The organism is Methanoregula sp., from assembly GCF_028679125.1.
Taxonomy (GTDB): domain Archaea; phylum Halobacteriota; class Methanomicrobia; order Methanomicrobiales; family Methanospirillaceae; genus Methanoregula.
Genome location: NZ_JAJRCG010000008.1, coordinates 1 through 57,671, shown reverse-complemented (window position 1 = coordinate 57,671; position 57,671 = coordinate 1). Strand labels below are relative to the sequence as shown.

At 54.5% G+C, this 57,671-nt stretch carries 45 protein-coding genes, 2 tRNA genes and 2 pseudogenes (1 of these 49 running past the window's edge); 23 read left to right on the top strand and 26 right to left on the bottom strand.

The genetic code is table 11. The features are described 5' to 3' along the window. Positions 1-2,964, top strand: the 3' portion of a protein-coding gene (locus LUQ43_RS07315; protein WP_299965724.1) for a DNA-directed DNA polymerase II large subunit. It extends 954 nt beyond the left edge of the window; 2,964 of the gene's 3,918 nt are visible here — the last part of the coding sequence; its start codon lies off the left edge, out of view; the stop codon is at positions 2,962-2,964. 15 nt (positions 2,965-2,979) lie between these two features. Here LUQ43_RS07315 and LUQ43_RS07310 read toward each other — a convergent pair whose 3' ends face one another. Then, positions 2,980-4,143: a CPBP family intramembrane glutamic endopeptidase gene (locus LUQ43_RS07310; RefSeq protein WP_299965722.1), complete on the bottom strand. Its 1,164-nt coding sequence runs from the start codon at positions 4,141-4,143 to the stop codon at positions 2,980-2,982. A gap of 235 nt (positions 4,144-4,378) precedes the next feature. On the opposite strand from LUQ43_RS07310, the gene LUQ43_RS07305 reads away from it, so the two are divergent. Beyond that, a tRNA-Leu gene (locus LUQ43_RS07305) sits at positions 4,379-4,461 on the top strand. A gap of 559 nt (positions 4,462-5,020) precedes the next feature. On the opposite strand, the gene LUQ43_RS07300 is transcribed toward LUQ43_RS07305, so the two are convergent. After that, on the bottom strand, positions 5,021-6,535 hold the full coding sequence (locus LUQ43_RS07300) for a PAS domain S-box protein (RefSeq protein ID WP_363318504.1): 1,515 nt from the start codon (positions 6,533-6,535) through the stop codon (positions 5,021-5,023). Between the two features lie 312 nt (positions 6,536-6,847). Here LUQ43_RS07300 and LUQ43_RS07295 point away from each other — a divergent pair, with 312 nt between their 5' ends. From LUQ43_RS07295 to LUQ43_RS07280, 4 genes are all read left to right on the top strand, one after another. After that, positions 6,848-8,569, top strand: coding sequence for a methyl-accepting chemotaxis protein (locus LUQ43_RS07295; RefSeq protein WP_299965718.1), 1,722 nt, complete (start codon positions 6,848-6,850; stop codon positions 8,567-8,569). Between the two features lie 14 nt (positions 8,570-8,583). Continuing rightward, positions 8,584-9,132 carry a chemotaxis protein CheW gene (locus LUQ43_RS07290; protein WP_363318503.1) on the top strand — a complete coding sequence of 183 codons (549 nt, stop codon included), beginning with the start codon at positions 8,584-8,586 and terminating at the stop codon, positions 9,130-9,132. Positions 9,133-9,201: 69 nt separating this feature from the next. Continuing rightward, on the top strand, positions 9,202-11,094 hold the full coding sequence (locus tag LUQ43_RS07285) for a PAS domain S-box protein (RefSeq protein ID WP_299965715.1): 1,893 nt from the start codon (positions 9,202-9,204) through the stop codon (positions 11,092-11,094). Positions 11,095-12,094: 1,000 nt separating this feature from the next. After that, positions 12,095-13,432 (top strand): RNase J family beta-CASP ribonuclease, encoded by a 1,338-nt coding sequence (locus LUQ43_RS07280; protein WP_299965714.1) that lies wholly within the window; start codon positions 12,095-12,097, stop codon positions 13,430-13,432. Positions 13,433-13,518: 86 nt separating this feature from the next. Here the strand turns inward: LUQ43_RS07280 and LUQ43_RS07275 are convergent, their stop codons facing one another. The 5 genes from LUQ43_RS07275 to LUQ43_RS07255 all read right to left on the bottom strand — a co-directional run bounded on the left by LUQ43_RS07275 (position 13,519) and on the right by LUQ43_RS07255 (position 17,772). Continuing rightward, positions 13,519-14,487: an AEC family transporter gene (locus LUQ43_RS07275; protein WP_299965711.1), complete on the bottom strand. Its 969-nt coding sequence runs from the start codon at positions 14,485-14,487 to the stop codon at positions 13,519-13,521. Between the two features lie 112 nt (positions 14,488-14,599). After that, on the bottom strand, positions 14,600-15,553 hold the full coding sequence (locus LUQ43_RS07270) for an AEC family transporter (RefSeq protein ID WP_299965708.1): 954 nt from the start codon (positions 15,551-15,553) through the stop codon (positions 14,600-14,602). A gap of 125 nt (positions 15,554-15,678) precedes the next feature. After that, positions 15,679-16,011 carry a 4a-hydroxytetrahydrobiopterin dehydratase gene (locus LUQ43_RS07265; protein ID WP_299965705.1) on the bottom strand — a complete coding sequence of 111 codons (333 nt, stop codon included), beginning with the start codon at positions 16,009-16,011 and terminating at the stop codon, positions 15,679-15,681. Between the two features lie 83 nt (positions 16,012-16,094). Beyond that, complete coding sequence (locus LUQ43_RS07260) at positions 16,095-17,660, bottom strand: sodium:solute symporter family protein (protein ID WP_299965702.1); 1,566 nt, start codon at positions 17,658-17,660, stop codon at positions 16,095-16,097. Continuing rightward, positions 17,650-17,772, bottom strand: a complete 123-nt coding sequence (locus LUQ43_RS07255) for a symporter small accessory protein (protein ID WP_299965700.1) — start codon at positions 17,770-17,772, stop codon at positions 17,650-17,652. Before LUQ43_RS07255 ends, LUQ43_RS07260 begins: the two co-directional genes overlap by 11 nt. A gap of 275 nt (positions 17,773-18,047) precedes the next feature. On the opposite strand from LUQ43_RS07255, the gene LUQ43_RS07250 reads away from it, so the two are divergent. Together LUQ43_RS07250 and LUQ43_RS07245 are read left to right on the top strand one after the other, a co-directional pair. Continuing rightward, a complete protein-coding gene (locus LUQ43_RS07250) occupies positions 18,048-20,198 on the top strand; it encodes a DEAD/DEAH box helicase (protein ID WP_299965698.1) in 2,151 nt (716 codons plus the stop codon). A 63-nt stretch (positions 20,199-20,261) separates the two neighbouring features. After that, complete coding sequence (locus LUQ43_RS07245) at positions 20,262-20,702, top strand: cupredoxin domain-containing protein (RefSeq protein ID WP_299965696.1); 441 nt, start codon at positions 20,262-20,264, stop codon at positions 20,700-20,702. A 125-nt stretch (positions 20,703-20,827) separates the two neighbouring features. On the opposite strand, the gene LUQ43_RS07240 is transcribed toward LUQ43_RS07245, so the two are convergent. The 6 genes and pseudogenes from LUQ43_RS07240 to LUQ43_RS07215 all read right to left on the bottom strand — a co-directional run bounded on the left by LUQ43_RS07240 (position 20,828) and on the right by LUQ43_RS07215 (position 25,126). After that, positions 20,828-21,031, bottom strand: coding sequence for a hypothetical protein (locus LUQ43_RS07240; RefSeq protein ID WP_299965694.1), 204 nt, complete (start codon positions 21,029-21,031; stop codon positions 20,828-20,830). A gap of 247 nt (positions 21,032-21,278) precedes the next feature. Continuing rightward, positions 21,279-21,363, bottom strand: a tRNA-Ser gene (locus LUQ43_RS07235). 107 nt (positions 21,364-21,470) lie between these two features. Continuing rightward, positions 21,471-23,069 (bottom strand): annotated as a pseudogene (gene thsA, locus LUQ43_RS07230) (thermosome subunit alpha). Positions 23,070-23,150: 81 nt separating this feature from the next. Then, a complete protein-coding gene (locus LUQ43_RS07225; RefSeq protein WP_299965692.1) occupies positions 23,151-23,759 on the bottom strand; it encodes an orotate phosphoribosyltransferase-like protein in 609 nt (202 codons plus the stop codon). Positions 23,760-23,779: 20 nt separating this feature from the next. Next, positions 23,780-24,235: a nucleotide-binding protein gene (locus tag LUQ43_RS07220; protein WP_299965689.1), complete on the bottom strand. Its 456-nt coding sequence runs from the start codon at positions 24,233-24,235 to the stop codon at positions 23,780-23,782. A gap of 42 nt (positions 24,236-24,277) precedes the next feature. Then, positions 24,278-25,126: a ribose-phosphate diphosphokinase gene (locus tag LUQ43_RS07215; RefSeq protein WP_299965686.1), complete on the bottom strand. Its 849-nt coding sequence runs from the start codon at positions 25,124-25,126 to the stop codon at positions 24,278-24,280. Between the two features lie 207 nt (positions 25,127-25,333). On the opposite strand from LUQ43_RS07215, the gene lonB reads away from it, so the two are divergent. From lonB to LUQ43_RS07195, 4 genes are read left to right on the top strand one after another with little or no spacing between them, the layout of a single operon-like run. Then, positions 25,334-27,286, top strand: coding sequence for an ATP-dependent protease LonB (lonB, locus tag LUQ43_RS07210; protein ID WP_299965684.1), 1,953 nt, complete (start codon positions 25,334-25,336; stop codon positions 27,284-27,286). Between the two features lie 5 nt (positions 27,287-27,291). Next, the gene (locus LUQ43_RS07205) at positions 27,292-28,623 is read left to right on the top strand and encodes a TldD/PmbA family protein (protein WP_299965681.1); all 1,332 of its coding nucleotides are present in this window, start codon (positions 27,292-27,294) and stop codon (positions 28,621-28,623) included. Then, positions 28,610-29,896 (top strand): TldD/PmbA family protein, encoded by a 1,287-nt coding sequence (locus LUQ43_RS07200; protein ID WP_363318501.1) that lies wholly within the window; start codon positions 28,610-28,612, stop codon positions 29,894-29,896. Before LUQ43_RS07205 ends, LUQ43_RS07200 begins: the two co-directional genes overlap by 14 nt. A gap of 8 nt (positions 29,897-29,904) precedes the next feature. Then, positions 29,905-30,168, top strand: a complete 264-nt coding sequence (locus tag LUQ43_RS07195) for a pro-sigmaK processing inhibitor BofA family protein (protein ID WP_299965677.1) — start codon at positions 29,905-29,907, stop codon at positions 30,166-30,168. 354 nt (positions 30,169-30,522) lie between these two features. Here the strand turns inward: LUQ43_RS07195 and LUQ43_RS07190 are convergent, their stop codons facing one another. The 10 genes from LUQ43_RS07190 to LUQ43_RS07145 all read right to left on the bottom strand — a co-directional run bounded on the left by LUQ43_RS07190 (position 30,523) and on the right by LUQ43_RS07145 (position 42,439). Next, positions 30,523-30,915 carry a cupin domain-containing protein gene (locus tag LUQ43_RS07190; protein WP_299965675.1) on the bottom strand — a complete coding sequence of 131 codons (393 nt, stop codon included), beginning with the start codon at positions 30,913-30,915 and terminating at the stop codon, positions 30,523-30,525. 58 nt (positions 30,916-30,973) lie between these two features. Beyond that, entirely contained in the window at positions 30,974-31,963 is a 990-nt protein-coding gene (locus LUQ43_RS07185) for a TIGR03557 family F420-dependent LLM class oxidoreductase (protein ID WP_299965673.1), read from the bottom strand. Positions 31,964-32,406: 443 nt separating this feature from the next. After that, positions 32,407-34,563 (bottom strand): PAS domain S-box protein, encoded by a 2,157-nt coding sequence (locus LUQ43_RS07180; protein WP_299965668.1) that lies wholly within the window; start codon positions 34,561-34,563, stop codon positions 32,407-32,409. A 227-nt stretch (positions 34,564-34,790) separates the two neighbouring features. Next, a complete protein-coding gene (locus tag LUQ43_RS07175; protein ID WP_299965666.1) occupies positions 34,791-35,984 on the bottom strand; it encodes an ABC transporter permease in 1,194 nt (397 codons plus the stop codon). Next, on the bottom strand, positions 35,981-36,886 hold the full coding sequence (locus LUQ43_RS07170; RefSeq protein WP_299965664.1) for an ATP-binding cassette domain-containing protein: 906 nt from the start codon (positions 36,884-36,886) through the stop codon (positions 35,981-35,983). Before LUQ43_RS07170 ends, LUQ43_RS07175 begins: the two co-directional genes overlap by 4 nt. After that, positions 36,883-37,842, bottom strand: a complete 960-nt coding sequence (locus tag LUQ43_RS07165; protein WP_299965662.1) for a DUF6159 family protein — start codon at positions 37,840-37,842, stop codon at positions 36,883-36,885. The genes LUQ43_RS07170 and LUQ43_RS07165 overlap by 4 nt, the downstream gene beginning before the upstream one ends. 65 nt (positions 37,843-37,907) lie before the next feature. Beyond that, positions 37,908-38,354 carry a hypothetical protein gene (locus tag LUQ43_RS07160; protein WP_299965659.1) on the bottom strand — a complete coding sequence of 149 codons (447 nt, stop codon included), beginning with the start codon at positions 38,352-38,354 and terminating at the stop codon, positions 37,908-37,910. A 99-nt stretch (positions 38,355-38,453) separates the two neighbouring features. Further along, positions 38,454-40,292, bottom strand: a complete 1,839-nt coding sequence (locus LUQ43_RS07155; protein ID WP_299965657.1) for a PAS domain S-box protein — start codon at positions 40,290-40,292, stop codon at positions 38,454-38,456. A gap of 72 nt (positions 40,293-40,364) precedes the next feature. After that, a complete protein-coding gene (locus LUQ43_RS07150) occupies positions 40,365-40,907 on the bottom strand; it encodes a chemotaxis protein CheW (protein WP_299965654.1) in 543 nt (180 codons plus the stop codon). 14 nt (positions 40,908-40,921) lie between these two features. Beyond that, positions 40,922-42,439 (bottom strand): methyl-accepting chemotaxis protein, encoded by a 1,518-nt coding sequence (locus tag LUQ43_RS07145; RefSeq protein WP_299965652.1) that lies wholly within the window; start codon positions 42,437-42,439, stop codon positions 40,922-40,924. Positions 42,440-42,633: 194 nt separating this feature from the next. Here LUQ43_RS07145 and LUQ43_RS07140 point away from each other — a divergent pair, with 194 nt between their 5' ends. Both LUQ43_RS07140 and LUQ43_RS07135 read left to right on the top strand, forming a co-directional pair. After that, positions 42,634-45,168, top strand: coding sequence for a PAS domain S-box protein (locus LUQ43_RS07140; protein ID WP_299965649.1), 2,535 nt, complete (start codon positions 42,634-42,636; stop codon positions 45,166-45,168). Positions 45,169-46,278: 1,110 nt separating this feature from the next. Further along, positions 46,279-47,031, top strand: coding sequence for a response regulator (locus LUQ43_RS07135; protein ID WP_299965646.1), 753 nt, complete (start codon positions 46,279-46,281; stop codon positions 47,029-47,031). A 234-nt stretch (positions 47,032-47,265) separates the two neighbouring features. Here LUQ43_RS07135 and LUQ43_RS07130 read toward each other — a convergent pair whose 3' ends face one another. From LUQ43_RS07130 to LUQ43_RS07120, 3 genes are all read right to left on the bottom strand, one after another. Next, positions 47,266-47,964, bottom strand: a complete 699-nt coding sequence (locus LUQ43_RS07130) for a KaiC domain-containing protein (RefSeq protein WP_299965644.1) — start codon at positions 47,962-47,964, stop codon at positions 47,266-47,268. Then, complete coding sequence (locus LUQ43_RS07125; RefSeq protein WP_299965642.1) at positions 47,961-48,764, bottom strand: ATPase domain-containing protein; 804 nt, start codon at positions 48,762-48,764, stop codon at positions 47,961-47,963. Before LUQ43_RS07125 ends, LUQ43_RS07130 begins: the two co-directional genes overlap by 4 nt. A 520-nt stretch (positions 48,765-49,284) precedes the next feature. Next, entirely contained in the window at positions 49,285-49,500 is a 216-nt protein-coding gene (locus tag LUQ43_RS07120) for a hypothetical protein (protein ID WP_299965640.1), read from the bottom strand. A 445-nt stretch (positions 49,501-49,945) separates the two neighbouring features. Here LUQ43_RS07120 and LUQ43_RS07115 point away from each other — a divergent pair, with 445 nt between their 5' ends. The 9 genes and pseudogenes from LUQ43_RS07115 to LUQ43_RS07075 form a co-directional block, all read left to right on the top strand. Next, positions 49,946-51,502, top strand: coding sequence for a type II/IV secretion system ATPase subunit (locus tag LUQ43_RS07115; RefSeq protein ID WP_299965889.1), 1,557 nt, complete (start codon positions 49,946-49,948; stop codon positions 51,500-51,502). Continuing rightward, the gene (locus LUQ43_RS07110) at positions 51,502-53,439 is read left to right on the top strand and encodes a type II secretion system F family protein (RefSeq protein ID WP_299965638.1); all 1,938 of its coding nucleotides are present in this window, start codon (positions 51,502-51,504) and stop codon (positions 53,437-53,439) included. Before LUQ43_RS07115 ends, LUQ43_RS07110 begins: the two co-directional genes overlap by 1 nt. An 85-nt stretch (positions 53,440-53,524) precedes the next feature. Beyond that, positions 53,525-53,683, top strand: a complete 159-nt coding sequence (locus tag LUQ43_RS07105; protein WP_299965636.1) for a hypothetical protein — start codon at positions 53,525-53,527, stop codon at positions 53,681-53,683. Positions 53,684-53,687: 4 nt separating this feature from the next. Beyond that, entirely contained in the window at positions 53,688-54,161 is a 474-nt protein-coding gene (locus LUQ43_RS07100) for an alpha/beta hydrolase (RefSeq protein ID WP_299965634.1), read from the top strand. A gap of 178 nt (positions 54,162-54,339) precedes the next feature. Further along, the gene (locus tag LUQ43_RS07095) at positions 54,340-54,669 is read left to right on the top strand and encodes an ATPase (protein ID WP_299965632.1); all 330 of its coding nucleotides are present in this window, start codon (positions 54,340-54,342) and stop codon (positions 54,667-54,669) included. Next, complete coding sequence (locus LUQ43_RS07090) at positions 54,656-56,683, top strand: V-type ATP synthase subunit I (RefSeq protein ID WP_299965629.1); 2,028 nt, start codon at positions 54,656-54,658, stop codon at positions 56,681-56,683. The genes LUQ43_RS07095 and LUQ43_RS07090 overlap by 14 nt, the downstream gene beginning before the upstream one ends. A gap of 3 nt (positions 56,684-56,686) precedes the next feature. Next, positions 56,687-56,950 carry an ATPase gene (locus LUQ43_RS07085; RefSeq protein WP_299965626.1) on the top strand — a complete coding sequence of 88 codons (264 nt, stop codon included), beginning with the start codon at positions 56,687-56,689 and terminating at the stop codon, positions 56,948-56,950. A 10-nt stretch (positions 56,951-56,960) separates the two neighbouring features. Then, positions 56,961-57,539 carry a V-type ATP synthase subunit E family protein gene (locus LUQ43_RS07080; RefSeq protein WP_299965623.1) on the top strand — a complete coding sequence of 193 codons (579 nt, stop codon included), beginning with the start codon at positions 56,961-56,963 and terminating at the stop codon, positions 57,537-57,539. A 12-nt stretch (positions 57,540-57,551) separates the two neighbouring features. Beyond that, positions 57,552-57,671: pseudogene (locus LUQ43_RS07075) on the top strand (ATP synthase A1 subunit C); the annotation flags it as partial.

Genomic DNA, 57,671 nt, shown 5'->3' with positions numbered 1-57,671 from the left:
CGGCTCCGGTACGGGAGATCGCGGAATACGGGTTTTGCCGCTGCAGGGATGCATCCTGCAACGCTCTACATTCTCGGTGAGTTTCTCGCCACCGGCACCCAGATGAAGACCGAGCGGCCGGGCAAGGCCTGCGGGGTCGTGCCGGTCGATACCATCGAGGGCCCGACCGTCCGGTTGCGGGACGGTACCGTGCTCCGGATCGATGATGAGCCGACCGCACGGCGCCTCAACGCAGGGATCGAGCGGATCCTCGATGTCGGAGAGATACTCATATCCTACGGGGAGTTTCTGGAGAACAACCACCCGCTCGTGCCCGCCGGCTACTGCGCTGAGTGGTGGCAGCTCGACGTCGGTGATGGGATAAAGCCCCCCAGGAATGAAGCGGAAGCGCTGGAGTTTGCCCGGAACGGGGGATATCTCCACCCGGCATGGACCTGGTTCTGGGACGATATCTCCTCGGACCAGATCCGGGCGCTTGCCGATCATGTGGTAGCAACGGGAAGCGTGAAGGATGATATCCTGCATATCCCCAACGATCCGGCGATCAAGGAATCTCTTGAGATACTGCTCATCCCGCATGAAGTCCGCAACGATACCGTACAGCTCCGGACTTACCATGCGCTCCTTGCCGGGCTCGGGCTGGACGGGAACCTGAAAAAGCGGGATACATGGCAGACGGCCCCGGCCGATGCTGCCCCCCTCAATTTCGTGATGCACCTCTCCGGCCTGAAGATGCGGTCCCGGTCCGGGACGCGGATCGGCGGGCGCATGGGCCGGCCGGGCAAATCAAAGCCCCGAAAGATGAACCCGCCTCCCCATGTCCTCTTCCCGCTCGGCGACACCGGAGGGAGCCGGCGCTCGTTCCAGTCAGCCTCCGCCCACACCGAAGAAGTGGACGCAGAAAACACAGAGCTCGACTTCCAGCAGGAGGGAGGGATCATCGAGATCGAAGTGGGGCGCCGGCGGTGTTCGCAGTGCAACGCGATCACCTACCTCAACCAGTGCGATAAGTGCGGCGGGCATACCGTCGCCATCTTCACCTGTTCGAAGTGCGGCCATGAGATCCCGCAGGACCGGTGCCCGGACTGCGATGCTCCCGCCATGTGCAGCCAGCGGGTCAGCCTGAACGTGAAGGCAGAGTACGCAAAGGCCATGGAACGCATGGGGCTCAAAGCAGACAGCCTCGCGCTCGTCAAGGGGGTCAAAGGAATGATCTCGCGGGAGAAGTCCATGGAGGCAATGGAGAAGGGTATTCTGCGGGCACAGCAGAACATCTTCGTCTTCAAGGACGGCACGACCCGGTTCGACATGATCGACCTGCCCCTCACCCACATCCGCCCGGATGAGGTCCGGGTCTCCGTGGAAAAACTCCGCTCGCTTGGTTATACCAAAGACACGCATGGCTACGATCTCCAGAACGGGTCGCAGGTAGTGGAACTCCATGCCCAGGATATCCTAGTCTCCGACTCCTGTGCCGAATGGCTTGTCAGCGTGACAAAGTTCATGGACGAGCTGCTCGTCAAATGCTATGGCCTTGAACCGTTCTACAGGATCCAGAAACCCGCAGACCTCGTGGGACACCTTGTCATCGGTCTTGCACCGCACACGAGCGCCGGTGTCCTTGCCCGGATCATCGGGTTCACGCGGGCGAACGTGGGGTACGCCCACCCGTTCTTCCATGCCTCCAAGAGGAGGAACTGCTTCTACGGCGATACCGAGATCGAGGTGTATGACGGGAAGACCTGGGAAAAGACTCCTGTACGGAAGTTCGTGCTGGAGAACTTCGATCTCAGCCGGCCCGGCCTGGACCGGCTCGGTACGTACTACTCGGACCCGGTCCGGCCGTTCTTCACCCGTGCCGTTGACACGAACGGCCAGATCCATATCCGGAAGGTAACCTCGGTCTCCATCCACCGTTCACCGGTGTCACTGATCCGGTTCACCACTTCGCGGGGAAAGGAGCTCGTTGTAACTCCCGATCACGCGATGCTGGTCTGGGATACCGGGTATCTCCGCAAGATCAGGGCACTGGAGCTCAAACCCGGCGATTCTGTGCCGGTCTTCGAAGGCTCCTGTGTCATCTCCGACACCATAAAACTGGCCGAACCGGTTCCTGCTCCTGAAGACCGGGTCTACTGCCTGACGGTTGCTGATGACCACACGCTGGTCGCAAACGGCATCTTCACCGGCCAGTGCGATGGCGATGAGGACTGCATCATGCTCCTCCTCGACGGCCTGATCAACTTCTCGCGCTCGTTTCTGCCGCAGAACCGGGGCGGTTCGATGGATGCCCCGCTTGTCCTGACGAGCCGGATCGACCCGGCCGAGATCGACAAGGAGGCCCTCAACGTTGACGTCTGCGACCATTACCCGATCGAGGTCTATACCAGCGCCCTTGCATATGCCGAGCCAAAGACTATCGTCAAGCTCATCGACCGGGTGGAAAACCGGATCGGGACGCCGGCCCAGCTCGAAGGGTTCCAGTTCACCCACGACACCTCGGATATCTCGGCAGGCCCGCTTGAATCAATGTACACCCAGCTCAAGAGCATGACCGACAAACTTGAGGCGGAGCTGGTGCTTGCCGAGAAGATCCGGGCGGTCGATGCAGACGATGTGGCAGAACGGGTGCTCAATACCCACTTCATCCGCGACCTCATGGGCAACCTCTCGGCCTTCTCCAAGCAGAAGTTCCGGTGCACCAAGTGCAACACGAGTTACCGGCGGATGCCCCTTGCGGGCAAGTGTATGAAGTTCAAGGGCAAGGGAATCTGCAATGGCAACATCATCCCCACGGTCCACGAGGGTTCGGTGAAGAAGTACCTGGAGATGTCCCGCGAGATCTGCCGGAAGTACAAGGTCTCGGAATACACCAAGCAGCGGGTCGAGGTGATCGACCTTGCGATCGAGTCCACGTTCGGCGAGGAGAAGCAGCAGCAGCTCGGCCTTGCGGACTTTATGTAACTTTTTTTTGGTTTTTTAAAGGGTCGTGATTCCCGCCATGATGAGCGCAAACAGGGTCAGGTCGTACATTCCGTGCGAGATCGCGCTTGTCGACGTGTTGGTATATCTTCGCAGCACCCCGAAACAGAGGCCAACGAGAAGAACGCTCAGCAGCCCGTCCCACGCGTACTGGTAGGCATGCATTGAGGCAAAGACGAGTGCCGAAAGGAGGATGCCGAACCGTGGCTGGATAACCCCGCGGACCGCGAGTTCCTCGCCAATCCCGGCCGAGACCGATGCCATGATGGCCGCGAGCGGTGTGAACGAGGCCACAAAGAGGTTGTTCACGAGCGTATCATCGGTCGTGGGGATCCCGTACGCGGCAAAGAGGGCGGCTACGGCATCGTCGAAACACCAGAAAAACCCGACCAGCAGCACGCCGGTAGCGATCCCGATCAGGATCTGGCGGGCGGGCGGGCGGACGAGTCCAAGGCGTTCGAGGGTGGCAGGAACATCCCTGCGTACCCAGAGTCCGACTAAAAAGAACGATCCGATGACCGTCCAGACAAGCGTGAACGAGTCGAGTCTGAACGATGAACCCGGCTCCTCCGACCCGATCCCGAGCATCGCCTGCAGGTCTGCATTCAGGAACGGGGCATTGCCGGTCAGGATGAGCGGGATGAGGGGCATTACGATGAGGGCGAGGACACAGACGAGCCCGATCGTATGGGTGAAGGAGTCGGGATCGAAGGGCAGCACCCGGGCCAGGTGTCCCCGGAACCAGCGGGAGAACCCGATCAGGCTTGCGAGTCCTGCACCCAGGGAGAGGAGAAGCGTCCATCCGACGGTTGCGAGCGGCAGCGAGTCCAGGTCCGGAGCAATGGCATCCGGGTCCGGCGAGAATGCGGCAATCGGGGCAAGCGTGATCACCAGGGTGAGGGCAAAGAGTACGAAGAGCAGACAGAGGAGCCAGAGCGTTGCGACAAGGCGGACCCACGCGTGCTTCTCTCCCATGTGGGCGAGAAGGGCGAGGATCACGAACGGGGCAACCATGCCGCCGGCCAGCACAAACTCGCCCAGGTCCCCGGAAAGGTTGCCAGCCGAGAGGCACAGGAGGGCACTGAAGAACGCGATCAGCGGGAGGATGATGAAAAAATCCCGGTATTTACTCTCGTTCAGCCGCGAAAACATCCTGACCATATAGGACGACCGGGAATTAATGCCTTTTTTTACCCGGATGCGTGGGCGTAACGGGCGGGATCGCGGGCTCTCTGATCCGTGCCCTTATGTATTCCCTCGCCAACAGTACTGGCACCGGGGGGATGGCAGGTCCTGCCAATGGCGACAGGCCGGCGATCCGGTGTTCAGATCTGGCATCAGGGCATGTTTGTCAGAACTCAAAGCCTTTTACATTCCGGAACCAACATTATTCCAAGCGAGAATATCTAAGTGGCCAACAGAGGCGGACTCAAGATCCGTTCCCGCAGGGGTTCGCAGGTTCAACTCCTGCTTCTCGCATCCAATTCCCGAACCATCTGTTTTTTTAATTCTTGCAGGAACCGCACGAAATTCTTTTTTGATAAAATACCTGCACCCCGCTTTTACCCATCGCCAGCGTTCCCCCCGCAACCCGGCATTCCTGTCCGGACGCACTCCCGGATCAGGTTCCGAACGTCAGAGAGGGGGGGTCGCGTGGGTACAAACCCGATTCTCTGGCCGCACAGAACCTGCATTTTCCCCACCGCGTCTTCCAGGCCAGACCTCCCCATTTCACGTCGGCAATTATGCCCGGATAAGAGCGCGGATCAAAGAAAATTCCTGCATCTGGATCCTTGGCGCTCATTGGTTTGTACCCACGCGACCCCCCCATCGCGATCCGGATCCTGGTGCGAAAACCGGCATTTTTACGACGGCTGGTTATGTGTGGGTGGTGTAAATGGGCTTGGGGGGGTCGCATGGGTACAACATATTTTCAGGTGCCCTATCATGCACGAACGGGCGGGCTCCTCGCTTCAGTACAACCCGGTTCCGCTAACACCCTCCGCCCCACAAGCTCCCGTCAACATCCCCCGCAATGTTAGTGAAGGGCATCCCGGTCGATCATCGGATACAGCGACCGGACGACAAATGACGTGCCGTTTTGTGTATGGTACCCTACCAGGTCTTCCATGGTCTCTACCACGTGGGTAATGATGCCGGTTTCATCCCGTATTGCCGCTGCTGTAAAAAAAACCCAGTTCCCTTCGCCGGGGTGAATCTTTGAGAAGGTGATGCCTTCCCACGTATCGTCAGGATACGAGGATTTTTTGCAGTTCTCCGGGAAAAGCTGTGAAATCTCGTCGAATTTTTCATCGATGATAAGATCGGCAAGCAACGGCCGATCCCGGTCGTAAAAAAAGGTGCCAAACGTCGTTGCACCAATCATCTGAGCTGCCCTCATCCCGGAGAACTTTTCCATCGCTGTATTCCAGGAGATGATACGGTGATCTGTATCGATCACCAGCTGGGGCACGGGGGATCCACGGATAATCGCATCGAGTTTCTTCTCCTGTTCTTCAAGTTTCGTCTCGGTTGCGATACGATCCGTGATATCGATGCCAATTGACTGGTACTCGATAATTTTTCCCCGCTTGTCATAGAATGCCCGGATCGTCCACTGGTGCCAGATCGTTGTGCCATCCCTGCCGGGAAATTCGAGCGTTATGGTCTCTGCCGAATATTCATGACCGATTTTTTTAATCGCATCCTTAACGATGGCCTGGTTCTCCAAAGAAAGCAGGGAAAATACCTGCGTGCCGATAAGATCGCCGACATCTTTTTGCATGAACGCAGAGAAATTCTCATTCGCGAACGTGAGCGTCCCGTCCGACTCGTAATTGCAGACATAGGCCGGCATGTCCTCAACGAGAGCCCGGTATTTCTGCCGGCTGATCTGGATTGTATCTTTTGCCCTCCGGTGTCCCTCCATCTCGGTTTTTAAGTGTTCATTTGTCTCCTGTAATTCTGCGGTGCGCCGGTCCACCATGGATTCAAGGTGCTTCTGGTATTGCTTGAGTTCAGTAATATCATCTAAAATGATCGAAGCACAGGACTGCCCGTTCTCATCAACAACAGGAACCATCCTGACAATGAAACTGAATTTTTTCCCGTCCCGTTCAAAGGATTTCTCCGTGGTATATGTCTTACCGTCGATGACTGTTTTTATCGTTTCCGGAAATGTGCCGGAAAAACTTGCAGATAACCTGGATTGGAGCATATTATGGCCGATCACCGTTTCGCGTTTCAGGGAAAATATCCGGAGAAATGCATCGTTTACCTCCCGGATAAACAATTCCTGGTCGACAATGAGCATGGGTGACAAGAAAAGGTCAAGAACAGAAGAAAGCGGGAGTCGTGTGGCCAGTGTATAGATCTTGGCCTGCCCGAACTGCCGCATCTCGGCCTGCCCGGAAAACCGGAGACTCTCAAGGTACCGTGCCGTAGATACCCGGTTGAGGGACAACGCATCTGCGATTTCACTGATGGTCATCCCCTTTGGATGCGTTCTGAGGATCTCTTTGATGCGTGTGATCTCTTCATCCCGGTGATTCATAGAAATACAGATTCTTGAATATAAAGTTTCTGCCGGGATGACAATATGAACATTATGGTTGTTGTCTGCCATTCCTGTGCACAACGTATCTCCAGCCTTATATACCGCGCCATATCAGGGATTATTGATTTCTGACTGTTCATACTGTATCAGAATGCGAAAGAGCGGATATGCGGGAAAGATTTCCCAAAATGACCCGTTTTCTGTGCGCATTTCCATCAATTCCTTGAACGTTACCGGTGCACCCGGGAAATCCCGGTGCACTATGACGGATCAAACCAAGCCAAACAAAACCAACATCAGGCGACAAGTATGGAAAAACAGGAAATTCTTGATCTCTTTAAAAGCGCTGAACACGGAGATCTCTCGGCTCTCAACCATATACGTGAGCAGTTTCTCCAGCTCAATGAGATGAACAACGGTCTTTCCGAGATACAGGACGTCCTCAGGAAGATCTCATTAAATGATTTTACCGTGACGGTCAAAGGAACCTATTCCGGTACGCTTGCAGACGTGGCACGCGAAGTAAATATCACGCAGGAGCGTCTCCTCCACCTGCAGGCAACGGCAAACCACATCGCTGCCGGCAACATCGGCGACCTTGTGGAATTCAAAAAGATCGGGAGGAGATGCGATAACGACGAAATGGTGCCGGCATTTACCCGGATGATGACCGCTGTTTCTGCCATGATCAGTGACGTGAACCGGCTGTCTGCCGCCGCAAAAGAAGGCGGGCTCTCGGTACGGGCCGACGCAGCTCAGCACCAGGGAGAGTTCCGGACGATCATCGAAGGATTCAACAGTACCCTTGATGCGATCACGCTCCCCCTCAATGAAGGCATGCGGGTTTCCCACGAACTCTCAAAAGGGAATTTCTCCGCACGCATGGACGAGAGCGTCCATGTGTCAGGTGATTTTGCAAAATTCCGCGATGCGTTAAACGGCATCGGTAGCAATGTCTCAGTAGCAGTATCCGAGATCACCCGGGTAGCGGATGCGTATGCAAAGTACGACTTTACCGCTCATGTCGACAGCACCACGAACCTGTCCGGGGATTTTGTCGAGCTCCTTACCTCGTTAAACAAGATCGGCACGGAAGTTTCCGAAGCAATTAACCTGGTCAATGTGCAGGTAAAGAACCTGTCCCGGGAAGCAAGCGAGACCGCCTCCGGTCTTTCCCAGATGTCCCTGGGCTCTGAAGCGATCGCGAAGAACACTACGCATGTCCATGAGAACATGGAAAAGGGAAGCAATGGCATCACGCAGGTATCAAAAGCAATGGAAGACCTCTCTGCCGCTGTTGAGGAGATCACAACGAACATGGAAATGGTCTCAAATTTAACGAAAAAAACCAAAGATCTCAGTAATAACGGTGTCGGGCTTTCCCGGAAGGCGAATGACAGCATGAGCCGGATCAACGATGCGACATCTGTAGTGAATACGAGCATCTCGGAAATCAGTGTAAAGATGAGTGAGATCGGCAAGATTGTCGGTATCATCCGCGATCTCGCAAACCAGACAAACCTGCTCGCCCTCAATGCCGCCATTGAAGCCGCCCGCGCCGGTGAAGCCGGGCGGGGATTCGCGGTTGTTGCTGCGGAGGTGAAATCGCTTGCACAGGAATCCCGCACCTCTGCAGAAAATATTGAGACCATGATCGGGGACCTCCAGAAGCGGGCGAACCATGCAGCAGAAGCGGTTACCGTTGCGACAAAGGAAGTCAGCACCGGCAGCAGAGATGTAGAGGACACTATCAAGGTGTTTGACCAGATCGTAGAATCGATCGAACAGGTTTCAAGAAACACCGATGAAGTTGCCGCTGCAACCGAAGAACAGGCCGCAACCACCGAAGAGATTACCGCAAGCGTTAACGAAGTAACAAGGCTCTTTGAAGAAACTGAAAAGGAATCCTCCGACACCGCTGCGGCAACTGAAGAGTCGCTTGCGTCCATTGAAGAGATCAACCAGGCGATGGGGGATGTCAACAAGGTTGTTGCAAATCTCAACGCTGAAATGACAAAATTCAGCGTGTAGGAGGGGTTTGCCGCATGCCAGCAGAAAACAGCCCGTATGACAGGAACCGCCAGGTATCGTCATCGCCTGATACCCCGGGAAACATGCCGGAAAAGATCCAGGTCGTGGAGTTCCTTCTGGGTAAAGAGCACTATGCCATCGATCTCTACGATGTCAAGGAAGTCGTCGATTACACATCGATCACCCGGTTACCGAATACCCCGGCCTACATCAAAGGCATCATCGATCTGCGGGGAGAGATCACGACCATTATCGATCTCAAGGAACGGCTCAATGTCACTGCGGAAATAAACAGCGCCAGCGATGACAACCGGCGGATTATCGTCCTCGATGAAAAGTTAACCGGTGTCAAGATGGGGATCATTGTCGATGATGTCCTCTCCGTTTCAACATTCGATCATGCGGATGTCGATCGCTCATCAGCCTCGCTCTATAACGACGATGCGGCAATCATGGGAATAATCCGGAAAAAAGTCCGGGTTCGCGACAAGGATGTCTCCGATCTGATTGTCTGGATTGGCATACGCCAGATCCTCAAAGATGTCGATTGCATTAAATCCTGAAATTTCAGCGTCAGTTAAGGCAGGATAACAAAATCGGGCACAATTACGGATGATCAAGGTGTAAAAAAAATGATACGTGCATTGTACGTCGATGATGAACCGGCGCTTCTTGAAATCGGGAAACTTTTTCTTGAACGGTCCCATGATATCACCATCGATACGGATCTCTCGGCAAATGATGCGCTCGACAAGGCCAGAATCGGCCGGTATGATGCCATCATCTCTGATTACCAGATGCCGGAGATGGATGGCATCTCGCTTCTCAAGCATATCCGCAGCGACAACAGGCAAAAAACCCCCTTTATCCTGTTTACCGGTAAGGGCAGGGAGGAAGTGGTCATTGACGCGCTGAACAACGGCGCTGATTATTATCTCCAGAAAGGCGGTGACCCCAAAGCGCAGTTTGCCGAGCTCAGGAACATGCTGATCCAGGCAGTTCAACGGAGAAAAATTGAAGATGAACTCAAAAAAAGCGAGGAGCGGTACCGTAATGTCGTTGAGGACCAGACGGAAGCCATCTGCCGTTTCCGCCCGGATGGTACGCATGTGTTTGCCAATGCCGCCTATTGCGCGCTTGTCGGGAAGAAAAAGGAGGATGTGATCGGAAAAAAGTGCATCCCGAATATTCCCAAGGAAGATCTTGCAGTAACTAAAAATTACCTGCAATCCCTCACACCGGGCAATCCCAAGGGATGCATGACGCAGCGCATTACCATGGCTGACGGATCGATCCGCTGGGTGCGGTGCAATGACCGGGCAATCTTCGATGACAAGGGTAAGGTGATCGAGTACCAGTCCGTTGCACGGGATATTACCGAGCAGAAAAAGGTGGAAGACGCCCTGCTCGATTCGCAGAGGATACAGCAGTACATTATCAATTTTATGCCGGATGCGATGTATGCGATCGATGCTGCGGGAAAGGTGATCGTATGGAATAAGGCCGCGGAGGTAATGACCGGTGTTTGTGCAGGAGATATGATCGGTAAGTCCGATCATGAGTACGCTGTCCCCTTCTACGGCAAACGGATTCCCACCCTGGTTGATCTCATCCTCCACCCGGGCACTCCGCAGCGTTCTCCCTACGAACATGTCCAGAAAACCGAAGGGACGACGCTTATTTCCGAATCGCACGCGGCATTTCCTGACGGCAGGACAATAGATATATGGATCAAGGCATCCCCACTCTACGATCATGAAGGGAACATTTCAGGTGCACTGTCGGTCATCCACGATGTGTCTGCCTATAAGCAGCTTGAAGTGGCACTCCTGCAGGCAAACCGGAAGCTCAACCTGATGAGTGCAGTGACCCGGCATGGCATCCTCAATAAGCTTACCGCACTGAATGCCTACCTTGACCTGATCAAAACCGAAGCTCCCACACCCTCCATTTCACAACGTATTGACCGGATAGAGTCAACGGCAGAGGCAATACGCCGACAGATTGAATCCACCCGTCAATACCAGGACCTGGGGGTAAAAGCTCCGCTCTGGCACAAGGTTTCCGATTGTTTCGGTATGGCGTTTACCCACTCCCACGGGGAAATCAAAAAGGTGCGGTGCATCAATCACCTTGGCGGGCTTGATCTCTATGCCGATCCGCTGCTTGAGCAGGTCTTTGCGAATCTTATCGAAAATTCCCTGATACACAACCCGGATCTGACAGAGATCTCATGCTCCTATGAGAAAACCGGCAACGGGCTTATGATCATCTACAAGGACAACGGGATTGGTATCCCTGAGACTGAAAAAGAATCGGTATTCCTGGAGGGCTATGGAAAGAACAGCGGTCTCGGGTTGTTCTTTGTCCGGGAGATCCTTGAGATTACCGGTATCTCCATCAGTGAAACCGGAAAAGCCGGTAACGGCGTGAGGTTTGAACTTCACGTGCCGGAAGGACGCTATGCGATTCGGATTTCCGGTACCACGCCGCGGGGTGCGACTCTGACCGGGGCTCACCTGTGACGGGGTAGGGGGAATAACTGTATTCCTCCAAAGGAGCCGGCCTTCCGCTATACCGGCCTCCTGCCGCCATGCTGATGACGTGGAAATGGTTGCGGGGACACATTTTCAGAATCGTACTCTTGTCCGACAGGTAACAATCAAAAATAAGGCTCTGGAGAACCTGGCATTATTCAAAGAATCAGGTGTGTATTATGATAATGGTGGGTTTTCATGGTAACGAACATGCGCCCATGGGCGTGATATATACGCTGAAAACTAACACCGGGGAATTTCCATTTTCATAACAAACGAATATGAACCGGTTGTGTTTACTCCGGAACTTTGAAAATCAATAATAAAGTATGAGGGTTTCCTGCATCAGGATCCTTGGCACTCATTGATTTGTACCCACGCGACCCCCCCATCGCGATCCGGGTCCTGGTGCCAAAACCGGCATTTTTACGACGGTATAGTGTGCGCTCGTGGTATCGGGGGGGTTGGGGGGGTCGCGTGGGTACAACATATTTTCAGGTGCCCTCTCATGCACGAACGGGCGGGCCCCCTCGCTTCAGTCCTCCCCGGTTCCGCCACTCCCCCCTGTCATACCGGCCCCCTGCCAGCGTGTCCCGCAGATGTCCCCTTCTGGCAGAAGACAAAGGTTGATGTATTTGTATCCCTATTAAGAATAGACACGATTCCGGCGATCTTCATTACCCGCCGGAAACTCCTGCACACGCACCGTATGCAGGATGAATGCGGACGATGGCAGAGATGTCATCATAACGACACAGGCCCAAATGAAGATACCGGTGCCTGTGCAGGTCACGATGATCCACGGTCCCGTGGTGATGGCCTGCGTACGAGGCCCTGGATGATACCAGCATGTACGGTAACCTGAGGCCTGCGTATGGCCTGCCCGGATCCCGGGCAGCAGGGAAACGCTCGTGTTCCCATACCGAAGATCCACCAATCATTCGGGAAAAATACCCATCAGATACCTGATACAGGAGATACAACAACAATGGAAATAGAAATTATTGCCGTAGGCGGATATGATGAAGTCGGGCGGAACATGACCGCTGTCCGCGTCGGAAAGGAGATCGTCATCTTTGACATGGGCCTCCGCCTGGACCAGCTGATGATCCACGAGGATGCGGAAGTCGACGAGATGCATTCCCTTGACCTGATCAAGATCAAGGCAATCCCGGATGACACCGTGCTGCAGAATGTCGAAGGCACCGTGAAGGCCATCGTCTGCTCCCACGGGCACCTCGACCATATCTGGGCGATCCCGAAACTTGCGCACCGGTACAAGGCGCCCATCATCGCGACACCGTATGCAACGGAACTTATCCGCCAGCAGATCTCGGGCGAGAAGAAATTCGGCGTAGGCAACAAGCTCTTTGCGCTCAGCGCCGGGCAGAAATACACGATCTCCCCGAACATTATCCTGGAATTCGTGCACACGCAGCACTCGATCATCGATACCGTGACCCCGGTGCTTCACACCCCTCACGGTGCGATCGTCTATGCCTGCGACTTCAAGTTCGACCGGACGCCGGTCATCGGCAAACCGCCGGACTTTGCCCGGTTCCGCCAGATCGGCAAGGAGGGTGTGCTGGCCCTTATCGTGGAGAGCACGTACATCCACCGCCCGGGCCGGTGTCCCAGCGAGCGGATCGCCCGGGACCTCGTGCGGGATGTCATCACCAGTTTCGAGGACGACAAGAATGCGATGATCGTATCAACGTTCTCGTCGCATATCTCCCGGGTCAAGACCATTGCGGAATGTGCCCACGAGATCGGCAGGAAACCGGTCTTCCTCGGCCGCTCCATGCAGAAATATTCCGTTACCGCGGAACAGATGAAGTTCGTCTCGTTCCCCCCGACTACGAGCGTCTTTGGGGACCGACGGACCGTGGATCGCGTGATGCGCCGGATGATGAAGGAAGGAAAGGAGAAGTTCCTGCCGATCGTTACCGGCCACCAGGGCGAGCCCGGTTCGATCCTCACCCGCCTTGCGCATGGCGACACCCCGTACCAGCTGAGCAAGGGTGACAAGGTGCTCTTCTCGGCGAACGTGATCCCGAACCCGATGAACTTCGGGCAGCGTTACGTGGTTGAACAGCTGCTCAGGAAGACCGGCGCCCGGATCTTCGAGGACCTGCACGTGAGTGGCCATGCCTACCGGGAAGACCACTACGAGTTCCTCCAGCTGCTCCAGCCCCAGCATATCATCCCCGCTCACGCGGACCTGCAGATGACCGCGGGATATGCGGAGTTTGCCGGCGATCTCGGATACGTGGTGAACAAGACGGTCCACCCGATGAAGAACGGGCAGCGGCTCCGGATCACCTGAGATCCGGTGTTGCCCGACAATGTAATCTGTTTTTACCGGCCCTGCGCCGGAACCGCACCTTCCCGGGTCTGAATCCGGTCACGCTCTCAAAACATGAACATGAGAATGATCGGGACTGTGACAAGGCTGATGAGATAGGTGCTTATGACAAGGGCCGCAGCAAGCCTGCCGTCACACCCGTACCGGCTGGCAAGAACCGTTGCGACTGCCCCGGAGGGCATTGCTGCGATGATCACCAGCACCTGCTGGTACATCACCGGCTGGCCAAGGACAGATGCCCCGCAGAAGGCGAGAAGGGGCAGAACCAGCATCTGGATTCCCGCGACAATACCCAGGACCGGGAGGAGGACCCGGAGCGATACCGGCCTGATGAGAAGGCCGATGGAGATCCAGACCAGCAGCTCAAGGGAATTATGGATAACCGCGAAAAAGTCGGTAAAGACATCGTAATAGATAGAGGCACCGGGAATGTTGAAAAAAGCAAACACCGTAGCAGAAACCAGTCCCAGCACGAATGCAAGGAAGATGGGTGTGGCAAAGAATTTTTTCAGCACGGACAGGACTGATGTCTGCTCCCCCTTTGCCCAGGTGCCAAAGTATCCGGCGATCAGGACGCCTATCGTGAAGAAGGGGATGGCAACCCCGAATGTTCCGATCACGAGGCCCAGTGACATCTCCGTACTCGCAGGACCGAATATCTCGCTGATGACAGGTGAGGCAACGGTATATGTGCTGCCGAACGCAGAGAGCAGGACGATTGTTCCGGTTGTTGCAGCGGGCAGGTGGTAATACCGGCAGATCGCCCACGAGATCAGGACACCGGCAACAATCGTACCGATCATGATGAGAACCGGGACCACCCATTCGGCACGGATGGTGCTCGTTGCCAGACTTGCAAAGATGATTGCCGGCAGGGCGAGTTCCGTGACGAGCCGGTCGAAGACCTGCTGGTGACTGTCGTTGAAGATCCCCCTCATCCGGAGAAGCTGGACGATTACCACGATGAGGAGGAACATGACCACATACTGGATCTGGGGCATGAACACAGACGTCATAGCCCATCACCCCATCTTTTTGAAGGACTGAAGCCCTCCGATCGGACACCTTCGGATCGTGCTGTTTTTTTCTGTATCGGGGTGAGCGGGAAGGGTGTCATGATCGATTCGTTCAGATAAAGAAGTACGATATCAGTGGGATGGTCAGAAGGCTCACGATATAGGTTGCAACAACGAGGGCTGAGGCCAGCGGGCCGTCGCACCCGTACCGGTCGGCAATGACCGCGGCGACCGCCCCCGAGGGCATCGCAGCCTCGATCACGAGGATCTCGGTAGGGAGACTGGCAAGGGATGCCGCGGATGCCCCGCATAAGACAAATACCGGCTGGAGGAAGAGTTTGATGCCGACAATGAGCAGGAAGAGCGGGAAGATATTGCGGAGCTGGACAGGTTTGAGCATGAGGCCGATCGAGACCGCGACAAGGATCTCAAGGCCGTTATTGAAGAAACCGAAGAACGTGACCCAGAACTGCCCCTCAAGGAATGTGGATGCCGCCGGGATCTGCGAGACAATAAGCCCAAGGATAAATGCGATGAAAATGGGTGAAACAAAGAAATTTTTGATCACCGGCCAGACCTCGGTCTTCTTCCCCCCTTCCTGGCTGCCGAACCATGCTGCCATCAGGACACCTATCGTGAAGAACGGGATGCAGACCCCGAACTCACCGATCAGGAGGCCGATTGCCATGGCCTCGCTGTTGGACCCGAATGTCTGGCTGATCAGGGGATAAGCCAGGGTCGATGTACTCCCAAAACCGGCGAGCAGGACAAGGGATCCGGTTACGCCCCAGGAGAGTTTCATGGCCCGGCATGCGAGATAGGCAAGGAAGCAGCAGAGGATAATGGACCCGATCATCACTCCCGCTGATATGAGCTGATCGAGATAGATCGTGCTGATGGCAAGCGTGGAGAAGATCGTCACCGGCAGGGCGAGTTCAGTGACAAGGCGGTTGAAGACCGGCTGGTGGCTGTCATTGAAGATTCCCTGTCTCTTCAGGATCTGGATAAGAAGGACAAGAAGGAAAAAAATTGCCACGGATTTCAGCAGCGGGTAGAGTTGATCCATGGGTTGTCACGGTAACGATGAGATCTATACCATGAATTTCTTCTCAAACAGGTAAAAAAGATATGATTTGGATCGCAGTTCTGGCGTCGATACTATTTTTGGGGGGTTACGCTCCTTAAAAAGAGTTACCGGGGCTGTTCCCTTGCATTGAGTTTTGCTGCGATGATGAAATCATTCAGGGTGAGACCGCCGGCAGGATAGGTATAGAGCGAGACTTCCACCTGTTTTGACTCCTTCATGCAGATGTCCGGGAAGTGACCTTGCTCGGTTGCAAGGGCAGCGATCTCGTTGAAGAACGCGATGCACGCTGCTGCGTCGGCCTGCCCGAATTTCCTGGTGAGGTGACCGCCGGTGAGTATCCAGCCCGGCACCTGGGCAAGGAGTTCCATCGTCTCTTTGCGGGTAAGTGGGGGAGATCCGGCTTTATAGGTGGTGCACTGAGTCTGTGCGAGTTCCATGGTTATTTCTCGGTGCGCAGGACAAAAAAAGTTTCTCCACGGGAAATACAGCACAATGCTGCTCCCGCCAGAGGTTTTGCAGGTTATCCGGCAACTGCGGTCGGTTGTGCTTTCCCGCTCTGCACCTGCATGACAACCATCACGATCAGGGAGATAGGGAGAGCGATCACGATCGGGTCTACGGCAGTCCATGGTGCGCCAAGGAGCGTGACCCTGCCGAAGACTGCCTGGCAGAGGCCCAGGGGTTTTGCTTCTGCTGCGTGGAAGAATGCAGTCCAGGCAAACCAGACAACGGCACCGGTGACCATGCTGCACAGCGCAGCCTTTGTTGAGGGAACCTTTGCATACACGCCGACAGCAAATGCCGGCAGGAAGGCGCAGGCACAGAGTCCCATGAACATCGCGGTGGCCCGGGCAATGATGCTGATGGGGAGGAGAAAGGCGAGGATGGTCGAGAGCACCATCATGATGACGATCCCGTACTTGTGGGCCTGCATGGAGAGGGCGCACTCCTTCCCCCTGCCCCAGAGGTCGCAGATGAGGGCCGTTCCCATTGCATGGTAGAGGGCCGAGAGCGTGGACATGGCAGCTGCAAGAAGCGTCAGCATGAAGATGATGACAAAGATGTCGGGCATCGCCTGATTGATGAAGAGCGGCATGATCGCGTCCACGTTGCCGCCCGCGGCATCGATGGCGATCTTGCCCGAGGTCTGGTAGAAATACACGTTGCTGAGCGCACCGACCGTGAACGCGACACCGGTCATCATCAGGATGAACGGCCCGCCCACGAGCACCGCCCGGTTCAGGGACTTGTTGTCCTTTGCCGTCATGAACCGGACCACGAGCTGCGGCTGGGCAAGGACGCCAATCCCGACCCCGAGCACCAGCGTTGTCACCACGGTGAACCAGATCGGGGAACCGAGGGACGGCATGGCGGTCCAGCCGGTCATACCCTGGTCAGCGAGCGCTTTCGGTACAAGGCCGGCCATGTTCGTGAGGGCGGTGGAGCCCGCGGTGAACCCGCCGACTGCAATGAGCGTGAGGGCGAGGAGGACAGTCATCCCGATCAGCATGATCGTGCCCTGGAAGGCATCGGTGTACATGACCGCGATCAGCCCGCCGAAGACCACGTACACTGCCGTGATCAGGGCAAAGAGGATCAGCGAGGTTGCATAATCGATCCCGAGCGTTGGCTCGATGAACCGGGCGCCCCCGATGAGGATGGCAGCGGTGTAGAGCGGCATCGAGACAACGATGATGAACCCGGCAATGTACTGCATGAGCGGGGACTTGTAGATCTTGCACATCAGGTCAGGGAAGGTGACGGCACGGAGCCGCTGCCCGATCTCCCGGGTCTTCTTGCCGAAGATCACGAAGGCCAGGAGGATGCCGACGCCGATGTTCAGCACGGTGAGCCAGATCAGTCCCATGCCGAGGTTCGCGGCCTGCCCGCCGAACCCGATGATGGCCGACGTGGAGATGAACGTGGCACCGTACGAGAGCGCGATTATCACCGGGTGACTGTCCCGCCCGGCAACCAGGTAATCCTCGGTGCTTTTGGTCTTTTTGTAGCCCAGGTAACCGATGATGAGCGTGGCTGCAAGGTAGATGATGACCAGTACCGTCATCGTCAGGGTGTCAACTGCCATTGCCGTTCTCCTCGTTCCAGTGCAGCAAGCCGTACACAATACACGCCAGCGTAAATCCGATGGCCAGCCCGTAGCCGAGCAATATCTGAGGATCAGGAATTCCAAAGATCATGAGAAACCTCTGGTAAACTCTTCATCACGACATTACGCGGGGACCCAGATTGAGCAGGTCCCCTATCTAAAGAAGAATGCGTTGCACGGGCTGACGAAAGAAACGATAGAATATACCCGTGGTGATATCATTGTTTACCGGATAATACTCTGGATACCGGTATATATAATTGTTTGCAGATGTACCCTGATGTACAATCCCGATCAATGCTAAAGAATAGCACGGGGCGCAAAAGACCATATCGGTGGAAACATAACCCTCATCCTGATACACCCGTGACATCCGTCTTCTCTTCCCTCCATGAGTCCCTCCAGCAGGTACTTGCCCAGCGGCTCGACTGGTCCGATCTGCGCGAGGTGCAGGAGCAGGCATATGCGGCAGTGACCGGGGGTAATGATGCCCTCCTCATCGCACCGACTGCCGGTGGCAAATCCGAAGCAGCCCTCATCCCGGTGATGGATGATATCCTGAAGAACGGCCGGGCCGGAGTGACCTGTCTCTATCTTTCCCCTTTGAAGGCCCTCATCAACGATCAGGAGGAGCGGTTCCGTGTCTTCTGCGTCCCGACATCCCTGTCCGTGATGAAATGGCACGGGGATGTCCCGAAAGGCGACCGGTCGTGGAAGGATGAGCCACCCCACTTCCTGATGATCACCCCCGAATCGCTCGAAGTGCTCCTGCAGGAGAGGACCCTGTCGGCCGACCTGCGGCAGGTGCGCTATATCATCATCGACGAACTGCACGCGTTTGTCGAGTCCGAGCGGGGCGTGCACCTCAAGGTGCTGCTGGACCGGATGGACCAGCTGGCGAAACGGAAGATCCAGCGGATAGGCCTATCGGCAACCACCGGGAACCCTGAAGAGATCCTGCACTGGCTCTCGGATGATCGCCGGGGGGCTGTACTGGTGGCAGTCCCGGCCCCGCCCCAAGAGAAACAGTTCAGTTTCCTCGTCGAGCCGGCAGAAGGAAAGCGGGTCGATGCCGTTGCCGGTATCGTCAAAGGCAGGAAAGCGCTTGTCTTCGTGAACAGCCGGAGCAGTGCGGAGAACCTGGCCTCCGCCCTCCGCGGCCGGATCAGCAACCTGCACATCCACCACTCATCGCTCTCCTCAGAGACGCGGAAGTCTGCCGAGGACGCATTTCTTGCCCAGGGCGGGGCCTGCATCATCTGCACGAGCACGCTCGAACTGGGCATCGATATCGGCGATCTCGATGTCGTGGTCCAGGTCGGTCCGCCGGACTCGGTCTCCTCGTTCCTCCAGCGGATGGGCAGGAGCGGGCGGCGGGGAAAGGCGGCGTACGTGGCCTGGGTGCTCGCGGACGCGTGCGAGCTGCTCTGTAGTTGTGCGATCATCGAATGCGCCATGGACCGGGACGTTGAGAAGTTGCGCCCCCTTGAAAAACCGTTCAATGTGCTCCTCCAGCAGTTCTTCCTCCTGCTGCACCGCCAGCACCGGGCTGGACGGAGGAAGATGGTGTCAGACCTCCTCTCCCACCCGGTATTTGCCGGGATCACCCGGGAGGATATTGACCATATCATCCGCCATCTCATTGCGGAGGGCTACATCGCCACCGATGGCGAGATGCTGATGTTCGGCACCGAGGCGGAGCGGGTGCTCGGGAAGTCGAACTGGAAGGATCTGTACTCGGTGATCAACGGGGGCGGGGAGTACCGGGCCGTGACGCCGGACGGCGATGTCGTGGGAAAACTCGATGCCCGGTTTGTCAACAGCCATACTAACGGGGAGATCTCCCTTGGCGGCCAGACGTGGTCGATGGTGAAGTGCGATGACGGGCACAACCTTGTCGTGGTCGTGCCGTCCGGTGCAGGAGTCTCCCGCACGTTCTGGACAAGCAGCGGGGAGAGCGGTTTTTCCGCCCTCATCTGCGAACGGATCGGTCAGATCCGGGCGCAGGGAGAGTCCGTGCTGCCCCTCGGGGAGCCCGAACAGGAGCTGATCGGCGGCCTTCTTGCAACGATCCCGGAGGGAGTCAGCGGGTACGGGCTGTATGTGCTGGAGAAGATCCCGCCGGGCAGGCGTGAGGTTGTCGTGTACTCCCTGCACGGGAGCCGGTTCAACCGCGTTCTTGCGATGCTGCTCCAGAAGCGCCTGGGCAGGAAGGTCCAGGTCCGTTTTACGGATTTCCTGCTTCGGGTCACCGGTGCCGGAAAAACCGGTGCCGGGGCAAAAGTCATGTCGGCCCTTGAGAGTATACGGGAAATGACCCGGGATGAGATCGAGACGCTCCTGCCGGTGCCCCGGCGCGATGGCTGGAAGTTTGCATCCCTGCTCCCGGACCGCCTCTTTGCCGCATGTGCCATCCCCGGTTACTATCATACCGGGGAGTTCGTGGAGATGATCTCCCTGCAGGAGATCGCGCTTCTCCCGGTTCCCCCTCCGGATACGCCTACGGGTACGGAGTGACGAGTCGTTGTTTTCTGAAGGTCAGCAGATCACCTTTTTTTGGTCAGGTGCCGAAAACTACCTATGAAGAAATGGTTCGTACTCCTTGTCCTGGCTGCACTGCTTGTGCTGACATGCGGATGTACCGATGAGGCATCTCCGAAACAGGCATCCACACCGGTTCCCACCGCGACGGTAAAACCAACGACGGTGATGCATACCACGATCGCAACGCCAACCGCTGTCCCGGTTACAACCCTGACGGTATCCGAGACTACGATTTCTATTAAGAACAATGCCTTCAACCCGTCCAAACTGACCATCAAGGCCGGTTCGCAGGTGCGGTGGGTAAATGACGACGATCATGTCCACAACATAGAGTTTATCGATAAGACATTCTCCTCCTCCACCTTTCTCCTCGGGTCCACCCAGTCGTTCAGCCAGCAGTTCGATCGCCAGGGAGAGTATGCCTACATGTGCCGGGTCTACCCGAGCATGAAAGGAACGATCACGGTAGTACCGTAATCCCGGTGTAAGGCAATTCTCTGCTTTTTTTTAAAAACAGTGTTTCATAGAGTGCCAACGGTTCACGGAGCCCGCAAGGGCTCTGACATACTTCCGGAAATAAAAAAGAGGAGTGAGGAATCGTGTTACAAGCCGACAAGGCGAAGTACGGCACCCACGAGGATCCCGAACATGGATGTGGATGCCGAGAGCATGCCTAAGATGATGTATCCTGCAATCGCACCAATCTTCAGCGGCGTATAGGTACGATTCAGGTTCAGCCTCCGCACAGCTCGGAATGATCTCGCATCTGCGGATATGGCGGGTTTGTTCTCCTTGATCCGTATCATACCTGTTCACTCACCTAACATACCGCCACGCGCCCGTGGCGGAAATCTACATTAATCATATATTATGAATATGGGGTATTTATTGATTGTGAAAGAACAAAAACCTGAAGAACCAGATTTAGAGATTTTTTTGCGAAAAATACCGAAAACCGGGACTCTTTTGGAATTTTTCAGGATGGGGCCATGGGTACGGTAAAACCCGCAGACCAGAACCAGTACTGAAACAGAAAACCCGGATACAAAAGAACGCCGAGGGGGAGATTTGAACTCCCGAGGCGCGAAGCGCCAGTAGCTTTCGAGGCTACCGCCTTCCCGGGCTAGACTACCTCGGCACCCGGTTCTCTATTTTCTCTCATCAATTGTTCTAATAGTTATCTGATAGTGTCCCGGATCACACGGAACCTGCCGGACAAAAAAAGGGATTCTGGTTTATGAAAAATTACATTCCATGCGGGGCGCCGCCCTTGCCGCCCTGCTGGGTGATCATCATGTCATCGACACGGATGAGCATGATGGCGGTCTCCGATGCACTCTGGATGGACTGGCGCTTTGAACGCAGGGGTTCGATAACGCCCTCAGCCAGCATGTCCACAACTTTGCCCTCGTAAACATTCAGGCCGGCATTCTTCTTGCCCTTGGAGTGGACATTCTTGAGCTCGACCAGCTTGTCGATCGGGTTGAAGCCGGAGTTTTCTGCAAGAGCCCTGGGAATGGACTCGAACGCGGCTGCATAGCCCTCGATGGCGATCTGGACGCGACCACCCACGGTCTGGGCATACTCGCGGATCTTCATCAGCAGTTCGGTCTCTACTGCTGCGCCACCTACTACGAAGGTGCCGTCTTCCATGGCATCCATGACAACGCGGGTGCCGTCAACCACTGCACGTTCGAGCTCGTCCAGCAGGTAGTCGCTCGTACCGCGGAGCAGAATCGTCAGGGTCTTGGGGTTCTTGCAGCCGGAGATACGGGTGACTTTCCCATCAGTGTCTTCCTCAACAAGGTCGGCAGTGCCCAGATCCTTTCCGGTCAGGGAGTCGATCTTGGAGATAATGTTCGCATGGAGCGCCCGTGCTGCATACTTCATGTCCTTCTCGGGAACGTCCTCTATACTCAGGACGCCGGCCTTTGCAAGGTAGAACTGGGCTGCATCTGCGATACCTTTCTGGCAGAGGAGGACATTTGCACCGCTGCTGATGATCGCATCGGCAAATTTCTTGAGGGCTTCGCGCTCCTGCTCGGAGAACGCGTTGACCTGGTCGGCCGTGGTGATCTTGATCTTGGCCTTCACCTGGGTCTTGGTGATCTCCAAGGGGGTTGCAACCATGGCAACCTTTGCCTTGGTGATCTTCTTGGGCATGCCCTCGTGGACCCGGATCTTGTCGATGACAACCCCGCGGATCAGTTCGGCATCGTCCATGGCCTGACCCTTCTGCTTCTTGATCATGACATCTTCTTCATCGACAACGAGCTTGCCGTTGACCTTCTCGGCAACGGTCATGACAGCATCGGTAATGATGGTGTCGAGCTTGCCCTTGACCTGCTCGATGGACTTGCCGGTGATTGCCGTGTCAGCGATCTTGATCAGGGTCTTCCTGTCAGTCGGGTCTACCTTGAGGGAGAGGCTGTTTGTAATCTCGAGCGCCTTCTCCATGCCCATGCGGTATCCCTGCGCAATAACGGTCGGGTGGATGCCCTATTCCAGCATGCTCTCGGCCTGCTCCATGAGGGCTCCCACGAGGACGACCGCAGTGGTGGTCCCGTCGCCGACTTCTTCGTCCTGTGTGTGCGCAACCTCGATCACCATCTTTGCGCCGGGGTGCTGGACGGCAATCTCGCTCAGGATGGTTGCGCCATCGTTGGTAATGACGATATCTCCCGAGGAACTGACGAGCATCTTGTCCATGCCCCGGGGACCAAGGGTCGACTTCACGGCGCCGGCGATTGCCTTTGCGGCCGCAATATTCGAGCGCTGGGCTTCTTTGCCGCGATTACGCTCCACATTTTCTTTTAAAATGACAATTGGCTGTCCAGATAGCATAATAGATCCTCCGATGTTGTAAAAGGTGGAATTGAACTTCTATATAAATTATATTGTCATGGCTCCGGAAAAAAGGAGTGATCAGTCAATACGGGAGATTTTAAAGAGCGAATAGACCGGGACGCCATCAATATCCTTGATGCCGCGCTTGTCAAAGATCACCCAGATAGCAATCGGTGTCGCGTTGTGCTTCTTGAGGTACTTGATCACCTCTCTCATGGTATTGCCTGACGTGATCACGTCGTCAATAATGATGCACCGCTGCCCGTTCACTGCTGCGAAGTTCCCGCTGATCGATCCGGTCGGGCGTTCGCTCTGGCTCTGTTTCTGGGGATGATAGATTGCAAGCTGGGCAGCCTCCTGGACTGCGATCAGGGTGGCAAGCGGGATGCCCGAGAGGGCGATTCCCACGATCACATCGGCTGCCGGGGATCCTTCCGCCTCACTGGTCTGGTCCTGGTAGTACCGGTTCAGCAGCATCAGGGCAGTCTCTTCCAGCAGGGGGGCATGGCTGGAGACTGCGGTCCAGTCAATGTGGACATCCTTCGGGGCGGTGGATCCCTTGGCCTGCGTCAGGAGCCAGGTTACGGTCTCCATGGAAAGGGAGAGTTCATCTGCAATCTGACCCGGGCTGTGCCCTTCGGCAAGGAGCGCCCTTGCCCTGCCAATCAGATCGTCTAGCGAAGACATGAACAAAGCTTTGCCGGTATCTATTTAAGTTTTCTTTTAACTGCTGCGCCGCAGACCGGGCACTCCCCGTCGTGGTCGAAATATCGTCCGCACCCCGAACAGCGGTACTTCCAGTGCACCCTTCTGGCTTTACGCTGGGTGATGGGATGCGTCTCCACCCTGAGCACGGTTGCAACGTTCTGGATGGCAAAATCATCCGTGTACAGGACTGCACCGAGTTCCCGGGCAAGGGCAAGCAGGTCATGATCGGTATCCGAGATGATACCGGTATCCCGGCTCGTGGCAGCGGCAACCGCAACCGCATCACGGCTCTCCCGCGACGGGGAGAGGACCGTGAGCCCTGCGGCGGACATCTTCTCGAAATTCCCCCTGGATCGGATATCGCGGAGCTCCTCGCAGACCGAGGGTGTCGTGAAGAGTTCTCCTTCCGGGTGTAATTCTGAAAAAAAGACGCTTGCGTCAAGGACGATTTTCATACCGTGAAGCCCGGGAAAAAAGAGGTCATGGGTGTTGTCGGTTCAGTGTTTACGGATCGCGCCGGCAATCCTCTCAGCGGCCGAGATCCTGCTGCACGCCCGCTCGATCGTATCGCTGCAGATCACGTCGCGGATACCGGCTGCTGTCAGTTTGGCGTAGGCGCCTCCGGCCAGGACCCCGTGAACGCATGCGGCGTAGACATCGGTTGCACCCTGCTGGTAGAGCATTCCGGCGGCGGTTACAATGGTCCCCCCGGTCGAGATGATGTCATCGACAATGACCACCGGCCGGGACGCCACGCTCACCGTCTTGGGTGCCATGCGGACTTCGACCCCGGAGAGCCGGGTCTTGTCGAGGTGGTCAAACTCCCATCCCCCGACCGATGCAACCTGTTCGGCGAATGCAAGAGCGCCGTCATCCGGTGAGAGGATGAGCGGGTTGTCCAGCCCGAGTGTCTTGATATATGCCCCGGTATCCTGCGCAAGGGAAAGGTTCTGTGCCGGCGCAGAAAAGTGCTCCAGCACCGACGGGTCATGGATATTGATGGTAAAAATCTCCGATACACCCTGGCTGAGCGCCTTTGCCACGACCCGTGCACTCAGCGGCTCTCCCTGCTTGAACTGCTTGTCCTGCCGGGCATAGGCCATATAGGGAATGACAAGCCGGATGCGGGATGGTTTGCACGCGTCAATCAGCAGCATCAGCTGGACCAGTGCATCGTTATCAACGACACTTCCGACAATCACCGTCTCGTCATCCAGAGCGCCGGCAACGAGATAATGCTCCCCGTCAGGGAACCGGGAAAAGGCTACGTTAACGACCGGGACCTTGAGCACGCGTGCGAGCCGGGCGCCGAGAACCTGGGATCGTTCAGTACAAATCACTTTCATGGTATCATTCCTTGTTCCGGCAGGAACCGGACCGTGGCGTTCTCAACCAAGTAGATTTACGATAAACCGTATTGTAGTTTTCCGCTTGGCAAAAACAACCCGCTTTGCGATGCCCTCTCTTTCTTGGGCGTGCTATCAGCTGAAAGTACTTAAACTATCATGAGACATTGTATATGAAAATTTTAGGGCAGGAAGGGTAAAACCGCAATGGAAAATATACCAGAACAGCCTCAACAGGAAGCGACGAAGGAAGTTCCGGCCACACCGGAGATCACCGCTCCCGTGAGTGCGCCAGAGAGTGCAGCACCGGGTTCAGCGCAGATTGCCGTGCCCGCAAGCCTGATCGATCAGGTAATCGGCCAGGAACGTGCAGTAGAGGTCATCAGAAAAGCTGCCATCCAGCGCCGCCACGTCATGATGATCGGCAGTCCCGGTACCGGCAAATCGATGCTGGCGAAGGCGATGGCAGAACTCCTGCCCAAGGAAGAGCTTCAGGACATCCTTGTCTACCCGAACTCCGATGATACCAACAACCCGGTTATCCGGACCGTTGCCGGTGGCCGCGGCAAACAGATCGTTGCAGCCCACAAGGCCGAGGCCAAGAAGAAGACCCAGTTCCGCCAGACGCTCCTGATGCTCCTCCTGCTGGGCATTGCAGGGTACGCGATCATCACCATGCAGCTCCTGATGGGGCTTATTGCCGGTGCATTCGTCTTCATGGCCCTGCGCTACTCCACCCCCCGCGAGGAAGCGATGGTGCCCAAGCTCCTTGTCTCGAACGATACCAAGAGCATCGCACCCTTCATCGACGGGACAGGTTCCCATGCCGGCGCCCTTCTCGGCGATGTCCGGCACGACCCGTTCCAGAGCGGCGGCCTTGAGACCCCTGCCCATGACCGTGTCGAGGCAGGGGCAATCCACCGCTCGAACGGCGGCGTCCTGTTCATCGATGAGATCAACACGCTGGACCCCCACTCCCAGCAGAATCTCCTGACCGCTCTCCAGGAGGGGGAGTTCCCCATCACCGGCCAGAGCGAGCGGTCGAGCGGTGCGATGGTCCGCACCGAACCTGTTCCCTGTAAGTTCGTGATGGTTGCCGCAGGCAACCTTGACGCCATCCAGGGCATGCACCCGGCGCTCCGCTCCCGTATCCGCGGGTACGGGTACGAGGTCTACATGGCAGAGAGCATGGATGACACCCCGGAGAACCGCCAGAAATACGTCCGGTTCATTGCGCAGGAGGTCAAGAACGATGGGAAGATCCCGCATTTCGACCAGAGCGCCATCGATGAGATCATCCGCGAAGCCCGCCGGCGCTCCAACCGCAAGGGCCACCTGACCCTGAAGCTCCGTGACATGGGTGGCCTGATCCGTGTGGCCGGTGATATCGCCCGGCAGGAGAATGCTCCCATCACCACGGCAGCGCACGTGACCACGGCCAAGAAGACCGCCCGGTCCATCGAGGACCAGGTCTCGGATGAGATCACCCGCCACCTCAGGGAATACGAGATGACCGTAGTGGAAGGTACCCGCGTTGGCCGGGTCAACGGCCTTGCCGTTACCGGCAGCGATGCGGGCTCTGTCCTCCCCATCATGGCAGAAGTGACCCCGGCCCAGGGTGCAAGCGGCACGGTCATCGCAACCGGGATGCTCAAGGAGATTGCACAGGAATCGATCAAGAACGTCAGTGCGATCCTCAAGAAATTCACCGGCAAGGATGTCAAGAATATCGATATCCACATCCAGTTCATCGGCACCTACATGGGTGTCGAGGGCGACTCCGCATCCGTCAGCGTGGCAACCGCCGTGGTGAGTGCGATCGAGGGAATCCCTGTCCGGCAGGACCTTGCCATGACCGGGTCCCTCTCGGTCCGGGGCGATGTCCTGCCGGTCGGTGGCGTGACCTACAAGATCGAGGCAGCGGCAAAGGCCGGAATCAAGACCGTCCTCATCCCCCGGATGAATGTCGGCGATGTCCTTATCGAAGAGCGCTTCCAGTCCATGGTCACCATCATACCGGTTGACAGTATTGAAGATGTCCTCAAGATCGCGCTCGTGCCGGAGAATTCCGACGGCTTCCCCATCAAGCTCAAGAAGATGGCGATGAGGTCGACCGCGATGATCGCAGAAGTACCGGCAATCAACCCGTCAACGGCCTGAATGCGATGCACGGTATCTCCTATTACGACCTGAGGCACGTGACCGGTGAGGTCACGCATATCGATATCGATAACGGTGCCGTGGAATCGGCCGGCACCTCTTTTTTCAACAAGGCGATCCTCCGGGTTCTCGTCAAATCCGGCTGGGGGATCCTCCAGATCGACAACTACACCCCGTGCACCGGTCTGAAATTCGATGAACTCCTTGAGAGAGCCGCGAAGCTTGCAATCATCACGGAAGAGAATGTCGTGCTCGGGGATGTGCCCCGGGGCCAGCTGCCCGTTCCCCCGGTGAAAGAGAACCCCCGCGATATCGGGATCGAAGAGAAGGCCGCTCTTCTTGCCGAGATCGAGAAGAGCGCCACCCTCCCCCTCATCACCAACCGGAGGGCGAATTATATCGAGAAGAACGAACAGGTCCGGTTTGCCGACAGTTCCGGCAACGAATATTCCTTTGCGATGAGCCGATCCGGGTTCAACGTCCTTGCGGTGGCGTCACGGAACGGGAATGTCCAGATGGGGTACGAACGTGAGCACTCCATTGATGGCTTCAATCTCCGGCACCAGCAGGCTCTCGGGACGAAGGCTGCAAACTTGGCAATTTCCCTCCTGGATGCCACGCTGGCCAAAGGCGGGAAGATGCGGGCAGTTCTCGACCCGGAGCTTGCCGGGGTCTTTGCCCACGAGGCCGTGGGCCACGCGAGCGAGGGCGACCTGATCCAGGAAGGAAACTCCGTCCTGGTGGGAAGGACCGGGGAACGGATCGGCAACGAGAACCTCACGATTGTCGACGACCCCTCCCTCCACGGGTTCGGGTTCGATCCCGTGGATGCCGAAGGTGCGGCCGTGACCCGCACCGAGATCATCCGGCGCGGGGTGATCAACGCCTTCCTGCACAGCCGGGAATCGCTGGCGGCTGTCGGTAACGGTATTGCCGGCCATGCCCGGGCAATGCCGGGCGAACCCCCGCTCGTACGGATGAGCAACACGTTCATCGAGAACGGCGACTCTTCGAAGGAGGAGATCTTTGCGGAATGCAAAAACGGGATCTTCCTTGCGGGTTCCCGTGGCGGGCAGGTTGACCCGGGCCGGGGCATCTTCCAGTTCAACGCGGAGTACGGCTACCTTGTGGAGAACGGGGAGTGCACAAAGATGGTCCGGGATGTCTCCTTGTCAGGGGAGATCCTCACGACCCTGCACGGGATCGTCCTGTGCGGGAACGACCGGAAGATGAGTCCCGGGTATTGCGGGAAAGGCGGTCAGAGCGTGCCGGTGAGCGATGGGGCTCCCCATATTCTCTTAACCGATGCGGTGGTGGGTGGCAGTGGCGTGGATTGAGGAACTGATCCGGGAAGCGGAGAAGGTCGTTGACGAGGTCGAGGTTTACTATGTGGAGGGCACCAGCGTCTCCGCTGACCTCAAGAAGAAACAGGTGAGTCTTGCCACCATCTCGCAGGACTGCGGCCTTGGCATCCGCACGATCCACAAGGGACAGATCGGCTCGTCCAGCACCAATGATCCCGGCCGGTGGCGGGAGTGCCTGAAGGCTGCGGTGGCGAGCGGGAAGTTTGCAACCCCGCAGGAATGGACCGGGCTGCCCGGGCCGGAACCGCTGGATACGACTCCTCTCGCCTTCGATGCCGGCATGCAGATCGAGCCTGGTACGGCCCGGGACCTGCTGGACGATCTGCTCGAAGGAGCAGCAGCGCACCCGGCTGATGTGACATCCGGATCGGCAGGGCTCTCCTCTATGAAAGTGACCCTTGCCAACAATCACGGGATCCGGTATTCCGACCGGTCAACGTCTGTGTCGGTATCGCTCGAAGCGATCCATGGGCAGTCTACCGGTTACGAGTTCGGCCACGAATGGTCTATGGACCGGATCGATCCGGTTGCCGTTGGCGAACGTGCAACCTTCTTTGCCTGCGAATCTGCGGATGGCAAAGATATCCCGACCGGGGATTATGATGTCCTCCTCTCCCCCCTTGCCTATGCGGAGCTGCTCGGGAATGTCTTTGTCCCTGCCCTGAACGGGCGGAATGTCCAGGCAGGACGCTCCCGGCTGGCACAGTCCCTCTCGCAGCAGGTTGCCAACCCGATGATCTCGATGTACGACGACCCGCTCCTTCCCGGGGCGGACGGCAGTATCCGCTGGGACGCGGAAGGTACGCCCACGAAGCGGCTCGATCTCATAAAGGATGGCCTCCTGTGTGCCTTTGCCTATGACCTGAAGACCGCTTCCCGGTACGGGCAGAAGAGCACGGCCAGTGCCGTCCGTGGAGGGTTTGGCGGAGCCCCGACCATCGGCCACCACAATTTCGTGGTCGACGGGAAACGCGAGACCGTGGACGATGAACGGGTCCTCTACGTGCACAACATCGTGGGGGCCCATACGGCCAACCCGATGAGCGGCGAGTTCTCGGTCGAGTTCTCCAATGCCTTCTGGATGGAGGGCGGGGAGTTCCAGGATCCGATCCGGAGTGCCATGTTCTCCGGCAATGTCTTCGATCTCCATCACGTCATATCGGGATTGAGCCGGGAGTCACGGGCGGTCGGTTCCCTGATCCTCCCGTCAGTAAAAATAAATAAACAGCATATCATTGGTAAGTAGGAACGACCATGACCAACCTTCTTGTGGCTCTCATCCTTGTCATTGTCATCATCGCCATTGTCTGGTATCTGGTGAAACAACTCTCGGTCCTCGTGATAAACGCGGTGCTGGGCCTGATCTGCCTCTTCCTGATCAATTTCCTCCACGTCATGCAGTGGGTGGGAAAACCCGATCTCGGCTACGATGTTGCAACCATCCTGATCTGCGCTATCGGGGGGTTCCCGGGCGTACTGATTCTGATGCTGCTGGGGATTCTTGGGATCACGATCTGAAGATACCGGAAATATCCGGGGTCTGTCCGGGGTCCCGGATCCGACCCCCCGCTATTTCCCCGGCCAGCCTTTTCCCCAGGATCCCAGTCTCCGGATCAACCAAAAGGCAACAATTAGACGTTTTTCGGAGCCCGGAATTACCCTCAAATGAGTGAAATAACAGCAATATGTCCGTATTTTAAAATCCCCATGCTATAAATCGCCAAAAAACGCGACTATCAAAAAACCGGTTCTTCAAATCGGGCTCCGATTCGCAAACGAAGCAATTTAAGGGCAGATAATTTTCAGGGGGAGTGTATGTCCCGGACACTTCAAAAAGGATGGAATGGGGGAACCGGTATCTCAATCCCTGCTTTATACAAGAGCCGGGATAAAGAGTGCCAGGAGCAGGAGGTCTTCATGACCGGCACTTACCGTATGATGGTTTTTCGGGGGTGTTGCAAACGTCTGGCCGGGTGTTATCGTTACCTCTTTGTCCCCGATGACAAACGTCCCTTTCCCGCTGATGATCTGGTTCCACTCCCACTGGGTTTCGTGGTCATGATCCGCAACCTCGCAGTCTTTCCAGATCCTGACAAGGTGGTAACTGAATTTTCCTCCGGTCTCTTTTCCGGTTACGAGGTCTTTTAAGAAGACGCCCTCGCATCCCGGAAGCGGATACCAGGGTTTTGCGTTTGCCTCAGTCTCGTAACCGGGGAAAACAACAACGCCCTGTTCAAAGATCTCTGTTCGTGTTTTTGTTTCCATCGTACAACTCCAAGGGGACTCTCCAAAAAGGAGGTAGGTGTTATCTGTTCACGGGAATTTACTTGACGTGCGGAATGACTTCCTTGAACACATCGATACCGAAGTTCACGTTCGGGCTTGAGTTCCCGAGGCAGAAGTGGGTGATACCGGCCTTCTTGAACCGCTCGATCTCCTTGATTAAGCCTTCCGCATCGGTTGCGCACAGGAAGTTCTTCTTCATCATTTCCTTGCCGACCATGTCTGCATGGAGCTGGACCTCGGGCGGGTCGCTGACCCGGTACTTGAACATGGACGGTACCAGGCACCCTGCCCAGAACCGGTTACCCTCGACAGCCTTGTCGAAATCCGCGTCCACAGAGTACCAGAGGAGCATCGCTCTTTCCATCTTCTTTGGATCCTTGCCGGCTGCCTTTGCACCCTCCTCGAATTTCGGGATGGTGACTTTCTTTAATGCGTCAGGGTCGGCAGAGACCGTCATGAGGTGGTCGCCGTACTTCCCGGCAAGCATTGCACCCTTGGGTCCCATACCGCTGAAGTAGAGCGGGACTTCATCGTCAGGCTTCGTGTACAGGAACGCCTTTTCCAGGTTGTAGTATTTTCCTTTGTGCGAGACCGGCGCTTTGCTCTCCCAGAGTTTTCTCATGACCTCGATTGCCTCGACCGTCATATCCTGGCGCTCGGGAACGCTCGGCCACTGTGCGGTTACCGGCACTTCGTTCAATGCTTCACCGGCGCCTACTGCAATACCGACACGCTTCGGGTACATCTGGCGGAGGGTGGCAAATGTCTGCGCGACGACACCCGGGTTGTACCGGAGGATCGGGCAGGTGATACAGGTCGAGACAAATACCTTCTTTGTTGCCTGGAGGGTTGCACCCATCCAGGCCCATGCCTGGCCACACTGGGCGTCGGTGTGGTACCACGGGTGGAAGTGGTCGTCGACCCAGATCGAATCGAATCCGGTCTTTTCTGCACGCACGGACTGTTCCAGCGCATCCATCGGCTTGTACTGCTCGATCGATGCAAAATATCCAATCTTTGTTTCCATGATTACTGCCTCCAACCGGCAAAAGAGGAGGTCACGGACGGGGGTCTGTGCCAGCGATACAACATCTTGATGTACCTGCATTGAGTATACTGATCAGGGTAACCGGCCAAATGTTCACTGACCGTGAGGCGATACTGTCGAAAGTTGTAGCCTTTTCTGGTGTTTTGTGAACACGGCCGGACTCGCCCATGAAGGCTCGCTCAGTTCCGGTTTTTGTGGAATGTTCTTCCACAGGTGACATTTCACCAATGCGGAAATAAAGGTAATTTCTATTGCTCGCCATTGCCCCGGCCTCTTGGATTCTCCATTCACGGTGATATTTGGAAACAATACTTTTTTCGGATATCCGGGTATTGCTCGCCATTGAAATGCCCGGGTTCCGGCCGGATGCCCGGGAGATCTCCCAAGCGCATGGCAGGGAAGATGAGGAGCAATGATCCGCCCTACGTGAAAAAGGCCTGCTTTCCTGGTTCCCTGCCTGCCTTCACCGCAGCCGTGACATCCACCATGAACGAGGCAATTTCCCCCGAAGGCAGCTTGAAGACATAATGCGATATCCAGGGGAAGTCCTCGCGGTTGCGGTACTTGAGCGGGGCAGCGAACTCCGGTTGTTCCGTTGTCAGGACCCGCAGGAGAAGGTCGTGGATTACCGGATCCGGCAGATCCGGGAACTCTTCGAAGAGCTTTTTCCCGACCAGTTCTTCCTTTGGCATCCGTAAGAGTGCAGCGGTCACCTTATTGACATCCTTGATGATGTACTCCTTCCCGTTTTTGATCGGTTCGTAGATCAGGACCCCGTTGCAGGTATTCTCAAAGAAGGAGTGGTACCGCACTTCCTTGAGCTCGGTCCTGCGGAGCGCCTCCTCTGCCCGTTTCCGGTCCGTGATATCGAGAATGATACCATTCCAGACCGTCTCGTTTTTCAGCTTGAACGGTTGTGAGAGTACCCGGATATACATCTCCTCTCCGGTCGGACGGATGAACCAGCCTTCGAATTCCCACGGGGCTACCTTCCGGATCACATCTTCGATTGATTTGGTCCAGCGTTCGCGGTCTTCCGGAGCGATACAGGCTCCGTACCGCTGGATCCAGGTATCGATCGGATCTGCGTCGAGGCCGTAGACTTCCTTTGAACGACCGTCCACGTAGTACGTGCCCCATTTCCCGTTTCGTGCATAGAACTGGTACACGATGCCTGGCAGGTTGTTCGTAATCCCCCGGAGCCGTTCCTCGCTCCGGCGCGATGCCTCCTCTGCGAGTTTCCTGTCGGTGATGTTGAGGAAGATTCCGTTCCAGACCGTCTCGTTCTTCTGCCGGACCGGCTGCGATATCCCGCGGATATACATCTCCCCGCCGGTCGGGCGTATGAACCAGCCTTCGAACTCCCAGGGGACAACGCGCTGGATCACATCCTCGATCGATGTCCCCCACCGCGAACGGTCTTCCGGCGCGATGCAGTCGCCGAACCGGTCGAACCAGGTATCCAGTGGTTCGGCGGGAACACCGTAAATTTCCTCTGTGCGCTCGTTGACGTAATACGAGCCCCATTCCCCGGAATCCCGGGCATAGAACTGGTAGACAATGCCGGGAAGGTTGGTGACGATACCCCTGTAACGCTCCTTGAGTTGTTTCTCCGCCAGTTTCTTTGCCGTGATGTCAAGGAAGAGAATGAAAAACTCGCGGGGAGTGGTGCCCACGCTGCCGGTGACCGGTGCAAATACTATCTGGAAATAAGCAACTCCGCTCTTCTTGGTTGCTGTCAGGGTCTCCGATTTCAGCCGATCGAAATTGCAGGAGAGGGTGAGTTCGGCAATCTTCCCCTTCTGGATCAGCTCCTGGATCGTGTTCTTCGAGCACATGATATCATAGAGCTTGAGATCCGCGAGGTCGGTGAACCGGGCCAGGCCGAGAATATCAAGGGAGGCGCGGTTCGCGTTCAGGATCGTGCCATCTTCATGGAAGAGGAAGATACCGCTGGGGACTTCCTCAAACAGCGTGCGGATCTTCCGCTCACTGTTCTTCAACGCATCCTCCGTTTTTTTCCAGGTGGTGATATCGCGCAGGCTGATCATGATCCCCGGTTTCCCGGTGAATGCCAGGGAGGGGATGACTGTCGAGACAAATTCCGTGAGGAATATCCGTTCGGTGCCCTGTTCGATCAGCAGCATCTCGTTGATGAAGACCTGAGACTTGATGATCCGGGATATATTTTCCTGTACCGTAGGGTTGTCAAAAAGCGGCAGGCTGATCCGGGACAGCTCGGTACCGATGACGTTCCGATCCTTCCGGATGCCAAACGTATTCATGAAGCTCCTGTTGACCATCAGGATGCGGAGATCGGCATCAAGGATAACAATCGCATCGGAGAGATAGTCAAACAGATTGTCGAACGGGATGTTCTGCGATGAAGTATATAATTTGGACTTGCCGAACGGCTTCATCAGCACGTTCCCGTGGGACTGGAGGACTTCAAGGTATTTTGCAACGGAACCCCGGTTCATTTCCAGTTCCCGGGCGATCAGCGAGATGGAAACTGCCTCGGGGTACCGCTCCTGGAGAAATTCACGGATCCGGGTGTACCGGTCTTCATGTGCAGCCATAGGTGACTGATACAAGATTCCCGGTTTTCTGGAGATGAATGTATCGAAACCTCCATTGTTGTGGCTTACCCCGCCGGGATCGCGTTATATCCGGGACTGGCGCGGGTTGGTGATGCAAAACCGGTAAGCCCGGTACAATCGTACCCTCAGATGATCAGGAGAACTGTTATGCGGTCACCGGATTTTTCAGGGCCGTCCTCCTCCCCGTCAATCGTCCTTATAAAAATTTATTTTTCTTTGAGAAATCTCAAGACTTCCCGGAACGACACCCGCTTCCCGTAGGTCAGCATACCCATCCTGAAGATCCGTGCGGCAAGCCTTGTCAGGATAACAATGGAGATGACAAGAATGGCGATACTCACGATAATCTGGTATGGCGGTACCGTCACGAGCGTGAGCCGGACCATTGCCACGAACGGTGCGGTGTACGGGAAATAGGTCAGGACCTGCATCAGGAGGGAATTTGGATCCTGGAGGAGGAACTGGAGGAAGATGAGCGGGAAGACGGCAAACATCGAGAAGACTGCCGAGACCTGCTGTGCTTCCCTGACCGTGGGTGCGAGGGATGCCGTACAGGCGATCGAGACCGAGAACAGGAAGTACCCGAGAACAAAATAGATAACCGCGAGGCACACGAGCCATGTCACCTGGATCTCTGAAAACAGGGTGGCGAACGGGCTTGCGGCGATCACGGCAAGGCCGATCGCGACCCAGACCACGATCTGGAGCAGGCCCACCCCCGCATACCCGAGAATCTTTCCTGCGAGCAGTTCTTCAGCCGAGCAGTGGGAGAGCAGGAACTCTCCCCGGCGACTCTCTTTTTCTTCGCCGATTCCCTGCATCAGGTACCCGGATGAGGTGAGGATACCGATAGCAAGAACCATCGTGAGGGCAAACGGCAGCACGAAGCCGGTGACCTTCTGGTCGCCTTTGGGATTACCCGCTTCATCGAGGACGATCACCGTGGGGGATACCGGGGAGAGAATCTTCTGCGCAGCCTGGTCGGAGACGTTCTCGTGCCGCAGGAGGTTCGTTGTCATAAATTCCTGCACCACCTGGCTGGAGCCCGCGGACCCGAGCAGGGAATTGTCCAACGTATAAACCGTGAGCGTGCCGGTCCGGAAATAATCCGGAGGGACGAGCAGCAGGCTGTGGATATTGCCGTTCACCAGTGCCGCTTTACCGGCTTCCACGTCAGGGTACTGGACAAAGCCGGGTGCAGCCTGAACAAATCCGGCTGCATCCACATACCCGGTTGTCTGGTTCGCTGCTCCCGTGCCGATCCCGGCACCGGTATACAGGGAGAGCCCCATGACAAAGAGCATCAGTAAAGGGAGCCCGATCGTGCCGAGGATGAACCCTTTGCGCCGGACGGTCTTTACGAATTCAAATTTTGCGACCACGAGGGATTTTGTTGTCATCGCCTGCCTACCTCAAGGAATATCTCGTTCATGGACCGCTGCTTTACCTCGAACTTCTTCACGGTGACGCTGGCAACAAGCGTTTTTAGGATGGCCTGGGTGTCGGCATCTTTTTCCACGATCAGCTCCGCGATGTTGCCGGAATCGTTGATACTCAGGATATGGTCGATATGCGGGAGCCGGCCTTCGTAGCGGACCTCGATCGATACCCCGAACTGCCGGCGGATCTCATCGAGGCTGCCGTAGAGTACCATCTTCCCGTTATTGAGCATGAGGATCCGGTCGCACATCCGTTCCACCTCGTCCATCTGGTGCGTGCTCATGATCAGGGTCGTGCCGTTGTCACGTAAGTCCAGGAGGATATCCTTGAGGGTTTTTATGTTGAGGGGATCGAGTCCCGAGAACGGCTCGTCAAGGATGAGGAGGGCCGGCTGGTGGATGACCGCGAGAATGAACTGGAGCCTGCGGTGCATGCCCTTGCTCAGTTCCTGGATCTTTTTGTCTCGGTATTCCGCGAGATCCAGTCTCTCCAGCCACGCGTCCATCTTCCGGTCGATCGCATCCACGTGTTTGAGTTCCGCAAAATACCGGATACACTCCGATACCGGGATCTCCTTATCCAGACTCCCTTCCTCGGGCAGGTAACCGATGGCGTCCTTGATATCATCGGAGAATGTCTTGCCGAAGAGCGAGATCATCCCGGCATCGGGCCGGAAGATATCGAGGATGGTCCGGATGAGCGTGGTCTTGCCCGCACCGTTTGGGCCTAAGAGGCCAAACACCTCGCCCTTATTGACGGCAAAACTGATATCTTCGAGGATATTTTTGCTGTCAAAGGTCTTGGTGAGGTGTTCAATCTCAAGGACGTTTTCGTTACGGTTTTTCTGATCGCCGGTTGTCATGCGTTCTCAATACCCATGCGTTTTCCTTCGAACCGTGCGGGAATGGATCCTGTCTTCCCATAGGTATAGAGGCCGGTGATCGTGATCCCCATGACGGTTGATCCGATAAAGATCAGGATGCACATCACCAGCATATAGAGAGCAATAACCGTACCGATTGCAGCAGCACTGCCTGATGAGAATCCGATCGCGATCATGGGGATCATAGTCAACACCATGACAACAAAAACGATCAGGACGTAGATGGTAAAACAGACAATGACCTCTCCCCACATATGCCTGAACAGGGAAACCGATTCCGTGATCGCAGCGATCAGGTCTTTGTCGGCAAGGACGAGGACCGGGACAATAAAGAGAGTAAGAGCATAGAAACATGCCCCGAATGCCATGGCGATATACAATATGCCAAGGTTTTCGATTGTTCCGCTCGTTGCCATCGAAGCTTGCATGAAGAACAGGAACGCGGTCCCGATGATTGCCGCGATCGCCGCCCAGCTGACAAGCGGCCGCACACAACCAGCGGCATGTTTCAGTCCGTCGCCGATGGTTGCATCACGGCCCGAGAGGATAAGCGAGACCGATGCTATCAGCGCTGCCAGAAGATAGTACGTCAGCAGGGCATTGACAAAGCTGATGATGAATGTCAGGGCAATCCAGGGCATCGAGCCCTGTGCGATCATGACTGACGTTGGAATGGCAACAAGGTCCGCTCCCGGATACAGCGAGCTGCCGGAGATGAGCTGGAGATACGTGCTCGACGCGAGATTGAAGATCATCACCAGGCCTAAAAGGAGTGAGAACCAGAGCAACCGTTTGTTCCTGAACAGGAACCTTATACTTCCGGTTGTCATCCTGATCCCGCGGTCGATCCGTCCGGATCCCCCGGCTCCGCCATCCGGCTGGGCAGGGTTAAGGGTGATCGGGGGTGTTGCCAGTACCGGTGGTACTGTGCGCAAAGGTCGTGCATCAGAATTCGGGCACCATGCCAGATATTTCCGGATTGATTCTGAAAAATCGAATGTCATATCATCGCCTTCACTTTGGTAAACAGTTCTTCTGCCATTTTCGTTGGATCGGCGGTCTTCTCGATCCTGATGCCAAGCTCGGCTGCATAATCCCAGAGCAGCTCGATGCACCCGGTATACCGCTGGCACGTGCCGCAGTCGCCTTCATGATCGTACCACACCTGAATCCCGTGCTTTTCAGAGATGAAGATAAGTGCCGGGATCTGGAGCGGTACCGACCGGCCGAGCAGGATCCCCCGCTCGGTATTGATCGCATCGATCGCGATCTGGTTTGACTGCGCCATATCGCGGAGTGCCGATTCGATCTTCCCGTCCATGGCAAGCAGCGCCTTGGAGACGGCCTGCCGGGAGATGCCGAGCAGATTGGCAATCGTAATGTTCGGTGTCCCGCTGCGACGCATCTTCCAGAACGCGAACTGTTTTTCATCCACGGGCAGAAGCATATGTCAACGTTTGAAGGTTGACTATATATAATTTATTAAAAGTATTTTTGGGCAATGGTGATTACGGGCCACACCTGAAAAAAAGGATGTTAAAAAAATCTACGACGTTACTTTCCCGCCAACTGATTGCAGGTTATCAGATGCAAGCCGGTGCTTTCCTTTCGGGACAACGATCTCGAACCGGGCTCCTCTGCCTTGTTCACCCCTCTCTGAAATCGATATGCCAGTGAAACCAAGAATCTCCCGGATCAGGAACAAGCCCAGCCCGTTATGCTTTCCATAGCCACATGTAAACAGGTGTTCTTTATCGTACGGGGAGATACCAATTCCATTATCCTCGCAGGAGAGGATGAGATCCTCTCCGGCATTTCTGCAGGAGATTGTTATTTCCGTCACGTGTCCCCCGTGTTGCAGGGAATTGTCAAAAAGATTGTAAAACACTTTCTCCAGAAGAAGATCGGCATAGATCTCGATATTTTGTACATCCACGGTGAGTCGGATGTTCTCAAGGGACAGTTTTGCACAGGACTGTGTAATAACCGTGTTTACCCTCTGCCATTCAGGATCATGTACCCCGATATCCTGGTACGTTCTGGTAAAACTTATCTGGTCCTGGAGAATTCCTGCAATAGTACTGCTTTTTTGTAAATATTCAGAAGCCTTCTCATCAGTCGTCAGCCTCTTCAGCAGTTCAAGATACCCCCGGAGTGCGGTCAATTTATTGGTGAGATCATGCCAGGTAATTTTACACATCAGGTTCAGCTTGGTATTGGTCTGCTCCAGTTTTTCCTGTAACTTTTTGAATTCAGATACATCGACACAGACCAGTCGGAATCCACCAATCGAGTCATTTCTGCGAATCGGTGTGATATAGACAACCATCGGGAACGTGCTCCCATTACTTTTCCGGGCGGTCACTTCATGAGCAAGAGGAAAATTTCCTTTGAGGGTCTGCAGGTAGGCATCGTTAATACGGGCCCGCTCATCCGGGTGTACCAGATCCAGCGCTGATATCAGCGTAGTATCTGTTACACAGGTATACCCAAATTTTTCCCGCCCTGCACGGTTCATGAAGACGACGTTAAACCGTTCATCAAGTTCGATCACGGTTTTCGGCAGCGATTCCACAAGCTCCCTGTACCGGCATTCACTTTCTTTCACTCGTTCCCGCAGATGGTATTCTTCTGTGACATCCCGGGAAAAATTCAGGGTAGCAGGATGGTTGTTCCAGATAATCCTGATCGCATCGGCTTCCCACCAGCGGATCGATCCCTTGCGGTTTATCACTCTGAACGGGTACCGTGGAAATCTCACATCCTGATCTATCCTTTTCTGGTACCTTTCGCGCAGGATGGGCTGATCTTCCGGGTGAATAAGGTTGAAAAATGACTGCGATACTACTTCTTCAGAGGTAAACCCGCTGGCAGTGATAAACTCGGAAAATTTCGGGTTATAAAAAATGACTTTTTCGTCCTGGATAATGAATATGCTTTCCTGTGCATTCTCCACCAGCTGGCGGTATTTTTTCTCCGATTCGCACAATGCCAGGTGATTCCTACGGTGTTTCACATTAGTCTTGATCTTGTGCTCCAGTTCAGCAAACTGCGCACCAGGATTTCCGCCTTTCTGGAGATAGGAATCTGCACCGGAGTTCAGAGCCTCCACTACTACCTCCTCCCGTCCTTTTCCGGTAAACAGGATAAACGGTATGCCATCATACCGTTCCCGTACGATTTTCAGGAATTCGATGCCATCTCTGTCCGGCATCTGATAGTCAGAAACAATCGCATCGAACGAATGCGTTTTTAATATGTCCAGGGCATTTTTCACAGAATCGATGGTTGTGAGTGATAATAATCCGGAACGTTCAAGATAGATGCGGGTCAGTTCCAGCATCGCAGGTTCGTCATCTACATACAATACAGAGATTTTTGTCATGCGGTATCACATAAATCAGGCCATGTCTTTAGTACAGGTCTTTTTTAAAAAAATTGAGGTCGATTGATTGCATTACAATGCAGCGTCAATATCGTTGAGCAATTGTTTGACATCGATCCAGATGATCAACTCATTTGTTTCCCGGTCCTGGATCTTCACTCTCTTCTTGATGATCCCGATGATCGCGGTATCCTCCTTGCTCACGGAAGCGGAGGTATAATCGACCTGCCCCTCCTCAAATGTGGATACCGAAGTAACATCGTCCACAAGAATCCCGATCTTTGAGCGGGTGATATTATCGTCAAGCACGATGATCCGTGAAGTATCCATTGCCACGGTATTGCCCGCGGTAATGTTCAGCCGGTGTTTGAGATCAACAATGGTCGTGATCTCGCCCCGGAGATCGATGATACCCCGGATATAGGCAGGCACATTGGGGAGCTTGGTGATCGTGGTATATTCAACAACCTCTTTTACATCGAAAAGATCGATAGCAAACTGTTCTTCACCAAGGGCAAATATTACTACTTGGATCGAGCCCGTCCGGTTTTTCTGTCTTACCGGGGTTACATCCCGGGCTTCCGCTGCCGGTTCTTTTTCTGTTTTTATCGCCATAACAGACACCCGGGCTACGCGATCTTGAATTTTTTGTTCGCGGCTGTTACCTCGTTCGCGATCGTCTCGACGTTCTGGATCATACGGGTAATCTCATCGAGCGCTGCTGATGATTCTTCAGTGGCAGCAGCAGAGTCGGTGGCTTCTTTTGCAGTCCTGTCAACGAGTTCCCCGATCTCGTGGATACTTGCCGTGACTTCCTCGGTCGTTGCAGCCTGTTCCTCGGTTGCCGCAGCAACTTCTGATGCACTCTTTGCCACCTTGTCAATGGCTTCGGCAATCTTTTTGAATGACTCAACCGTCTCGGTGACCATCTTTTGTCCTTTGTCCACCACGCTTCTGCTTTCTCCCATAGCAGTGGACGCATTCTGGGTGCTCTTTTTTAAGGTTGCAATCATCTCTTCGATGCGTTCCGCAGAGTTGCGCGATTCCTGGGCAAGCGATTTCACTTCCGTTGCCACGACCGCAAATCCCCGGCCGGCTTCACCCGCACGGGCGGCTTCGATGGCCGCATTCAATGCGAGGAGATTGGTCTGGTTTGCCAGGTCCCGGATGATTCCCACGATTTTTGTGATCTCCCCCATCTGTTTTTCTACGTCCAGCACAATCTCGTGGACATGCGCAGAGGTACCGGCAATTTCTCCCATGCTTTTCTGTGCATCGCCAGCGAGTCCGGCACCTTTCAGGGCGAGATCGTCTGTTTCCTTTGAGAGGTTGGAAACTGATTCCATGCTGGAGGTAATTTCCTCGACTGCGGCACTCATGTCCTGCATCGCTTTTGTGATCTGCTCGAATCCCTGAGCAACTTTCTGCGAGTTGTCGCTGACTTTTCCCGAGTTAACCGCAATCTGCTGCACGCCCTTTGAGGCTTCTTCGATGCTCCGGGAGGTATTCTGGGCGGTCGATGTCAGGTCCTGCATCCGGGTATCGACATCCCCAATACTGATCCGTAGACTCTGGATGATACCTCGTACCGCATCCTGTAGTTTTTTTGTTATGGTATATACTGCCTGGGTATCCTCATCCGGGGGAGAGAGGTCATAATGAACAGTCAGGTCACCCTTTGCAGCTTTTCCATATTCGATCGCGAGCCGGTCTACTTCGCTTTGCATATATGCATAGACCTTTTTAGACTTGGCCTCATTTTTCTCGATCATTTCAATTTTATGCCGTTCCTCGGTGATATCCTGGTAGATGGTGAGGAAATTCTCGACTGCCCCTTTCTGGTCCAGCAGGGGGACGACATGCCGGACGACGGTTTTTTTCCCGGTGGGGAAATTGAACGTTGTCTCACCGGTGACATTATGCTTGAATTTTTTTGCCTCTTCAAATCCCTCTCCAGACGAGGATACCACATTGAAATCCTTGACCGTCATCGACAAAGCACGGTCGCGATCAAAACCGGTCAGGGTAAGCAATGCAGCATTTGCATCCTCGATTTTCAGACTGGTGTTCCAGAGAATGGTCGGGTAAGGACTGTGGCCGAATAATGCTTCGGCCCGCCTCTGAATTTTTGAAAAATCCTCTTCCATGATATAACACACCTCATTATTGTACAATTATGCTGATAGAATGACAATATGACTAAATGGATATTTAAATATTTGTACATTCACATATCACATCTGTCAAACCATTTGATAATCGCATAAAGTTTACATATCTTAAACAGAATTGATTACTGATGGATAACACCGGTGTTGAAATTGACCGGATCCGAGAAATATTGAAAACGTGCCAGAAAGGGCTGACTACTGCAGAAATCGCCCGGATGCTGAACCTGAACCGGATTTCCACCTCGAAATACCTGAATATGATGGTTGCAGCGGGCGACGCAGAGATGCGTGCCCATGGCCCCTCCAAGGTTTATTACCCCTGCCAGAGGGTGCCGATATCGACAATTCTGAATTTTTCTTCAGATCTCCTTGTCGTGGTGGATGACAGCCTTAGGATCATTGATGCCAACAATGTCCTGCTCGATTATTTTCTCCTAAAAAAATCAGACCTGATCGGCTACAGGATTGACTATTCACCCCTCGGGCACTATATCGATACGGTCATCCTCGAACATATCCAGAAAGCAATTTCCTCAACAGGCAGCACCCTGAATATCAAACGGACGGTAAAAGAAAAAGATTATTATTTACAGCTGAAGTTCATTCCAACCCTTTTTGAGTCCGGGGACCATGGTGTCACGGTGATCGGTGAAGATGTCACCGAACTGCATCTTCACCGCCAGCATCTTGAACAGCTTGTCGATGAACGATCGATAGAACTGGTTTCAGCCAATGAGCAGCTCAAAAAAGAGATATCGAACTACAAAAAAATACGAACCGAACTGAAAACAAGTGAAATAAAATACCGCGAACTGGTCCAGAATGCCAACACCATCATTCTCAAGATGGATATTAAAGGCAACATTGAATTTTTCAATGAATTTGCACAGGCTTTTTTTGGCTGGACGGAAAACGAAGTTCTCGGGAAGAGTATTTACGATACCATCGTCCCTTCAGAACATTCAACCGGGAAACAGGTAAGCGAGCTCCTGGAGGAGCTGAAACTGAACCCTGCCGGTTTCACCCGGTTTGAGAATGAGAATATAAAAAAGAACGGGGAACTCGTCTGGATTTCCTGGGCCTGCAAATACATCCGCGATACAAAGGGCATCCCGAAGTGCATACTTTCCATCGGTAACGATGTTACTTACCTGAAACAGGCGGAAGCGGACCTGAAATTCCAGAATATCCTGTTTTCCACGCAGAACGAAACAACGATCGATGGTATCCTTATCGTTGATGAAACCCGGACAATCATCTCCTACAACCAGCGGTTTGTCGAGATATGGGATGTCCCAAAAGAACTTATTGAAAAGAAGGATGATGTAAGCGTTCTTGATTATGTCAACAATCAGATTGTCGATCCGGTCCAGTTTGGTAAAAAGGTTGAAGATATCTTTACTGATCACAAACGGATTGTCCGGGACGAGATCCTCCTCCGGGACGGCCGGTGCTTTGACCGGTACTCGGCGCCGATGGTTGGCCCGGACAAAACCTATTATGGCCGGATATGGTATTTCCGTGATAAAACCGAGCAGAAACAGTATGTTGAACAAGTACGGAAATCGGAAGAGAAACTCGCAGATATCATCAATTTCCTGCCCGACGCCACCTTTGTGATCGATACCGAAAGTCGTGTAATTGCCTGGAACCGGGCAATGGAAGAAATGACAGGAATCATGTCACCGGATATCATGGGTCTGGGGGATTTCGAATACTCCCTGGCGATCCACGGTTCCCGCAAACCGATCCTGATTGATTTTGCCCTGAAACCCGATCAGGATATCCCCCCGAAATATTACTACTGCAAACGAGATGGCAATAAATTCATTGCTGAAACCTATTCGACCTATCTCAACCCGGATGGCCTTTACCTGTGGGGAACCGCCTCTCCCTTATACGACGCCACGGGCACGGTGATTGGTGCCATCGAATCAATGCGTGATATTACTACAATCAAACGCACGGAACGGGAGTTGAAAGAACACGAAGCAATCTGTTCTGCCATTGTAGAAGACCAGACCGAGATGATCTCCCGGTTCCGGCCGGATGGCACCTATGTCTTTGTCAATGAAGCATTTGCATCGTTTTTCAACAAGCCAAAAAATGAAATCATCGGTACCGAGTTCCTGATGAGGGTTGTTAAGGAAGATCAACCATTGTTTCACCAGTATTTTTCCGGCATCAACAAGTCAAACCCGGTCATTACCCTTGAAATCCGGATGATCCCAAAAGAGGGTGAGATCCGCTGGACGCGGTGGAATATACGCGGATTCTTCTCCGCAACAGAAAAAATTATCGAGTACCAGGCAGTGGGAAGGGACATAACGGAGTTTGTTGCGGCAAAAGAATCCGCAGATTACCAGGCCCTCCTCTTAAACCAGGTGAACGATGCCATCATAGCCACCGATATGGAATTCCGGATCACGTACCTGAATCGTGCCGGGGAAGGGTTGTTCGGATGGAAATCCCGTGAAGTTATGGGAAAAGACATTCACGACATCCTCCAGTTCAATACAACAAAAGATCATAACCCCGGTATCATGGATCAACTCTTATCACGGGGTATGTGGAAAGGTCCGCTGGTTCAGGCCACCCGCTCCGGAAAACGTATCCGGATTGAATGGTCAATATCAATCTTCAAAGATCATGCGGGAACGATGAGAGGGATCGTGGGACTCTGTCGGGAGATCCCCGCGAAATAGATTCCAGGAGAACCTGGGATACCTCACGGTAACGGGAGATCCAATCCTTCTGATATGATGATTTATGCTCAACGGGGTTTATCTTACCGCGCAGGCTACCCCAATCCCCGAACCAGATCTGACTTCCTACCATTTCCACGGCCAGTCTCCAGCACCGAAAACCGCCTCCCGGATCAACCAAAAGGCAACAATTAGACGTTTTTCAGAGACCAGAATGATCCTCAAATGAGTGAAATAACAGCAATATATCCGTATTTTAAAATCCCCATGCTATAATTCGCCAAAAAACGCGACTATCAGAAAATCGATATTTTAAAATGGGCCCCGATTGTCAAACGGAGTGTTTTACGAGCAATTAATTTTCAAGGGGTTTTGAGGTTTCAAAACCCCGTAAAAAAGAGTGCGAGGGCTCACTTTGACATGGCCATGAGGGGGAGACGAATCCTCCCCGTGTCACCGTGTTTCCCTGTAACCCGCTGACCGGTCCGGCCCGGGGACTCCCCATGAGATAGTGAATTGTATCGGGAGAGTAAAGACTGAAGAGATAATGGATCAACCGGAGCAAGTCTGGAAGATCAGGAATTATTATTGATTGAATCCCGATACAATCGGCTTTTTGTGGTTTTTTTATTCACTCGTGTCCAAGACTCTCTTGATCATACGGATCATGTATTCTTTGCCTTCATCGGAATCCATCCACTCGGTGATCTGGGATTTAACATCAATAGAGCGACTCTCGAAATAGTTGCGTAACGCCGCAGTAATGATATCATTCCTTGAAGCAAATTTTCCCGTCTCAATTGCAGTGTTAATTTTCAGTAGCAGGTCGTGGGGACATTTATAAGAAATTTGTTCCTTTGGTTTACCCCGTATAGACGGCATTAATATACGAATGCAGGGGAAATGTTAATTCATTTTGCAATTCTAGAGAGGTTTTAGAGAAACATTATATTATAGGAATTTTAATTGTTTAATCAGTATGATTGTTCCGGGCGTATTTTTTTCTGGCAAAAATGGGATCATAGATCAGGCCCTGTTTGAAAAAACCGAAGATAACCGGCGATAATGGTGCAGCCGAAAGATCGTTGAACGTGTGGTGCGGGTGTCCTGATGATATCAGTCCTTTACGTTGATGATGACCGGGTTCTGCTGGAGATCAGCAAGCAGTTTCTTGAAGCAAAGGGGCACTTCCATATTGATACCGCAGAATCGGCCGATAAGGCGCTGGAGATCCTCAATACCCGGGTGTATGATGCCATCATATCCGATTACCAGATGCCCGTGATGGACGGGATTGAATTCTTGAAGATCGTCCATAACAAATTCCCGACACTTCCGGTCATCATGTTTTCCGGAAAAGATCGCGACGAGATGGCAATCATAGCATATGAAAACGGCGCAGAATTTTATCTCCAGAAAAGTGGTGATCCAAAAGCCATGTTCGCTGAATTATCTCACATCATTCTCAAATCTGTGGAACAATCCGTTGTAAAGAGAGCGCTGAAAGAAAATGCGATCCGTCTTCTCCGGCAGATCCAGACAGCGTCAGATTTTGTTAGCATTGTTGATTATGAGGGGCAGATCGTCTATGACCCCCCTTCAGCATCATTTCTCCTCGGGTATCCTCAACATTTTTTCATCGGGAAACACATCAGCGATTTCATTCACCCGGACGACAGGAACTCTTTCATCACTGCATTTGACCATATCCGGAACGGAGGAAAACCCGGGATACCGTTCGGGTTCCGTGTACGCAAAGCGGATGGGGGCTATCTTGACGTGGATTCCATTGCCATGAACCTTATTGGGATCCATGGTGTTGACGGAATTGTTGTCACCGCATGGCCGGTCATGAACCGGTAATCCTCCGGATCTGACCCCCCGCCATTTCCCCGGCCAGTCTCCAGCACCGAAAACCGCCTCCCGGATCAACCAAAAGGCAACAATTAGACGTTTTTTTGAGCCAGAAATGCCCCTCAAATGAGTGAAATCTACGTCTCCAATACCCCGAAAAAAGGGTCGGGGATTCCCACGCGGAGGGAGCTTAAACCCCGGAGAGCAATAAAAAGATTTCAGGAGTTCCTTCCCGGGAAAAAATCAGAACACATTCGCTTCCGAGTAGACCAGCACCTGATCCTGCTGGAGCTCGTACGGCTTGATCTCCCGGGAATGTGCGGACATCCGCATCTTCACCACTTCAAGGGCGAGGTGGACATCGGTCAGGTCTGACGGGCGCACGTACCGGAGGAGAATCACCGTGTCCGACAGGTACTCGATGAGCCCATGGCGGCTCGCAAAGACATTGTCCGGTTGGGTTTCCGAGGTCATCATGATGGTGCAGTTCTTGTCGCGGAGCCCCTCGATGAACCGGAACATCTCCTGGCGACGGTCAAAATCCGTGGTGAAGAGATCCTCGAACAGGGAGATAGGATCGATGACAACGCGGGTTGCTTTCACTTCATCGATGAGCTTGGGCAGCTCGTTCTTGATCCGGTTGTTGGCAAGGTTGAAATCCGTGGGATCGAGCTTGATGACATAGAGCGATTTGTTCAGGTAGGGCTCGACATCCCAGCCTTTCAGCGTCATGTACTTCAGGATACGATCCTCCCGCTCTTCGAGGCTGATGTAGATGACATTCTCCTTCTTCTTCAGCCCGTCCCAGATAAACTCCAGGGAGAATGTGGTCTTGCCGGTACCGTATGTCCCGATGATCGAACAGATGCTTCCCGGGATCAGTCCCCCGCCAAGCATGTCATCGAGCCCGGGAATGCCCACCTTGATCCGCCCATTGCTCATATGACCACCCGGATATTACTGACTTCAAACCCGCCGGACGCAGAGATCCTGACGGCAAATTTCACCAGGTCCCGCTCCTCAAGATGGGGCATGACCCCGCGGAACTTCTCGAAGTACATCACCCGCTGCCTCCGTGCACCCGACGTCTCCTCCCATTTGAAGAGCAGTACGGCATCCACAATATCCTCCAGCTCCCGCTCCTGTGAGGAGTCCAGGATCCCCCGACTGAGCAGGATATATGTGGTGATCCCCCGCTGTTTGGAGATCCGCTGCAACCCCCGCAAAAATCCGGTCAGGTTGTGCCAGAAGTTCGGCAGCGCTGACTGGTTTGCAACATCCGTAACGGAATCCAGGATGAGGAGGCTGCCGGGGCTGATGCCATCGATGATATTTGCCAGCTTAAGAAGGATACTGTCCTGGCTGGATCGTTTCTGGAGACGGGTGATCACATTGCTGTGGCTGTACCACTCATCGGGAACAACGCTGTTGTCGAAATAGAGGTCGGACAGGTCATCGAAACGGATGGTCTTAACGAGTTCCTCAAGACCGTCAGCACGGAATGAACTGGTGATCTCGTGCTGGACGTCCTCTTTCATGCGGGTGAAGGTGATATACCGGATCTCCTTTGGAACAATCGTTCCGACCGCCACCGTCCCCTTCATGAGATTGAGCGAGTTGACGATCGAACTGTACGTGAATTCGTAACTCCCTGCACCGAGATCCCCGAAGAGAAGGATCAGCGAGCCCGGAGGGACTCCCCCTTCCAGGATGGGATCAAGGGACGGGATCCCGGTGGGCATTCTCTGCTTCAAAAAATCCTGCATATCCGGCCTCAGTGACGATCGGTGAGAATCTGTCGTTACAAAACTCTCATGGATTCGCTGATAAATATATCTGTCCGGCCCCAGTACTTCTCTTATAATTTCTTCGTAAATCTTTGCAGTGTACACGACCAAGCCAAAAACCGGAATGAATATTTACACCATTATTCGCATCGCAATCGATCTCCGGAAAAAAAATTTCAACCACCCCCTCACCCCCTGCTCAAAATTTTTCAGGCAGGGTCTGGTTGATCGGCAAATTACCTCACGTCGGGCATCGCAAAAAATTGTAGGTTGTACAACCTACAGTAGGTTAATTAACCTACAATCGCCTCCCCAACTAACACCTCATGATCGCGATTGAAAATTTTTCAGCAGAGTCTGCTTGAAAAAAATTGCTCTGGAGAATACCTCAATCCAGACAAATTGGAGGACCCCGTACGTCTCTGACATTTCCCATGCGAATAGTGGATAGTCAGCAACCCGTATCACATCCCAATCATCTGAAACAACGAAGAACCGTACCAAAAGTAACGGATTTGGGTTTTTTTAAAATCCCTTCCCGGATGAAGAGCCGGATGAGATCAAACCGGAACAACGCTTCGTCAATCGTTCTGGGACTACGGAGAACACGGGCCAGGAAAAGCCATTGGAGAGACACCCGGATATCCTTGTACAGGAGCGAGACGATGGTCAGCAGGTTCCGGATCACCATGGTTCTGGAAGATGTTTTAGTATTCGGCTGGCTTTTTTGCCATATAGTGACCCTATCCGGCGCCCACTGTATGTTGAGATCTTACGCTTTCCCTTAGTTCGTGTTCACATTTAGTGAAGTACCGGGCCCGGTTGTTGCAGATCCTCCTCCGAAAAAACGGGCGGAAATGAACCGGAATAACACATACTTATATAGATTGGTCTCCCGAATTATACTCCGGGAACACCAGTAACTATCGGAGTGGAGTTCACGTACCATGGGGATTAAGGATCTCTTCAAATCCGCAGACCGATCTGCCGGAAAAAAACCACCGGTACCGGATGCATGTGGCCCTTCCGCACTACCGGTTGGATCACCTGTTCCGGACCAGGACATCACTCTCCCGATAAAGCCCGCCCAGCCGGTACAGAAAAAACCCGAATCAACGTTCCGCCATCTCATCAGCATGCTGAAAGGAAGCGGAAAGGGTGTGATCGAGGAATACGATTTTGAGCGCGATGGCACGCTTGTTGAAGCCCGTCTCCCCGATACCTACGATCTCGTTGAACAATACTGGGTGGAACAGGGCTGTTCGCTCGTCATCATCGGGCACAATAAAAAGTCGAACCAGAGCGAGTATCTCCTCTTCGAACCATCGCTCTCGGATTTTGAATATGAACTGCTTGAACGCCTGCATGAAGACCTGCGGGATGTACTGATCCTCTCCTCCGATGAGATCAAGAAGGACCGGAAGTACATCATCCTGGAGAAGATGCGTGCACTCCTCGATGATTACGGGCTGACACTGGAGAAGTCCACGCTCTTTAAGATCCAGTACTTCCTGATCCGCAACTATATCGGGTGGTCTCGTCTCGATCCTCTCATGAAGGACCCCCAACTGGAAGATATCTCCTGCGACGGGACCCGGATCCCGCTATTCCTGTACCACCGGAGATTCCGGAATATCAAGACAAATATCATATTCGAGGCCGAGATCCTCAACTCGCTTGCGATAACGCTCGCCCAGCGATCCGGCAAACATATCTCTACCGGTTCCCCGATGATCGATGCAACCCTCCCGGACGGGTCCCGGCTGCAGTTAACCTTCGGGAAAGAGGTGACGACCCGCGGCACATCGTTCACCATCCGTAAGTTCAGGGAAGAGCCATTCTCCCCCATCGAACTCATGGAGATCGGCACGTTCAATGCAGACGAGCTGGTCTATTTCTGGCTGGCCATCGAGAACAACAAGAGCCTGATCTTTATCGGGGGAACCGCATCGGGCAAGACCACCTCCCTCAACGCGGTCTCCCTCTTCATCCCCCCGGTGGCCAAGGTCGTCAGCATTGAGGATACCCGTGAGATCACGCTGTACCATGACAACTGGATCGCCAGTGTCACCCGGGAAGCGCTGACCGAAGGCGGGAATGCGATCAACATGTTCGACCTGCTGCGGGCTGCCATGCGTCAGCGGCCCGAGTTCATCCTTGTCGGGGAAGTCCGGGGTCCCGAGGCGCAGACCCTCTTCCAGGCAATGAACACCGGCCACACCACGTTCTCCACCATGCACGGGGGCAGCGTCGATGCTGCCATCCACCGGCTTGAGAGCGAACCGCTGAACGTTCCGCGGAACATGATGCAGGCGTTAAACATCATCAGTGTGCAGGGACTGATCTATCACGGGACCGAAAGGGTCCGCCGTGCGCAGGAGATCGTGGAGATCGCCGGAATCGATCCCTCGACCGGAAACCTCCGGGTCAACAACGTCTTCATCTACGATCCCGTCCACGACACGTCAGGGTATACCGGCAGGTCCCAGGTATATGCGGATATCGCCGAGAAACGGGGCTGGTCACGCGAACAGCTCGAGCAGGAGATCGATCTACGCAAATCGATCCTGATGGCGATGCAGAAACAGGGTATCAGGGATTATATCTCAGTTGCCTCGCTCTTCCACGCATACCACATCGATGCAAAGAATGTCGTCTCCCATAGCGAAGACCTCCGCAGGGTAATCAGGTAATGGTCAGAAACTTAATTTACCGGTGGATAAAGCGCGATCCCGTCAGGTACAGCCAGCTCCATGCCGATATGATCTCTGCACGGTTCGGCATGACCCCGGAGCAGTATATCTGGCGATCCTTCAAGTTCGCTGCCCTGACGGGCATCCTCTTTGCCCTCATCGCATTTTTTATCAGCGTCTTCCTGCCCCTGCCCGTGGTGAACGGGAAGATCGGGATAGTAAACGTGTTCGATCTCCAGATGCCGGTGATCTTCGATGTGATCTATCCCATCGGGTACATCATGGTGTTCCTCCTCGTACTCGCCTTCTGTATTGGTCTGTACGCCGGGTACAGTCTCCTCATGAAACTGCCGGGCATCGAGAAAAACAACCGTTCCATCAAGATCAACCTGACACTCCATAATGCGGTTGCGTATATGTACGCGATGCAGAAAGGCGGGTCGCAGTTGATGCCTATCTTCCGGGCCCTGTCGGACCGGGTGGATATTTACGGTGAAGTAGCCCTGGAGTTCCGCCAGATCGTGAGGGATGCCGATTTCTTCGGGTACGATGTGGTCACTGCCATCCGCCACCTTTCTGAGACCACGCCTTCGGAAAAACTCAAGATCTTCCTGGAAGATCTCCTGTCGGTTATCGAGAGCGGCGGGGACATGGCGGAGTTCCTCTCGCTGCGGGTCCGGCTGTACCAGGAAGAGGCGCGGTTCGAACAGAAGCAGTTCCTGACCGTTCTCTCCCTTGTCGCCGAGGCCTATGTCACCCTCTTTGTTGCCGGCCCGCTCTTCCTTATCATCATCATGGTCGTGATGGGGATGACCGGGGGATCGGCGGTTCTCCAGTTATCCCTGGTCACCTATGCGATCCTGCCCATAGGATCCCTGATCTTCATCGTGTTCATTGATCTCATCTCGATCAGGGCTGAGAGGACCGAGCGTTTTACGTCTGAGAAATGGCTGCATGCCTACCCGGATGTATTCATCGTTGAGAAGAAGGACGAGGAGCAGCAGGTCCAGCAGCTGAAAAAGTATGACCGCATCCGGTCGCTGGTCAACCATATCCGTCACCCCATGGACAGTTTCATCACCAACGTGAATCACACCCTGTACATCACTGTTCCCATCGCGACCCTGTACATCGTATCCGTTTTCCTGAGGGTGCCCCTGTACAAAGACGTTGATGTGTACCTTGGCGTTGTCGATGACCACATTATCATTGCCCTCCTGATCATCATGGTCCCGTATGCGATCTTCCACATTATCTGGTCCCGAAAAGTCGAGGGCATCCAGTCTATGATCCCGGATTTTCTTGAGCGGTTGTCTGGCATCAACCAGGTCGGGCTCACCATTGCGCAGGCGATTGCCATCATGGTGAATACGAACCTCGGGCTGCTCAGCTACGAGATCCGGCGGATCAAGCGGGACATGGACTGGGGTGCAAATTTCACCGAGGCGCTCATGCGGTTCGAGGAACGGATCAGTACCCCGGCCATTGCCCGCACGGTGACCCTGATCACGAAAGCGAGCGAGATGAGCGGCCAGATCAGCGAGGTGCTCTCGATTGCTTCCAGCGATGCAAAGATGAGCGAGGCCCTCAAGAGGGAGCGGATCTCGGAGATGTTCATCTATACTGCGATTGTATACCTGTCATTCTTCGTTTTCCTGTTCGTTGTGGCTGTGCTGACAACGCAGTTCCTCCCGCTTCTCACGAATATCACCTCGTCGGGGATATCATCATCCGGGATGCTCTCAGGAATCGGTACCATCCCTCTTGCATCATTCAACCGGATTCTGTACCATGCCTGCCTTATGCAGGCGCTCTTCTCCGGTCTTATTGCCGGGCAGATGGGAGAATCATCCGTTGCAGCAGGGGTTAAACACGCATGTGTACTCCTGATTATTACGCTCATCACGTTCAACGTTGTCCTGGTGCAATTTGCATAAAGACGCTGTTCAGGCAACTCCCGCACCCCGTAGCAGATACCATTAAGCCCTCGCATGAAGATTTCGATACTGAGGTGACAGATACATGTGCACTGTTGGTGGCGGCCCCACCGGGGACCTGAATTTTGATGAACGGGTGCAGGGGAAGAAGTACCGCTGTAATGACTGCGGCGAGAAGTTCGAGAGCATCAGCAAGAAACCGATCTGTGCCAGCTGCCAGTCCGATAACGTGACGGCACTCTGATACCATGATCGTGCCGCTCAGGGATGAGTTCCTGCTCATCTCCGGCACCCGCTCTTTTTTACTGGCTGTAAAGGCAAATGCCCTGTTCGGCCTTCGCATCGAGACGCCGGACAGGGAATACAGCCAGACCATCGAGCCGTCAGACATTATCGCGGTCTCGGCACCGGAAGGCGGGGCCATCGAACCTGCAATCATGCTCGCCGAGTTTGTCCGGACCTATCACATGCCCCTGATAGTCCTCCCCAAAGACCATCCCGGATCGAAGCGATTCTCCTACCTGGTCTCGGTCGGCCCGCTGATCACGACAAGCTGCACGATTCGCCGGGGCACCCACCCGGAACAGCACCTGGTCTGTTCCAGCGACGAACTGGCGGGAACCGTACTCAAAGCGCACCCGGAGGGTGTGGAGATAAACGGCCTGCCGGCAGGGGCATCCCACCGCTACGTGAAATACCGGATGGAGACCATTCTATCCTGATTCCTTCTCTGATTATCAGCCTGTTCAGACAGGTACGGGCGGATCAAAAATATCGATATATATCAATTGCCTGCTGAAAAAGACCCTGTAATATCCTGTTTTTTCCCTTCCAGCAGAAACGCAATACATATATGGCATTTTTCACCCATTATTGTACTTGCCGTGAGAGGAGGGTTGGATGAAGACTGAGGTCCTAAAAGACATTAAAAAAGCTGAAGAAGAATACCAGTCTGCAATCAGCAAGGCCCAGGAAGAGAAGAAGTTCAAGCATTCCCAGGCCGAGCTCGAAGCGGATAATCTGGTAACCAAGGCGCAGAGCAATGCAGAACAATACAAAAAGCTGAAACTGGAAGAAGCACGGCACCAGGCGGCACTTAAGCACGCTGAAATCATAAAAAGTGGCAATCAGCGCGCAGCAGCACTGAAGACGAAAGGCGAACAGAACCTTTCCAAGGCAGTGCAGCTGCTGGTTTTGCGGTTTAAGGAGCAGCTGCATGTTAAAGCCTAAGCAGATGAGCCGGCTCCTCATCGCCGCATCCCGGGACCAGATGGGTCCTGTTGTTGCGGAGCTCTACCGCCACAACCTGTTCCACATCGAGGAATATGTGGAAGGCGGGGCGGAGGGTTATGAGGGCTTTAAGATCGGCTCGCCTCTTTCGGGAGCAAGCGAAGCGTCCGTTGATCTGCTGAAGATCCGGGCGATCGAGAATGCCGTCTCCATCAACGGGGACGACATGGATTCTGCACAGGCATGTCCGCGCACCGAACTCAGGTCAAAGATCGAGCGGGAACTTCCGGTTCTTGAACGGGAAGTTGAGGAACTCACCCAGAAACGCTCGAAACTTGACACCAAGCAGAAGGAGTTCGAACAGAAGATAGCCGAGATCACACCGTTCGTCAGTATCCCGGTGGATCTTGAGCTGTACCGGGGATATACGGGATTCACCGTATACGCCGGCTACGTGACCGGGGAAGTAACGCTCTCCGTCCCGAACGAGATGCACATCTCGAAGGGAAAGGAGAAGACGTTCATTGTCACCGTTGTCCCGGCCGGGCAGCGGAGTGAGGTCGAGCGGGCGTTGCAGGAAGCGGCGTTCCAGTCGGTCCCGATCCCTGTTGAGTCCGGTGCCCCGCAGGCACGTATTGATTATTATACCGGGCAGATCGCGGCTCTGTCTAAAGAGATCGCAGACACCAACGCGAAACTGGACGCTGTCAAACAGCAGCACGCCGGGTTCCTGGTAGCCTGCGAGGAGTACCTGAAGGCGGAAGTGGAACAGACCGAGGCACCGCTCCGGTTTGCGACAACGAAACAGACCTTCATTGCCGAAGGATGGGTTCCCTCGGACAAGGTGGATGAAATCAGCGCGGCACTTACGAAGGTGACCGGTGGCAAGGTATATGTCACCACGTTGCCCACGGACCTGGAACACGACGCAGTACCCGTGGAGTACAACAACCCGAAGTTCGCCCAGCCCGCACAGATGCTGATGGACATCTATTCGCGGCCCAAGTATACCGAAGTGGATCCGACACTGATGCTCGCCATCGTGTTCCCGATCTTCTTCGGTCTCATTGTAGGGGATGTCGGGTACGGCCTGATCTTCCTTGCCCTGTACTTCGGCCTGAAAAAGATGATGAAGGGTGAAGACGGCCAGAAGTTACTGACCGTGTTCCGGAACGCCAGTATCTCCAGTATCATCTTCGGGTTACTCTTCAACGAGTTCCTCGGGTTCAAGTTCTCGCAGCTCGTAGGCTGGATTTGTGGTTTCGCAGGGGCGGTTAACCCGATCGAGCACTACGAATCCCTTATGTTCAGCAGGCACCTGCTCATCGGATCAACGGAAGCCGGCGGTCACGGACCGGCAATTCCCGCACTGATGATCATGGCCATCTGGATAGGTATCCTGCACATCTCGCTCGGGCGGGGTCTTGGCATGTACAACCATGCAAAGCAGGACCATGGCATCCACCGCATCAAGGCGGTTGTCGCCAACTTCGGCTGGCTTGCCGTCATGTGGGGTATTCTCATCGCTATCTGGTCCAATGTTGTAATGCCGTATATGTTCGACCTTACCGGTCTTCCGGTCATTGCAGCAGGGTTCAACCTTGGCACATTCATCGGGGGGGCGCTCATCCTTGGCGGCGTTATCTGCATCGCATGGGATTCCGTCCTTGAAGTGATCGAGTTGCCCACGATCATCTCCCACGTTCTTTCTTATGCACGTCTCGTTGCGGTCGGCCTCTCTTCGGTCGCCATCGCAATGGTCGTCAACTACATGGCCATCGGGATGTTCATCAACCCCGGTATGGCAGATCTCTCCCTTGTCGGTATTGTGATGATTGTTGTCGGACTGGTGATATTCCTGTTCGGTCACACCCTCAATATCGCACTGGGACTTCTGGGTGGCGGGCTCCACTCAATTCGTTTGCACTATGTCGAATTCTTCACCAAGTTCTACAAGGGTGGAGGCATCAGGTACGTTCCATTCGGAATGAAACGCAAGTTTACGGAGGAATAAATTATGGCAGTTGAAGCAATAGCAGTAGCAACAACAGATCTCGCATCGATCCAGGCATCGCAGATGGGAATGAAGGCAATCGGCGCAGGGCTCGCCGTCGGTCTTACCGGCGTCGGCACGGGTGTCGCCGAGATGGGTATCGGCGCAGCAGCCGTCGGTGCCATCGCCGAGAACAAGGACTTCTTCGGTCTCGGTCTCCTCTTCACCGTTATCCCTGAAACAATCGTTATCTTCGGTCTCGTCGTCGGTCTCCTGCTGCTCTTCTAAGGAGAGAACAATGGGACTGGAAGCAGTAGTTGAAGAGATCAGGGAAAACGGCAGAAAAGAAGCAGATAAGATCCGTGCAGAGTCCAAATTGGACGTCGACCAGATCCTCGCCGCCTCCAACAAGAAGGCCGGCGAGATCAAGCTTGTCGCTGAAGAGGAGTCAGCAAAACAGTCCGCTCACCTCGTGAGCCAGGACGTTTCCGCTGCCAACCTCCTTGTCAAGCGCGAGCTCCTGAACACGCAGAAAGCACTGCTGGACCAGGTATACGAAGCCACACGGAAGGATATCGCTGCCCTCCCTGAGAGCTTCCATCGCGAAGCGATCAAGAAACTCCTCACCGAGGCAAAGAAGGAGATCCCCGCAGGAACGATCTACTGCAATGCCCGGGATGTTGCAGCCGCAAAGGCGGTTATTGCAGAAAACCCGGCGTTTGCAGGGTTCAGGCTGGGCAACCCCGTCAATATTGACGGCGGTCTTCTTGTCGAAGGTGAAGGGGCAGAGTTGCAGATTGATTACAGCTACCGCACGTTCTTAGCGAAGGTGTGGGAATCCGGGTTAAAGGATGCGTCGGATATCCTGTTCGGGTAAGGGGGCACACGTATGGGTGTGAATATTTCAGCACCGTACATCTATGTGTGCACCAGGATGCGGGTGCGGAAGGCAAAACTCCTCCCCAAGGAGGAGTACATGCGGATGCTCAACATGAGCGTTGCCGAGATC

Coding starts and splice junctions, on each gene's coding strand:
- LUQ43_RS07310 (WP_299965722.1), bottom strand. CDS start 4,143: ATGGTCAGGATGTTTTCGCGGCTGAACGAGAGTAAATACCGGGATTTT.
- LUQ43_RS07300 (WP_363318504.1), bottom strand. CDS start 6,535: ATGAATCACCGGGATGAAGAGATCACACGCATCAAAGAGATCCTCAGA.
- LUQ43_RS07295 (WP_299965718.1), top strand. CDS start 6,848: ATGGAAAAACAGGAAATTCTTGATCTCTTTAAAAGCGCTGAACACGGA.
- LUQ43_RS07290 (WP_363318503.1), top strand. CDS start 8,584: ATGCCAGCAGAAAACAGCCCGTATGACAGGAACCGCCAGGTATCGTCA.
- LUQ43_RS07285 (WP_299965715.1), top strand. CDS start 9,202: ATGATACGTGCATTGTACGTCGATGATGAACCGGCGCTTCTTGAAATC.
- LUQ43_RS07280 (WP_299965714.1), top strand. CDS start 12,095: ATGGAAATAGAAATTATTGCCGTAGGCGGATATGATGAAGTCGGGCGG.
- LUQ43_RS07275 (WP_299965711.1), bottom strand. CDS start 14,487: ATGACGTCTGTGTTCATGCCCCAGATCCAGTATGTGGTCATGTTCCTC.
- LUQ43_RS07270 (WP_299965708.1), bottom strand. CDS start 15,553: ATGGATCAACTCTACCCGCTGCTGAAATCCGTGGCAATTTTTTTCCTT.
- LUQ43_RS07265 (WP_299965705.1), bottom strand. CDS start 16,011: ATGGAACTCGCACAGACTCAGTGCACCACCTATAAAGCCGGATCTCCC.
- LUQ43_RS07260 (WP_299965702.1), bottom strand. CDS start 17,660: ATGGCAGTTGACACCCTGACGATGACGGTACTGGTCATCATCTACCTT.
- LUQ43_RS07255 (WP_299965700.1), bottom strand. CDS start 17,772: ATGATCTTTGGAATTCCTGATCCTCAGATATTGCTCGGCTACGGGCTG.
- LUQ43_RS07245 (WP_299965696.1), top strand. CDS start 20,262: ATGAAGAAATGGTTCGTACTCCTTGTCCTGGCTGCACTGCTTGTGCTG.
- LUQ43_RS07240 (WP_299965694.1), bottom strand. CDS start 21,031: ATGATACGGATCAAGGAGAACAAACCCGCCATATCCGCAGATGCGAGA.
- LUQ43_RS07225 (WP_299965692.1), bottom strand. CDS start 23,759: ATGTCTTCGCTAGACGATCTGATTGGCAGGGCAAGGGCGCTCCTTGCC.
- LUQ43_RS07220 (WP_299965689.1), bottom strand. CDS start 24,235: ATGAAAATCGTCCTTGACGCAAGCGTCTTTTTTTCAGAATTACACCCG.
- LUQ43_RS07215 (WP_299965686.1), bottom strand. CDS start 25,126: ATGAAAGTGATTTGTACTGAACGATCCCAGGTTCTCGGCGCCCGGCTC.
- lonB (WP_299965684.1), top strand. CDS start 25,334: ATGGAAAATATACCAGAACAGCCTCAACAGGAAGCGACGAAGGAAGTT.
- LUQ43_RS07205 (WP_299965681.1), top strand. CDS start 27,292: ATGCACGGTATCTCCTATTACGACCTGAGGCACGTGACCGGTGAGGTC.
- LUQ43_RS07195 (WP_299965677.1), top strand. CDS start 29,905: ATGACCAACCTTCTTGTGGCTCTCATCCTTGTCATTGTCATCATCGCC.
- LUQ43_RS07190 (WP_299965675.1), bottom strand. CDS start 30,915: ATGGAAACAAAAACACGAACAGAGATCTTTGAACAGGGCGTTGTTGTT.
- LUQ43_RS07185 (WP_299965673.1), bottom strand. CDS start 31,963: ATGGAAACAAAGATTGGATATTTTGCATCGATCGAGCAGTACAAGCCG.
- LUQ43_RS07180 (WP_299965668.1), bottom strand. CDS start 34,563: ATGGCTGCACATGAAGACCGGTACACCCGGATCCGTGAATTTCTCCAG.
- LUQ43_RS07175 (WP_299965666.1), bottom strand. CDS start 35,984: ATGACAACAAAATCCCTCGTGGTCGCAAAATTTGAATTCGTAAAGACC.
- LUQ43_RS07170 (WP_299965664.1), bottom strand. CDS start 36,886: ATGACAACCGGCGATCAGAAAAACCGTAACGAAAACGTCCTTGAGATT.
- LUQ43_RS07160 (WP_299965659.1), bottom strand. CDS start 38,354: ATGCTTCTGCCCGTGGATGAAAAACAGTTCGCGTTCTGGAAGATGCGT.
- LUQ43_RS07155 (WP_299965657.1), bottom strand. CDS start 40,292: ATGACAAAAATCTCTGTATTGTATGTAGATGACGAACCTGCGATGCTG.
- LUQ43_RS07150 (WP_299965654.1), bottom strand. CDS start 40,907: ATGGCGATAAAAACAGAAAAAGAACCGGCAGCGGAAGCCCGGGATGTA.
- LUQ43_RS07145 (WP_299965652.1), bottom strand. CDS start 42,439: ATGGAAGAGGATTTTTCAAAAATTCAGAGGCGGGCCGAAGCATTATTC.
- LUQ43_RS07135 (WP_299965646.1), top strand. CDS start 46,279: ATGATATCAGTCCTTTACGTTGATGATGACCGGGTTCTGCTGGAGATC.
- LUQ43_RS07130 (WP_299965644.1), bottom strand. CDS start 47,964: ATGAGCAATGGGCGGATCAAGGTGGGCATTCCCGGGCTCGATGACATG.
- LUQ43_RS07125 (WP_299965642.1), bottom strand. CDS start 48,764: ATGCCCACCGGGATCCCGTCCCTTGATCCCATCCTGGAAGGGGGAGTC.
- LUQ43_RS07120 (WP_299965640.1), bottom strand. CDS start 49,500: ATGGTGATCCGGAACCTGCTGACCATCGTCTCGCTCCTGTACAAGGAT.
- LUQ43_RS07115 (WP_299965889.1), top strand. CDS start 49,946: ATGCTGAAAGGAAGCGGAAAGGGTGTGATCGAGGAATACGATTTTGAG.
- LUQ43_RS07110 (WP_299965638.1), top strand. CDS start 51,502: ATGGTCAGAAACTTAATTTACCGGTGGATAAAGCGCGATCCCGTCAGG.
- LUQ43_RS07105 (WP_299965636.1), top strand. CDS start 53,525: ATGTGCACTGTTGGTGGCGGCCCCACCGGGGACCTGAATTTTGATGAA.
- LUQ43_RS07100 (WP_299965634.1), top strand. CDS start 53,688: ATGATCGTGCCGCTCAGGGATGAGTTCCTGCTCATCTCCGGCACCCGC.
- LUQ43_RS07095 (WP_299965632.1), top strand. CDS start 54,340: ATGAAGACTGAGGTCCTAAAAGACATTAAAAAAGCTGAAGAAGAATAC.
- LUQ43_RS07090 (WP_299965629.1), top strand. CDS start 54,656: ATGTTAAAGCCTAAGCAGATGAGCCGGCTCCTCATCGCCGCATCCCGG.
- LUQ43_RS07085 (WP_299965626.1), top strand. CDS start 56,687: ATGGCAGTTGAAGCAATAGCAGTAGCAACAACAGATCTCGCATCGATC.
- LUQ43_RS07080 (WP_299965623.1), top strand. CDS start 56,961: ATGGGACTGGAAGCAGTAGTTGAAGAGATCAGGGAAAACGGCAGAAAA.